This is a genomic window from uncultured Marixanthomonas sp. (genome assembly GCF_963974425.1).
Classification (GTDB): domain Bacteria; phylum Bacteroidota; class Bacteroidia; order Flavobacteriales; family Flavobacteriaceae; genus Marixanthomonas.
This window is the reverse complement of record NZ_CAXBCK010000028.1, coordinates 1-47,026: the sequence shown is the minus strand read 5'-3', so window position 1 is coordinate 47,026 and position 47,026 is coordinate 1. Positions and strand designations below refer to the sequence as shown.

52 protein-coding genes are annotated in these 47,026 nt (G+C 36.3%); 35 read left to right on the top strand and 17 right to left on the bottom strand.

Annotated elements, in window-relative coordinates:
- Positions 1-95: 95 nt before the first annotated feature.
- The gene (locus AACZ92_RS09760; protein ID WP_339700443.1) at positions 96-515 is read right to left on the bottom strand and encodes a lysozyme inhibitor LprI family protein; all 420 of its coding nucleotides are present in this window, start codon (positions 513-515) and stop codon (positions 96-98) included.
- A 182-nt stretch (positions 516-697) separates the two neighbouring features.
- Entirely contained in the window at positions 698-1,117 is a 420-nt protein-coding gene (locus AACZ92_RS09755; protein WP_339700439.1) for a helix-turn-helix transcriptional regulator, read from the bottom strand.
- A gap of 149 nt (positions 1,118-1,266) precedes the next feature.
- Between AACZ92_RS09755 and AACZ92_RS09750 the strand changes: the two genes are divergently transcribed.
- Together AACZ92_RS09750 and AACZ92_RS09745 are read left to right on the top strand one after the other, a co-directional pair.
- Positions 1,267-2,976 carry a HEPN domain-containing protein gene (locus tag AACZ92_RS09750; RefSeq protein ID WP_339700436.1) on the top strand — a complete coding sequence of 570 codons (1,710 nt, stop codon included), beginning with the start codon at positions 1,267-1,269 and terminating at the stop codon, positions 2,974-2,976.
- Positions 2,977-3,032: 56 nt separating this feature from the next.
- The gene (locus tag AACZ92_RS09745) at positions 3,033-3,350 is read left to right on the top strand and encodes a hypothetical protein (RefSeq protein ID WP_339700433.1); all 318 of its coding nucleotides are present in this window, start codon (positions 3,033-3,035) and stop codon (positions 3,348-3,350) included.
- Between the two features lie 27 nt (positions 3,351-3,377).
- Here AACZ92_RS09745 and AACZ92_RS09740 read toward each other — a convergent pair whose 3' ends face one another.
- Entirely contained in the window at positions 3,378-4,082 is a 705-nt protein-coding gene (locus AACZ92_RS09740) for a hypothetical protein (RefSeq protein WP_339700430.1), read from the bottom strand.
- A gap of 351 nt (positions 4,083-4,433) precedes the next feature.
- On the opposite strand from AACZ92_RS09740, the gene AACZ92_RS09735 reads away from it, so the two are divergent.
- From AACZ92_RS09735 to AACZ92_RS09700, 8 genes are all read left to right on the top strand, one after another.
- Complete coding sequence (locus AACZ92_RS09735; protein WP_339700427.1) at positions 4,434-4,598, top strand: hypothetical protein; 165 nt, start codon at positions 4,434-4,436, stop codon at positions 4,596-4,598.
- 39 nt (positions 4,599-4,637) lie between these two features.
- Positions 4,638-6,275: a hypothetical protein gene (locus AACZ92_RS09730; RefSeq protein ID WP_339700424.1), complete on the top strand. Its 1,638-nt coding sequence runs from the start codon at positions 4,638-4,640 to the stop codon at positions 6,273-6,275.
- A complete protein-coding gene (locus AACZ92_RS09725; RefSeq protein WP_339700421.1) occupies positions 6,276-6,941 on the top strand; it encodes a response regulator in 666 nt (221 codons plus the stop codon).
- Between the two features lie 338 nt (positions 6,942-7,279).
- Positions 7,280-7,486 carry a hypothetical protein gene (locus AACZ92_RS09720; protein WP_339700418.1) on the top strand — a complete coding sequence of 69 codons (207 nt, stop codon included), beginning with the start codon at positions 7,280-7,282 and terminating at the stop codon, positions 7,484-7,486.
- Positions 7,487-8,048: 562 nt separating this feature from the next.
- Positions 8,049-8,396, top strand: coding sequence for a hypothetical protein (locus AACZ92_RS09715; protein ID WP_339700415.1), 348 nt, complete (start codon positions 8,049-8,051; stop codon positions 8,394-8,396).
- 5 nt (positions 8,397-8,401) lie between these two features.
- Entirely contained in the window at positions 8,402-9,670 is a 1,269-nt protein-coding gene (locus AACZ92_RS09710; RefSeq protein WP_339700412.1) for an ABC transporter permease, read from the top strand.
- Positions 9,671-9,675: 5 nt separating this feature from the next.
- A complete protein-coding gene (locus tag AACZ92_RS09705; protein ID WP_339700409.1) occupies positions 9,676-10,584 on the top strand; it encodes a hypothetical protein in 909 nt (302 codons plus the stop codon).
- Between the two features lie 332 nt (positions 10,585-10,916).
- Positions 10,917-11,210, top strand: a complete 294-nt coding sequence (locus AACZ92_RS09700) for a hypothetical protein (protein ID WP_339700406.1) — start codon at positions 10,917-10,919, stop codon at positions 11,208-11,210.
- Between the two features lie 16 nt (positions 11,211-11,226).
- Here the strand turns inward: AACZ92_RS09700 and AACZ92_RS09695 are convergent, their stop codons facing one another.
- The 6 genes from AACZ92_RS09695 to AACZ92_RS09670 all read right to left on the bottom strand — a co-directional run bounded on the left by AACZ92_RS09695 (position 11,227) and on the right by AACZ92_RS09670 (position 16,815).
- Entirely contained in the window at positions 11,227-11,502 is a 276-nt protein-coding gene (locus tag AACZ92_RS09695) for an ATP-dependent Clp protease adaptor ClpS (RefSeq protein WP_339700403.1), read from the bottom strand.
- An 8-nt stretch (positions 11,503-11,510) separates the two neighbouring features.
- Positions 11,511-12,347, bottom strand: a complete 837-nt coding sequence (gene prmA / locus AACZ92_RS09690) for a 50S ribosomal protein L11 methyltransferase (RefSeq protein ID WP_339700400.1) — start codon at positions 12,345-12,347, stop codon at positions 11,511-11,513.
- 174 nt (positions 12,348-12,521) lie between these two features.
- Complete coding sequence (gene tpiA, locus AACZ92_RS09685; RefSeq protein ID WP_339700397.1) at positions 12,522-13,271, bottom strand: triose-phosphate isomerase; 750 nt, start codon at positions 13,269-13,271, stop codon at positions 12,522-12,524.
- A gap of 190 nt (positions 13,272-13,461) precedes the next feature.
- Positions 13,462-14,535 carry an ABC transporter permease gene (locus AACZ92_RS09680; protein ID WP_339700394.1) on the bottom strand — a complete coding sequence of 358 codons (1,074 nt, stop codon included), beginning with the start codon at positions 14,533-14,535 and terminating at the stop codon, positions 13,462-13,464.
- Between the two features lie 4 nt (positions 14,536-14,539).
- Positions 14,540-16,252: a BT_3928 family protein gene (locus AACZ92_RS09675; RefSeq protein WP_339700391.1), complete on the bottom strand. Its 1,713-nt coding sequence runs from the start codon at positions 16,250-16,252 to the stop codon at positions 14,540-14,542.
- A gap of 14 nt (positions 16,253-16,266) precedes the next feature.
- Positions 16,267-16,815, bottom strand: coding sequence for a DUF1599 domain-containing protein (locus AACZ92_RS09670; protein WP_339700389.1), 549 nt, complete (start codon positions 16,813-16,815; stop codon positions 16,267-16,269).
- Between the two features lie 106 nt (positions 16,816-16,921).
- Between AACZ92_RS09670 and folP the strand changes: the two genes are divergently transcribed.
- From folP to AACZ92_RS09655, 3 genes are read left to right on the top strand one after another with little or no spacing between them, the layout of a single operon-like run.
- Positions 16,922-17,701, top strand: a complete 780-nt coding sequence (folP, locus tag AACZ92_RS09665) for a dihydropteroate synthase (protein ID WP_339700386.1) — start codon at positions 16,922-16,924, stop codon at positions 17,699-17,701.
- A gap of 40 nt (positions 17,702-17,741) precedes the next feature.
- Positions 17,742-18,515 (top strand): diadenylate cyclase CdaA, encoded by a 774-nt coding sequence (cdaA, locus tag AACZ92_RS09660; protein ID WP_339700383.1) that lies wholly within the window; start codon positions 17,742-17,744, stop codon positions 18,513-18,515.
- Between the two features lie 6 nt (positions 18,516-18,521).
- Positions 18,522-19,373 carry a DUF3667 domain-containing protein gene (locus AACZ92_RS09655; protein ID WP_339700380.1) on the top strand — a complete coding sequence of 284 codons (852 nt, stop codon included), beginning with the start codon at positions 18,522-18,524 and terminating at the stop codon, positions 19,371-19,373.
- Here the strand turns inward: AACZ92_RS09655 and AACZ92_RS09650 are convergent.
- On the bottom strand, positions 19,325-21,088 hold the full coding sequence (locus AACZ92_RS09650; RefSeq protein WP_339700377.1) for an ABC transporter ATP-binding protein: 1,764 nt from the start codon (positions 21,086-21,088) through the stop codon (positions 19,325-19,327). The two genes, AACZ92_RS09655 and AACZ92_RS09650, sit on opposite strands and share 49 nt — an antisense overlap.
- A gap of 49 nt (positions 21,089-21,137) precedes the next feature.
- Positions 21,138-21,881, bottom strand: a complete 744-nt coding sequence (gene truA, locus AACZ92_RS09645) for a tRNA pseudouridine(38-40) synthase TruA (RefSeq protein ID WP_339700374.1) — start codon at positions 21,879-21,881, stop codon at positions 21,138-21,140.
- A 132-nt stretch (positions 21,882-22,013) separates the two neighbouring features.
- On the opposite strand from truA, the gene AACZ92_RS09640 reads away from it, so the two are divergent.
- On the top strand, positions 22,014-22,505 hold the full coding sequence (locus AACZ92_RS09640) for a metallophosphoesterase family protein (RefSeq protein WP_339700371.1): 492 nt from the start codon (positions 22,014-22,016) through the stop codon (positions 22,503-22,505).
- A 293-nt stretch (positions 22,506-22,798) separates the two neighbouring features.
- On the opposite strand, the gene AACZ92_RS09635 is transcribed toward AACZ92_RS09640, so the two are convergent.
- Positions 22,799-23,209, bottom strand: coding sequence for a DUF4293 domain-containing protein (locus tag AACZ92_RS09635; protein WP_339700368.1), 411 nt, complete (start codon positions 23,207-23,209; stop codon positions 22,799-22,801).
- 199 nt (positions 23,210-23,408) lie between these two features.
- Here AACZ92_RS09635 and rho point away from each other — a divergent pair, with 199 nt between their 5' ends.
- A complete protein-coding gene (gene rho / locus AACZ92_RS09630; RefSeq protein WP_339700365.1) occupies positions 23,409-25,094 on the top strand; it encodes a transcription termination factor Rho in 1,686 nt (561 codons plus the stop codon).
- 428 nt (positions 25,095-25,522) lie between these two features.
- Here rho and AACZ92_RS09625 read toward each other — a convergent pair whose 3' ends face one another.
- Positions 25,523-26,383: a T9SS type A sorting domain-containing protein gene (locus AACZ92_RS09625; protein ID WP_339700362.1), complete on the bottom strand. Its 861-nt coding sequence runs from the start codon at positions 26,381-26,383 to the stop codon at positions 25,523-25,525.
- Between the two features lie 144 nt (positions 26,384-26,527).
- On the opposite strand from AACZ92_RS09625, the gene AACZ92_RS09620 reads away from it, so the two are divergent.
- Positions 26,528-28,276, top strand: coding sequence for a M14 family metallopeptidase (locus tag AACZ92_RS09620; RefSeq protein ID WP_339700360.1), 1,749 nt, complete (start codon positions 26,528-26,530; stop codon positions 28,274-28,276).
- Here AACZ92_RS09620 and AACZ92_RS09615 read toward each other — a convergent pair.
- Complete coding sequence (locus AACZ92_RS09615; RefSeq protein WP_339700358.1) at positions 28,238-28,867, bottom strand: NUDIX hydrolase; 630 nt, start codon at positions 28,865-28,867, stop codon at positions 28,238-28,240. The genes AACZ92_RS09620 and AACZ92_RS09615 overlap by 39 nt on opposite strands.
- Before the next feature lie 7 nt (positions 28,868-28,874).
- Between AACZ92_RS09615 and pyrE the strand changes: the two genes are divergently transcribed.
- Positions 28,875-29,525 (top strand): orotate phosphoribosyltransferase, encoded by a 651-nt coding sequence (gene pyrE, locus AACZ92_RS09610; protein WP_339700356.1) that lies wholly within the window; start codon positions 28,875-28,877, stop codon positions 29,523-29,525.
- A gap of 19 nt (positions 29,526-29,544) precedes the next feature.
- Complete coding sequence (locus AACZ92_RS09605; RefSeq protein WP_339700354.1) at positions 29,545-29,937, top strand: SRPBCC family protein; 393 nt, start codon at positions 29,545-29,547, stop codon at positions 29,935-29,937.
- Here the strand turns inward: AACZ92_RS09605 and AACZ92_RS09600 are convergent.
- Complete coding sequence (locus AACZ92_RS09600; RefSeq protein ID WP_339700351.1) at positions 29,934-30,665, bottom strand: biotin--[acetyl-CoA-carboxylase] ligase; 732 nt, start codon at positions 30,663-30,665, stop codon at positions 29,934-29,936. The two genes, AACZ92_RS09605 and AACZ92_RS09600, sit on opposite strands and share 4 nt — an antisense overlap.
- Positions 30,666-30,749: 84 nt before the next feature.
- On the opposite strand from AACZ92_RS09600, the gene rsfS reads away from it, so the two are divergent.
- From rsfS to AACZ92_RS09570, 6 genes are all read left to right on the top strand, one after another.
- A complete protein-coding gene (gene rsfS, locus AACZ92_RS09595; RefSeq protein ID WP_339700348.1) occupies positions 30,750-31,121 on the top strand; it encodes a ribosome silencing factor in 372 nt (123 codons plus the stop codon).
- Between the two features lie 14 nt (positions 31,122-31,135).
- Positions 31,136-33,172 (top strand): ATP-dependent zinc metalloprotease FtsH, encoded by a 2,037-nt coding sequence (ftsH, locus tag AACZ92_RS09590; protein ID WP_339700345.1) that lies wholly within the window; start codon positions 31,136-31,138, stop codon positions 33,170-33,172.
- Positions 33,173-33,280: 108 nt separating this feature from the next.
- Positions 33,281-33,886 carry an LUD domain-containing protein gene (locus tag AACZ92_RS09585; RefSeq protein ID WP_339700342.1) on the top strand — a complete coding sequence of 202 codons (606 nt, stop codon included), beginning with the start codon at positions 33,281-33,283 and terminating at the stop codon, positions 33,884-33,886.
- Position 33,887: 1 nt separating this feature from the next.
- Positions 33,888-34,715, top strand: coding sequence for a phosphatidate cytidylyltransferase (locus AACZ92_RS09580; protein ID WP_339700339.1), 828 nt, complete (start codon positions 33,888-33,890; stop codon positions 34,713-34,715).
- The gene (locus tag AACZ92_RS09575; RefSeq protein ID WP_339700336.1) at positions 34,705-35,355 is read left to right on the top strand and encodes a phosphatidylserine decarboxylase family protein; all 651 of its coding nucleotides are present in this window, start codon (positions 34,705-34,707) and stop codon (positions 35,353-35,355) included. Before AACZ92_RS09580 ends, AACZ92_RS09575 begins: the two co-directional genes overlap by 11 nt.
- Positions 35,352-35,618, top strand: coding sequence for an acyl-CoA-binding protein (locus tag AACZ92_RS09570; protein WP_339700333.1), 267 nt, complete (start codon positions 35,352-35,354; stop codon positions 35,616-35,618). The genes AACZ92_RS09575 and AACZ92_RS09570 overlap by 4 nt, the downstream gene beginning before the upstream one ends.
- Before the next feature lie 54 nt (positions 35,619-35,672).
- On the opposite strand, the gene AACZ92_RS09565 is transcribed toward AACZ92_RS09570, so the two are convergent.
- Complete coding sequence (locus AACZ92_RS09565; RefSeq protein WP_339700330.1) at positions 35,673-35,915, bottom strand: hypothetical protein; 243 nt, start codon at positions 35,913-35,915, stop codon at positions 35,673-35,675.
- 97 nt (positions 35,916-36,012) lie between these two features.
- Entirely contained in the window at positions 36,013-38,643 is a 2,631-nt protein-coding gene (locus AACZ92_RS09560) for a valine--tRNA ligase (protein WP_339700327.1), read from the bottom strand.
- A gap of 129 nt (positions 38,644-38,772) precedes the next feature.
- Between AACZ92_RS09560 and AACZ92_RS09555 the strand changes: the two genes are divergently transcribed.
- The 11 genes from AACZ92_RS09555 (at position 38,773) to AACZ92_RS09505 (ending at position 46,901) form a co-directional block, all read left to right on the top strand.
- Positions 38,773-39,168: a DUF1573 domain-containing protein gene (locus AACZ92_RS09555; protein ID WP_339700324.1), complete on the top strand. Its 396-nt coding sequence runs from the start codon at positions 38,773-38,775 to the stop codon at positions 39,166-39,168.
- 188 nt (positions 39,169-39,356) lie between these two features.
- The gene (gene folE, locus AACZ92_RS09550; RefSeq protein ID WP_339700321.1) at positions 39,357-40,043 is read left to right on the top strand and encodes a GTP cyclohydrolase I FolE; all 687 of its coding nucleotides are present in this window, start codon (positions 39,357-39,359) and stop codon (positions 40,041-40,043) included.
- A gap of 71 nt (positions 40,044-40,114) precedes the next feature.
- Entirely contained in the window at positions 40,115-40,474 is a 360-nt protein-coding gene (locus AACZ92_RS09545) for a four helix bundle protein (protein WP_339700318.1), read from the top strand.
- A gap of 51 nt (positions 40,475-40,525) precedes the next feature.
- Complete coding sequence (gene cysS / locus AACZ92_RS09540; RefSeq protein ID WP_339700315.1) at positions 40,526-42,010, top strand: cysteine--tRNA ligase; 1,485 nt, start codon at positions 40,526-40,528, stop codon at positions 42,008-42,010.
- A 201-nt stretch (positions 42,011-42,211) separates the two neighbouring features.
- Positions 42,212-43,204 carry an anthranilate phosphoribosyltransferase gene (trpD, locus tag AACZ92_RS09535; RefSeq protein WP_339700312.1) on the top strand — a complete coding sequence of 331 codons (993 nt, stop codon included), beginning with the start codon at positions 42,212-42,214 and terminating at the stop codon, positions 43,202-43,204.
- Positions 43,205-43,987, top strand: a complete 783-nt coding sequence (gene trpC / locus AACZ92_RS09530) for an indole-3-glycerol phosphate synthase TrpC (RefSeq protein WP_339700309.1) — start codon at positions 43,205-43,207, stop codon at positions 43,985-43,987.
- A complete protein-coding gene (locus AACZ92_RS09525; RefSeq protein WP_339700306.1) occupies positions 43,984-44,625 on the top strand; it encodes a phosphoribosylanthranilate isomerase in 642 nt (213 codons plus the stop codon). Before trpC ends, AACZ92_RS09525 begins: the two co-directional genes overlap by 4 nt.
- Entirely contained in the window at positions 44,622-45,803 is a 1,182-nt protein-coding gene (gene trpB, locus AACZ92_RS09520; protein WP_339700304.1) for a tryptophan synthase subunit beta, read from the top strand. The genes AACZ92_RS09525 and trpB overlap by 4 nt, the downstream gene beginning before the upstream one ends.
- Complete coding sequence (trpA, locus tag AACZ92_RS09515; RefSeq protein ID WP_339700301.1) at positions 45,803-46,564, top strand: tryptophan synthase subunit alpha; 762 nt, start codon at positions 45,803-45,805, stop codon at positions 46,562-46,564. Before trpB ends, trpA begins: the two co-directional genes overlap by 1 nt.
- An 83-nt stretch (positions 46,565-46,647) precedes the next feature.
- Positions 46,648-46,776: a hypothetical protein gene (locus AACZ92_RS09510; RefSeq protein WP_339700298.1), complete on the top strand. Its 129-nt coding sequence runs from the start codon at positions 46,648-46,650 to the stop codon at positions 46,774-46,776.
- On the top strand, positions 46,776-46,901 hold the full coding sequence (locus tag AACZ92_RS09505) for a 30S ribosomal protein THX (RefSeq protein ID WP_339700296.1): 126 nt from the start codon (positions 46,776-46,778) through the stop codon (positions 46,899-46,901). The genes AACZ92_RS09510 and AACZ92_RS09505 overlap by 1 nt, the downstream gene beginning before the upstream one ends.
- The last annotated feature ends 125 nt before the right edge of the window (positions 46,902-47,026 follow it).

Here is a 47,026-nt window from a genome sequence, read left to right as displayed (position 1 = left end):
ACGGCCTATCTTAGCTCAGTTTTATAAAAATCATGGGGTTGTGCAACGGTTACCGTTGTTGCCAGTAGTACTTTTTATTACAGTTTTTCAATCGATTAGTTGTTAAATTCTATTTTCCATCCTTTTAATAGGTTTTTTAATTCCGTTGTTCTTTTATTATTTAATTCAGTCATACAAATTTTATAAAAAGCAAAACCTCCTTGAGCCGCATCTCTACTTTGATATTCTGCTATTTTACATTTTCCCTCGCAATATTTTTTCCATCCGCTCTGACTTTTAAACAGAAACAATTTGTAATTTTCAGTGTCAGAAGTTCCAACGCTATCGAGAAATTCAACACTTTCATTATAAACTTCTTCAAGGTTTGTTTTGGATTCAGTTAATTTTTGAGCAATATCAGCTCGAACTTCTATTGTGCTTTTTGTTTGGTCATCCACTTTATCGGATTGAGCCTTACATTGATAAAAAGTAATTATCAGTGGAAATATTAAGATCAGTTTTAAATATTTAATCATTCGAGTGATTTTTTGTATTACTGGCAACGTAGGTATAAACGCATTGCGTTTATATCAATTATAGCTATACTATTAAAAGGGGAGTTGTTTGTAAAAGTAAGAAAAAAGTTGAGAAACCCTGCTCAATAGAATATCCAAGCGGTTGTCTATGTAGTAAACGCAGAAAATATAAACGAACTGAATTACTTTTTATCCACTAGCCTTTCTAAGTAAGCCGTCTTCTCTTGCTCTACTTTTATAAGGCGTTCATAGAGTTTTTTGTTTTCTTCGTAGGCTTCGACCAGTCTGTCTATTGGGTTAAATGTGGGATACATCCCCTGATTAAAACTATTTCCCTGTGGTGAACTATTATCATAAAAGTTATTGAAGTAATTAATAGCTCTCTCTTCAGAAAAATTCTTAATAGTCATTGAACTAACCCCTAACGCCTTAGCTACTTTTTCCAGCTTTTCCTCTTCCAAGGTCTCACTTTGTTCAATAGTGGAAACACTCTGCTGGCTGATGCCCAGTTCTTCGGCCAAGGTTTCTTGTTTCATCCCGCGTAGTTCTCGAATGCGGCTAATCTTTCTCCCGATGTGGTTGGTCTTTGCTGTTGTATTCATCCTATAAAAATAGCTATTATTTTTAAAAGTGACACACCCTACCACTTTTTAGTACCATACAAGTGGGTTTTGGTATTTAACAATCCCGGTTGGTTGGGTACGGTCGTTTTTTATGGTTCCTTTCACTGGAATTATAAAAACAATCTATTATGAACACGTCTATCAAAACGCCTACGGATTTTTCTTATCACAACGAACTCACAGGATTTATCGAACAACTAGAGACCTTTCTACCGATAGAAGCGGTGTATCTCTCCCACAAGCCTCCTTATGACTGGGTGGTGGTGCTTACCTCTCAAAATATCCAGCATATTCCACCGCAACTCTTTTCCTACACCCATACGTTTTCAAGCATGCATACCCATTTAAAGATTCGGGTGTATGGGGTCTCCTATGCTGCTATTTCCTTTGAAAAAGGATGTTCCTTTTTTGTACAACATTTGTTTTTTGGACACTGTATCTATGGGGATCCGCCGCAGTTGCTAGCTGATTGTAAGTTGAATATGCTACCAACAACTTTACAGAAGTCTAAAGACCATATTGATTATGAGCTCAACAAGGTTCGCGCTTTTCTTTCGGCAGCCCTTATGCATCAAGCGCAGGACTCTTTTGCGGTTGCGGCCTTTAATTACCATCAATCCATTGAGTTATTATTTCGAGTGGCTGAGTGGTTATTGATAGGAAAGTCTAAAATCACCCACCGTATTTTATCACACATTACCTACTTGGAAGCGTTTGACGATTGTTTTACCGACCTCCTTACGCTAGAAAACCCGGAAACTAAGCAGCTCTTTGAAATACTGGATAGTGCCTATTCAAATGCGCGGTATAATGATGATTTTACAATAAGTAAAGATGAATTAGAGGCATTTCAAGTAATGACCACCCAATTAATCTCGCTTGCCCAACAGCGATTTAACCGACAATTAGTACAACTACAAAAGTTATTCGACCAACGGAACTTATATATTAAAAAAAAGAAAGAGAAATTTATACCAGGAACATTATGTATTGACGAACCTTCGTTTGTAAAAGCCCTGGGATTTTTAAAGAAACAGTATGACTTACAGCAAGCCTATCTTCTACATCAACACTATACCTCTGTTTTGCAGACGCGCTATTTAGCTTCCTTGAGCGATACTTCTCGTGTTTTTAATAGCTACACGGTAGTACTGTTTACCCCTACCGCCATACCGCTCTCTCCCGAACAACTTACCGAGACTTTATACGAACAATGTCATCGAGGTTGTAAGCTCTACTGTATTTGTTATACCATACAAGAAGCTAAAGAAAGTATGCAGGAAGGTGACAATTTTCTGTGCCACATACGTGACCGGGCCAAGGAGGTGTATTGTCATACATTTTCGCTTGCTACTTTACAGCATAAAGCCGTTTATTACAAACCCCTTTGGCAAACGATGCTTGCAATTTGGGAGATTCGTTATCGGAGGGCGAAGCACCTTTGTTCTATCTTTGATTACGAACAATATTTGGCCGATCCTTCCGCTCAGTTATCCATTTTGCACACGGCTTTTTGTCAAATTTATTTAGGAGTATTATATGTATTTTGGGCGTTTGCTCCCAAGCGTTATTCCCTTGCTTACCTTATAGCGCTCTGTAATAGCACCACGTCCCTGCCCTACCAAGGATTTGACTTTTCGGTGACCCTACCGCCTCATTGGTATGCCTATTTACTTAACACGCCCGAATACTTAGAAAAAGGCGAGCCCGCCCCAATACACAAAGAAGATATTGATCAAATGGCACAGCACTGTGCGCAATGTATTGACCACTGTCAGAAGCTTGCCGAAGCAGAACTGGAACGGGTGAAACCCCTCTATTTTGGAATATCTAATTAACAGTATTTATACAAACGCACCCCCACCTAAAACACTAGATGATGAAAACAAAAAAGTTGCATAAGAAACTCCAGAAGCTGCGAAACGCTCATTTGTATCGACTTAAACCCAAAAATAACCATAGAAGAGGAGCCCATTATGAGGTATCTATTCCTATAGCCAATCATGTAGAATTAATGTTCTTGATAGGCAACTTACTTAAGGTAAGTATTCTTGCGTTGGAAGAGCCGAAGTATGTAACGGATCCTGATATTCCCCAGCATTATCACAATGTGCAAGAAGTATTACGCCATGCCTTACACCTCATTCCCTTTGAAGAGCAAGAGTTTATTGACGCTGTTACCGATTTATTAGATCGTTTACCGGAACAATAGGAGCTTTTATAGATTGCGAGTAAAACGCTATTGTTTTATTTTTCTGTATGGTGTTTTATTTCCATTTTTTGGGCAGATATATTTGTTGATCATATATGGGGTGATGGGTTTTAAGGATTTTCCTGTTTCGGGGTGTTTTGCCAAGTCTGTAAACCATTGATAGTTCCCTCTTTTATTTTTACCATAGAAAATTTTTGGGGTGCCATCGGGATTAAAAAAGGTCGTATTGCAATCTGCTTCTATCCTTTTAAAATTATCGATCCGCTCCTGTTTGTATATTTTTAATATTCCATTACTCAATTTTTCGGCATCGAAGTCGGCTTCCACATACACTGGATCTTTCCATTCCATCCATCGCTCTCTTGTGAGGTATTGCCACGCCAGGATTCCTAGCAAACCTACAATCAAGACTATTGAAACGGTCACTTTCCAAGCTCTTTTTTTTGTGTCCATAGGTTCTGCCCTTTCTTTAGTTAATGTGCTTGCTTTCCAAGATTTCATATCATCATACCCTAGGTATTTACATAATCCTTCTATTACGAAATCCGGCATTTCAACGGGTTCCCCTTTTTTTGCTGTTTGATACTTTGTTACGAGGCTTCTATCTCCATAGGGCTCTTTTGTTTCCTCTTGAATATAGTCTGATAATACCCTAGCCCTGGGATAGTCACGCCGTTTACCGGTCTTATTTCTCACCTCCTCAAACGCGCTGATAATCAAATTTTTATACATAACACCGTTGTTTTATTTCTATACAAATTTTATCGAATTGGTATCGAAATTTTGTTTCGAAATCCTTTCGATGTCTTTTCCATCGCATTTCGATTGTTTCGAAACCTTCCTCCACATATTTGTCCTGTTCTATTCTACTGCCTGTATCAGACAGGTTTCTGATGAACGGATAGGACCCCTTTGCACAGCACATTCGTCAGGTGCTTTTGAGAAGTAATCATTTCTCGATTGTGTTGTGCACGACTTCTCAACTCGAGGAGGGACGCCTCTTCATTTTACTGCGGATTAACCGCACCCTTCTTGGGAACATCCCGAGCAGGTATTTATTATCAATTTTAAAAATACTTTAAAATGAAGAAAATTTTTATAGTTATGTTTACGGTTTCCCTTATTTTGGGGGCAACTTCTTGTACGCCTGAGCAATTACATACTCAGGGCGTTCAAAAACAAGCCTGTTGTGGGGAGGACGATCCCATTATACCACCCCCTCCACCACCGCCACCACCTGGAGGATAATAAAACTGAATTTTAAATTTTTAATCCTATTTTAGAGGAATGAATACACCTTTACATTCATTCCTCTATTTTATTTTCTTAGGAACGCTCTTCGCGTTAGTAAGTTCTTCTCATCTGTATGCACAAACCAAAAGGGATTCGCTAAACCAAGTCCTAAATACCATCCGCACGTCTCAAGAGAAGCTAGAATTAGTAGAAGGCATCCGTTATTTAGAGCAGAAAGAAGATTTTATAGAGAAAGAATATCCCAGTAGCTATAAAGTGTATGTCTATGAAGCCATGGCCAATACGTATTATAAGTTGGGAGATTTGGATAGCAGTGAAGAATATACTATTAAAGGTCTTTCCTTGATTAAATCGGATACCGAAAGCGACCATACCAGTATTAGGATACGATTACTATGTTTGTTGGGGATTTTACAAAAAGAACGACAGTTTTATGATTTGGCATCGCAATACTATCAACAAGCGTTACAGCTATCCAACACTGCCAGTGACAGTCTTTCCATCTTAAATAATCAAGCTACATTATTTAAAGAACAAGATCGTTATAACAAGGCGATTGCCACCTATACATTAGGACTTACCCTCGTCCCTAGGTTACAAAAAAATAGTCTGTATCAAAAAACGAAGCTATTAGACAATCTTGGGAACACCCGCTCGTTGGCTGCGGGAGAAGGACTTTCTGAACTGACACAAGCCTTACAACTTAGCAGCCAGCTTTCAAACCACATACGCTCTTACTCTATTCACCGTCATTTAACACAGTATTATTTAAGGAAAAGAGACACCGCATCTGCGCTCCCATATGCTACTACTATGTATGAACTTTCCAATATGATTAGTGATAAGGATTATGAAAAGGAGGCTTTATCCCTCCTGTTAAAACTCAATCAACCACAGTATGGATTACGCTATGTTCATCTATCAGATAGTTTAAACACTGCCCAGCAAGCCGCTGAGAACGCTTACGCCTTGCTAAAGTATGATAAATCGGAAGCTGAAAAAGAAGCTTTGGCAGCGAAAGTGGGTAAACAGCGCATACTCCTCTTTGGAGTCCTTATTCTATTTGTGGTTCTATCCGTTTCTTTATTTCTAATCACCAAAATACGACGCAAAAGAAAACGCGCCATACAAGAAACCGAACAGCGCATCGCGAAGCATATTCACGATGATATTGCCAATAATATATTTTTGGTGATGAACAAGATTCAAAATACAGAAAATAATAGTGTTTTGGATGATCTTTCGGCTATTTATGAGCAAGCGCGACGCATCTCACGAACCCATAACCCAATAGATACCCAACAGCCTTTTCAACAGGTTTTGTTAGATTTATTGCAACAGTACACTACCCCACAGCTAAAAATAACGCCTCAAAATATCAGTACCGTGTCGTGGAATAAGGTCTCTGCCAAAAAGAAAGCGGCGGTGTATAAAGTGTTACAAGAATTATTAACCAATACCCTCAAGCATAGCCAAGCCAGCTTTGTGATCGTGAAGTTTCAACATCAAAAAGCAACTTTATTGATAGACTATAGCGATAACGGAAAGGGAACAGACCGCAAGCCAAGCGGGGGACTGCTGCATGCGGAAAACCGTATTCGTACCATTTCTGGAACTATTACCTTTACCTCTCAACCCAATCATGGATTTAAGGCCAAAATAAAAGTATAAATGTTTAAAAAAGTATTAGTAGCAGAGGACTTTGGGAGCGTAAATAAAGGTATTGTGACTACTCTAGCCCCTTTAGGAATATCTACAATTGAATATGTAAGCTATTGTGATGACGCCTATTTGAAAGTAAAAAAGGCAGAACAGGATGGGGAACCGTTTGATCTCTTAATAACCGATTTGTCATTTAAACCTGACCATAGGAAACAAAAGTTGCACTCTGGAAGCGAGTTAGCTACCGTTTTAAGTAAAGAACACCCTACTTTACAAATTATTGTTTTTACTCATGAAGATCGTTTGGAAAAAGTACGGATGCTTTCTAACCTTACCACAGTACAGGCGTATGTTTGCAAAGGGCGTCATGGCAACACAGACCTATACACCGCGGTACAAGAAGTAGCTAAAGGCAAATCCTTTTATTCTGAAGCAGTAGCCCCGGGGCTTCTAAAAGAACCCATGCTAGAGCTTACTGATTTTGATATCACGCTTTTAAAACAGCTCTCCCATGGCTTGTTACAGGATGAGATTAGTGCGTATCTCAAGCAACAGAATATGAGGCCGAGTAGTCTCAGTTCCGTTGAAAAACGTCTGAGTAAATTAAAGGATCATTTTAATGCAAAAAACAGCACCCAATTGGTGGCCATTGTGAAGGATTTGGGGATTATTTAAAGTTGTACTGCCTACGGTTTCCCGTAAGACATAACCAATTGTAGTCTGTAGCTTTGATTATCTAATCTTAATATATAGAAATCATGGCAAGAAAACCACTTGGAACTACAGGAAAAACTGGAGAAACGTGTCCAGAATCAGGAGTATGGGAATCGCAGAGCTCTCCATCTACTACTATCCCACTAAGTAAAAAGTGAGAAATTCCCACCTTATAACAATAAAGCTGTTACTTGGAAATTAATACGTTACGCGTAATTTCAATCATTTTAAATCCCTTACGGAACCCCGTAAGGGATTTAAATTTCAAGAATATAATTTTGATTAAAATAAAAAAAATCATGGCAAGGTATTATGTAAACAAAAAAGCTCAAGCAAATGGAGATCACGAAGTTCATACCTCCACTTGTTCCTTTCTTCCCAAAGTTGACAATAGAATATATTTAGGAGACTTTTCTAGCTGTAAAAGTGCCGTGAGGGAAGCTAAAAAACATTATTCAACAGCAAATGGATGTTATTATTGTTCAAATGAATGTCACACCTCTTAAGTTATAATTAAAATGGGGTTTAAAAAACTAACGCTATTATTATTTGTATGTTTTGCAAGCTTAATATCTTGTGAATCAGAGGACGACAATATTCACTCCAATTCTTCATGTGGTACTCATAATGGGAATCAACTACACAAAGGACCTGAAGGAGGTTGTTATTACTACAATAGTAATGGCAATAAAACATATGTTGATCGATCAGAATGTAACTGTTAACACCTAAGAGATGAGTTTCAGATTTCAAAAAAGGATTAAACTAGGAAAACATTTTGGAATTAATGTCAGTAAATCTGGCATATCACCCAGTTACCGGAACAAGCGGGGCAGTATTAGTTCTAAAGGATATTCGGTTCGAACCGGTATTAAGGGCGTGACCTACCGAAAGAGTTTTAGCAAAGCAAAAAATAGTGGTTGCTTGGTAATATTGATTGTCATATTTGTGGCTTCTATTTCTGTTATTTCCATTATCACTTAAATAAAAACATAGTCTACATTAATTTAACCCATAACTACCATGATCACAACCGAACTAAAAAGTCATTTTTTAAGACTGTATCAAATGGCATTTTCAGATGATAATTTCGATAGACTGGAAATGCAGATGCTCTATAATTTTGCCGAGCAACGGGGTTTGACCAAAGAACAACTAAATGAAATTTTATTAAACCCTTCTCATGATACCGCTATTCCTGAAAGTGTTGAAGCACGAGTGGAGTACCTCTATGATTTAGCTGTCATGATATGGGCGGACGAGGTAGTCACCGAGGATGAATATGTCACTTTAAAAAAATATTGCCAAAAATTTGAATTTTTGGAGGAAAACATCACTGAATTGACAGACTATCTACTGGAAGCAGCTAAGAAGAAATTACCAAAAGAAAAAATTATTCAAGCTATTAATTCATAAGCATTATGGGAGCAATCAACAATTTATTCAAATTAAAAAAGAACCCTGAACCCACAACAAATGGCTGGGATGATACTACCGAAGATGCACGCGAGCAATTACGGGTTACCTATTATCAAAGTGGGTATGGTGCTTCAAAAAAAGCAAGCGGAAATTCTACGACATTTGGTGCCGGTTTGCGTGAACTCTACAATAGTTTTGAGAACTTATGTAGAAAACAACTAAATGAACAAAAGCGCCTTAAACAGCCTTACATTGAGGAACAAGAAAAGCAGCGCACCGAGCTCAAAAAAAGAGAAACCGTCTTTCATATTTATGAAGATCAAGTGGAAGCATTGGATAAAAAAATAGAATCACTAAAATTTGAAATATCAGACGTTAAACTAAACCCTGATAACTATGGCGTAGATGCTGACAAACGCCCCAAAGCTCAATTTTACATTGGCTTGTGTTTATTATTACCCATTACAATCTATCTTTTTGTTTTTTATATTTCAGCCTCCTACTCTGCCTTTTTTAAAGATTTTGAGACCGATAGTTTGACTGCAGCTATTTTTGATGCGAATGCCTTGAGCAAGTCTATTTCAGATGGCTGGTTAGAAGCTGTTTTTGTAGGCACTATACCATTTGTCTTTATGGGATTGGGTTATTTAGTTCATATGTTTCAGAAAAATAAAGGGTGGCATTCCTATTTAAAACTTGCTTCTTTGTTTCTTTTGACCTTTGCTTTTGATGTTATTCTGGCGTATTTGATTGAGAAAAAAATATTCTTATTTAATGCCTTGCTTGGACAGGAATTTACAGCAACAGATGCTATTCAAAGTGTAAACTTCTGGGGAATTATTTTTGCCGGTTTTGTAGTTTATATCATTTGGGGGCTTGTATTTGATTTTGTAATGAAGGAACATGAAAATGTGGATAAGATTAAAGCCTTTATCCGAAACAGAAAAGAGGACATCAAGAATGCTATTGCCAAAAAAGCAGATTTGACTTCGCAAAAAGAGAAGGTGAAACATGATATAACCTCTATTAAGGGTGTTATTTCAGAACTCCAATCCAAAATTGATGGCTTTGTGTTTCCGGTAAAAGAATATCTGAACTATCACTACCAATATAAAATGGGTTGGTATCAAGCTATCAATTCGGAACTTAAATTCCCAATGAATCAATTAGATGACATTCGAAATCAATGTGAAGAAGTAGAACAAAAACATTTGGAAAATCTCAATCTCGTGGATATGGACTTCCAACAATTGGTATTCGCTAAAAACTAAATTTTATGAAAAGTATACACTATATAATTTTCGGTATAGTCCTATTTTTTTGCTTGGGATGCGTAGAAGATAATTCAAGAGATGCCGCAGTAAAACAACAGGCTATTGATGTAACGTCCAAAAACAACTCTAATGAAAATTTAAATATCAGCTTTCTTTTAGACCTATCTGATCGGATTAATCCCGAAAAATATCCGAACGAGACTATGGAATATTACGAAAGGGATGCAGCCTATATTACCTCTGTCTCAGAAGCCTTCGATACACACCTTCGTTCTAAAAGAGTCCGAGCGATGGATGAAAAAATTCAGGTATTTTTCGACCCTGAGCCTAAAAATTCAACTATCAATTCAATCTCAAATCAACTGAAGTTTCATATTACAAGAGAAAATGCTTCCTTAGAATTATTGGATAAAGTGAAGAGTATCTACGCAACAAAACCGAAAGAAATATATGAATTGGCTATTGCTGATAATAAATATGTGGGATCGGATACTTGGCGTTTTTTTAAAACAAAAGTGGAGGATTTTTGTATTGAAGAAAACCACCGAAATATTTTAGTGATTCTAACCGATGGCTATATTTACCATAAGGATACTCAAATTAAGGAAGAAAACAGGACTACTTACTTAACCCCACAAACGATTAGAGGCTTTACCTTGAATACCGCTGATTGGAAAAACAAATTGGATGAAAAGGGATACGGATTTGTTACTGCCAATTCAGATTTAAGTAACTTGGAAATCCTTGTTCTTGGTATCAACCCAGATAAGAAAAACCCGTATGAGGAAGATGTTATCATGCGGTATTGGAAGGAATGGTTTGAGGCGATGGATGTAAAACGCTTTGAGCTTAAGACTGCTGGTTTGCCTTCAAATATGGATAAAATTATCAAAGATTTTATCCTACACTAATTTTACAAAGATGTAATTTGATACAAAGGGATTTGATCCTGTTATCAATTTATGTGAAATCTATAATTTGGATAAAAATAGTATCTTGTCCATTAATCAACTGATCATGAAGCATCTCAAGCTTGTTTTTTTACTTCTTTTCCTGCTTTCCATCAGTTGTTATGGACAAGATTCAGTATATGTGACGAAAACGGGGGAAAAGTATCATGTTGAAACTTGTACGCACTTACGATACTCCAGTATCAAAAAAACACTTGAAGAAGCCATTGGTTTAGGCTATTCGGCCTGCAGCGTATGTAAACCATCCCCTCGCACCAACACTACAAACACAAGTGCGCTTACACCGACAAAAGAAAAGAAAGTCACCACTCCTACCACAAATTCCCGTAGCACCTACGCCGTGCAATGTTCCGGAAGGACTCAATCCGGACGACGCTGTAAGCGAAAAACCAAAAATGCTTCAGGAAGGTGTTACCAGCATTAATATCGAAATAATTTTCAGAAAGTTTTGTACTAAACGGGTCGAAGTATTGAAAAAACAAGGCTTATACTATGAATACGCTACACTTTGTTTGATACGATTCCGAAACGAGTTCGGTATGACAGTTTGCGGGTTCTATCATTGATATAAAGGAGAAATACCTACTGGATCTCAGCACTCAATCCGGCTTCCAATAGCTTGGTACAACGAGGTTCTAAATCTGGGTAGGCTCCAGATTTTACAGTACATTTTCCTTTATAATGTACAATAATAGCACATTGCTCCGCCTGTTCTGGAGTGTGGTCACACGCGTAAATAAGCATATTGATAACGTGATCGAAGGTGTTCACCTCATCATTGAACAAAACAATCTGGTTTTCTTTGTCTTCTTGTTCGGCAACTAACAGGTCTTCCTGTAATTTCTCTTTGGTACTCATAGCAACTACTAATTTACAAATTTTGCGGCAATCCAGTTAGTCCGTTCCTTATTTTCAACGAAAGTGAGTCCTAACTTATTGCAACATTCCTGTATAAGTGGTAGGTCTTCTTTATAAAATCCGCTTAGGTAGAGTTCCCCATTTGGTTTTAGACAACGGTGGTAAACATCCATATCAGCCAGTAGAATATTTCTATTAATATTAGCGATAATGGTATCGTACGTAGGTTCAGTACGTAGCACAGTGGCATCACCCAAAGCAACTGAAATATGTGAACAGTCATTTCGTTCTACATTCTCTTGGGAGTTTTCTACACACCACGTATCAATATCAATAGCATCCAATTGGGTAGCACCTCGCTTTTCAGCTAAAATGGCCAGTACGGCTGTACCACAACCCATATCAAGTACGGTTTTATTTTTCCAATCATTTTCTAAAATGTGCTGTAGCATCATAAAGGTGGTTTCATGGTGTCCAGTACCAAAGGACATTTTTGGCTCTATAATAATCTCATATGGTAGGCCACGTTTCTCATGAAAAGGTGCTCGTACCACACAAGTATCATTTACTTCGATGGGTTTAAAATTTTGTTCCCACTCTGCATTCCAGTTGGTTTGCGCTATATCTTTTTTATTATATTCAATCGTGAACGCTTCCGATGAAAGAATTTGCACCTCATCTAATATGTTCTCGTGCCACTCCTCTTTTTGTATATAAGCAAGTACTCCGGTTTCAGTTTCCACAAAACTCTCAAATCCGGTATATCCAAGTTCAGCAATTAAAATATCTGTCCCCGGTTGTACTGGTGTAACAGTAAAGGTGTATTCTATATATATTTCTGACATAGTTTCGATTCAAATTTTAGGTTTTATAGCTTACCGGTGGCTTCGATACATTCCGCTTTCAGCGAAACACTCAGCCACCTTCTCTATCTTCTATATGATTTGCAATTTTATAAGTTTACCTAGCGTGTACTATCCTCTAACAACTACCCACGATCCCTAGGCGGCATCGAAGGGCTAAAAGGAGTTTGCAATCTTCATAAAGCTTTCCACATTCAACGAAGCGCCACCTATCAATCCACCATCCACATCATTTTGACTGAATATTTCCGAAGCATTGTTAGGTTTTACACTTCCGCCATATAAAATAGAAACGTTCTTAGCGATTGTATTAGAATAAGCATCAGCAATCGTCTTTCTTATGAAAGCATGCATTTCTTGAGCTTGTTCTGGGCTTGCGGTTTCTCCTGTTCCAATAGCCCAAACTGGTTCGTAAGCAATAATTATATTCTTCCAATTTGCTTCGGAAAGGTGAAACAGTCCTTCTTCCAATTGTTCGTTAATAACTTTAAAGTGATCGTCTGTTTCTCGGTGGCTCAATTCTTCTCCTACACAGAAAATCACGGTCATGTCGTTTTCCAAAGCTGTATTCACTTTTTCGGCTAACAGGTCATTATCTTCATTAAAAATAGAACGGCGTTCGCTATGCCCCAAAATAACAGTTTTCACACCTACACTCTTAAGCATACCTGCGGAAACCTCGCCAGTAAAAGCACCTTTTTCACTCTGATGTAAATTTTGAGCAACCACCGTCACCGGATGGTCTTTTACAGATTGGTAGGTATGATTTAAGTTGGTAAATGCAGGCGCAATCATTAGTGAAACTCCTTCGGGAATTACCTGTTTTTTTAATTGAACCAAAAACATTTCAGTTTCGGCCATATCGTTATTCATCTTCCAGTTTCCTGCTACTATTTTTTGTCTCATGAGGTTGATTTTTTTCGTTTTTTGTTAGTTGTTCCCTTCGACTTCACTTAGGAACCTTTGTTAGTTAGTTATTTTTTTTTTGCTCAGGAATCGAGGCGTTAGTTTTAAAAATACTATTCCTTTTTAGACTCCCAAACACCATCTGCCCACTACTTATATCTTACTTTCTACTGTAACATATCACTGCTCACTACGTACTTATTTTCGGGTCTAACCAGCCATAAATAATATCTACTAAAATATTGATTACAATAAATACAATTGCAATGATTAATACAGCTCCCATAATTATAGGAAGGTCTAAGGTGTTTAAAGCATCTACAATTTCTTTTCCTAAACCATTCCAGCCAAAAATATATTCTACAAACACCGCTCCAGCTAACATAGATGCAAACCATCCAGAGATAGCAGTAACCACTGGGTTTAAAGAATTTTTTAAGGCGTGTTTTCTAATAATCGTTGCAAAGGATAATCCTTTTGCCTTAGCAGTGCGAATGTAATCTTGGTTGAGCACCTCTAGTAGTGAATTTCGCATTAGTTGCGACACCACAGCCAATGGCCGAATGCCCAAAACTAAAGCAGGTAAAATCAGGTTTTTCCATTGTATGTGTGTTCCTTCACCAAAGTCGTCAACATAATAAAGACTCCCAGTCATATTTAAATTGGTATATTCATGCAATACAAACCCAAACAACCAAGCAAACAAAATAGCACTAAAAAACGACGGCACGCTCATACCTAACGTACTTACTAATTGGATTAACTTATCAACCCATCGATCTTTAAATAGTACTGACACAATGCCCAACAACACCCCCAAAACCATAGCAATAATAATGGCTGAAACGGCTAGCACCACAGTATTAGGTAAGGTTTCTGCTATTACTTTGCTTACTTTTTTACCATTCTTCTGAAACGACTCTCGAAGATAGGGAGTTTTTAACACGACAGTTGTGTTTCCTATTGTAAATAAAGAAGCTGCATTATACTTTCCTTCTGAAAGAAATGTATAGTCATCATCCTTTGTACTATGGAAGGAGACTGGAGATAAATCGTTTAAATAATACACGTACTGAAGCCCCACCGGTTTATCGAATCCGTACTTTTTTTTCACTACGGCAATTTGCTCGGCGCTTTCGTTTTGGCCTAACATCATACGTGCGGGATCGCCGGGTAAAATAGTAAACAAAAAAAAGATAACCGTTACCACGCCAAAGAGCGTTAATAAAGCATATCCTAATTTTTGTAGTATGTACCCTGCCACCAGCTTATTGATTTATAGTTTCCATTGTTACTACTTTGTACTCAAAATCGTCACCAAACAATAGCTTTGCATATTCTTCGATGGTTTGATCAAAACCCGCTTCTGCACGACGTTGGTTTACAGTTTCTGGATTTTCAATAGGCCAGATAAAGCTGCCGCGTTCATCATCATAGTTTCTTCCTTGTGTACCGTACACCTGTGGTTTCTCTTGGTTCATTAAATAACGATCTTCCATCATCGCCACCAAACGGAAAGGTATTTCCCCCTTTTTCCCTGCTTCTTTTATTAGCGGTAAATATTCGGGTATTTTATCAGGGTTATGTTGCAACACATACCAGGCGGCTGTATTGGTAGGTTCGCCTACGTGTGTTTTACCTGGGTAACCCATACTTTTGAAAACTTTTTCAACAAAAAGCATATTGCTACTGTCAATAACAGTTTGCATAGACCAAAGATCGCCGTTATATTCTTCAGGAGTTAAGCCCATTTCTTCGCCCATTGCTGCTCGTTCTTCGGGGGTTTTGGCTTGCATTAGTTTCCGGTAGCGTTGGTCTAATACAGCAATACTATCTAAACGATGTTTTAGGTTGAAGTCTAAGTCCGGTTTTGCCGTTTCCAATTTTTGTAGCTGTAATTGATCCAAATCGTTCCAATGTACCTTTTGTTTAATAGTCCCTTTTTGAAGGTGTAACACTCCTGGATTGCTTCGGACAATCGTTTTTAACGTAGTCTCATCACAAAAGTAAAAGTCGAAGTTCAATTTATAGCGCTCTGCCAATGTATTTGTACGCTCAGTAGAAGATGCCGACATACCAATTACTTTATACCCTTTTTTTAGTGCTTCGTTAGTTATATCACGAACTGGGAAGAATCCATCTTTTTCAGATTTATTTAAGTTATAAGCTACTACAATTATCAGGTTTTCTTCTTGTAAAAATTCATCTAAATAATTTTTGCCATCCCGTTCAATAGTGAAATCGTGAATAGGCGCCTCATAACCTGCTTGAATCTCTGTTGTCTCTACTCCTAAAAACTCTCCTTCTTGTTCTGGATAGTCGCCTTTTGTGGTTACTATTTTTTCTTCTCCATCCACATTAAACTTCCAATCATAATCGTAAATAGGCTTCGGCGCTCCTTCTGGAATAGTCATCCCCTCTTCTAGGTTAGCCCCTATTTTATAAGGACGGAAATCTATTACAGGCAAATGCATTAATACGTGATACGTAACGCCTAAACAACCAATAAAGCACACAAATATCACCAGGCTACGAATGTTTCGGGTAAAAAGAGGTTTAATATATTTACTTCCGAAGAATAAAATTAAAATAAGAACCAATAAGATAATATCTTTGATAAAGGATTGCCAAGGGGTCAATGGAATGGCATCCCCAAAGCAACCGCAGTCGGTTACTTTATTGAAGTATGCCGAGTAAAATGTTAAGAAAGTAAAGAAAATAATCATTAACAAGAGGCTCCATACTGTGAACTTTCGCAAGTAGCCTATAAGCAGCGTCACTCCTAACAATACTTCAAAAATAACTACAAAAATTGCGATGAGTAAGGCATATGGGACAAGAAACTCCAAGTTTAATACACCCGGAGCGAAATAATCTTGTAGTTTAAATGAAAAACCTATGGGATCATTTAATTTAATAAGGCCGCTGAAAATAAAAAGGAGTCCTACCAATACCCTTGAAATGCCTACTAGTACTTTCATAATGTTTTTTTCTTTTAGTTTTTATTGTATTCTTCCAAATGAATCATGGCAAAGATTGAATAGTTAATCATATCCTGATAGTTGGCGTCGATCCCCTCGGAAACCAATGTTTTCCCTTTATTATTTTCAATCTGTTTTACCCGTAACAACTTCTGAAGTATTAAATCTGTCAATGATGAAACTCTCATATCGCGCCACGCTTCACCGTAATCGTGGTTTTTGTTAATCATTAGTTGTCGCGTGATAGCCACTTGCTCATCATAAAGCTGTATGGCTTCTTCCAAGGAAAGATCTGGCTGTTCTACAATCCCTTTTTGTAATTGTATTAATGCCATAATGGAATAATTGATGATTCCGATAAACTCACTAACCTCATCTTCATCAACTTTTTGTTCGGTGTTTTGCTGTAAGCCTCTAATGCGCTGTGCTTTTATAAATATCTGGTCGGTTAAGGATGGTAACCGTAAAATACGCCAAGCACTACCATAATCTTTCATTTTGTTGGTAAACAACTCTTTACAAGTAGTAATTACCGCATCGTATTGTTTTAGGGTTTCAGCCATTGGGTTTTTAAGATTTTCCGTAAATTTCGCTTAAATAATTCAAAATAGAAAATTGAACACAATCAATTGTAACGGCACCCTTATAGACTTGTCCAAACCAAAGGTAATGGGCATTATAAACGTAACGCCAGACTCGTTTTACGACGGAGGAGAAACAACACATAAAGATTCCATTTTACAGCAAGCAGAAAAAATGCTTAGCGAAGGTGCTACCTTTTTAGATGTGGGCGGATATAGTTCTAGACCGAATGCCATAGCTATTCCAGAAGAAGAAGAAATAAGCCGTGTTGTACCTGCCATTAAAAGCATTTTAGATGAATTTCCTGAGACGCTAATTTCAATCGACACCTTTAGAAGCCAAGTTGCCAAAAAAGCAGTAGAGGCTGGTGCTTGTCTAGTAAATGACATTAGCGGAGGGAGTTTAGATGAAGCCATGTTTACCACCGTTGCGAAAATGCAAGTACCCTATGTATTAATGCATATGCGCGGTACTCCACAAACTATGACACAGCAAACGGATTATAATGATATTACCATTGAAGTTATCCGTTTTTTTTCTGGACAAATAGCTAAAGCGAGGCTAGCAGGCATTAACGACATTATAATCGATCCGGGGTTCGGATTTGCAAAAACAAAAGAACAAAGCTTTGAATTATTACAAAAAGTGGAGTTGCTGAAACAATTGGACGCTCCTATTCTAGCCGGAATATCTAGAAAGTCAATGATTTATAAAACCTTAAACATTTCCGCAAAAGAAGCGCTAAACGGAACTACGGTTTTAAATACGCTTGCTTTACAAAAAGGAACATCAATTTTGCGCGTACACGACGTAAAAGAAGCTGTAGAATGTATTAAGTTAACCGAAATGCTTACTCCCTACTTATAAATTTTATATTTTTAACCAATAGACATAAAAAGCACACCCTTTGGAATTTTTAGACCTGCGCATTATAGACATTATTGATATTTTACTGGTAGCATTTTTGCTGTACTACCTGTATAGGCTAATAAAAGGGACGGTTGCTATCAATATTTTTATAGGAATTGTAATTATTATCGCCATTTCTGAAATCACCAAACTCCTTCAAATGGAGCTTTTAAGTAAAATATTAGGTGGTTTTTTAGGAGTAGGAATGTTTGCACTTATAGTTGTTTTTCAGCAGGAAATCAGAAAGTTCCTATTAATGCTGGGTTCCACCAATCTCAATGCTCGTAAACGATTTTTTAGACAATTTCGGCTACTTTCTAAAGAAGCTGGAATTACTACCGATATTCCAGCCATCATGAATGCTTGCCAATCGATGAGTCGTAAAAATATGGGAGCACTAATTGTAATACAACGAAACAACAGTCTTGATTTTGTGAAAAACACTGGTGATCAAATGAATATTGAAATAAACAAACCCATTATAGAAAGCATCTTTTTTAAAAATAGTCCGCTTCACGATGGAGCTATGATTATTGAAAATAACACAATTACTGCCACCAGGGTTATTTTACCGGTATCGAATGACCGAAGTATCCCGCTACGTTTTGGATTACGACATCGTGCCGCAGTAGGAGTTTCTGAAAAAACAGATGCCGTTTGTATTGTTGTTTCAGAAGAAAACGGGCAGATTTCCTATTTAAAAGACGGCGAGTTTGTACTGTTCAACGAAATAGATGATCTTGCCAAACAATTGGAAAACGACTTAACATAATACGGTATGAAGTGTAAAAATTGCAGCGAATTACTGACCTCAAAAACTAACTATTGTCCTGAATGTGGCGCTAAAGCAATCACGCACCGATTGACCCTTCGTTATCTTTTATCTGAAATTTACCACGCTTTTTTTAGTATTGACAGCAACAAACCTGTACGGACTTTTATTGATCTCTTTAAAAAACCAGAAGAAGTAATTGGTGGTTATATTGATGGTGTTCGTAAAAAATATATTCACGCCTTCGGGTATTTTACGATTGCGGTGACTTTTTCGAGTATATTTTATTTCATTTTCCTTAAATTTTTCCCTGAAACATTAGATGGAATGCTAATGTTTCAAAACAACGATGCGGCCCAAATGGAACTGGGACGCACTATGTACCGTAGTGTTTTTGAATATCAGACTTTAATGTTTTTTGCATTTGTTCCACTATTAGCCTTGCTATCTTGGATCGTGTTTTTGAATAAAAAGAAATACAATTACGCGGAACACTTAATAATAAACCTCTACTGCTATTCGCAAGCTTCGATTATAAGCATAAGTCTGTTTTTTCTGACGTTCTGGAGCCAGACTCTCTTCGGAATTATCTCTATGGCATCCTTTATAATTCAGATTGTCTATTTTGCCTATGTTTTGAAGCGACTTTTCAAGCTTTCAGGTTTGCAGCTTTTAATAAAGTTCATCTATTTCTTTGCACTTTTAATTCCTCTTTATATCATCTTTACAATAATTATAATGGGTATTATGCTAGCTAATGGTAGTTTAGATGAATTGATAGAAGCTGAAAGGGCAAAGAAAGAAATAAGCTATACTGCTTCTTCTGCCATAAATTGGACTTCGTATAAGTTACGATAGTACCCATCCTCTTTTTTGAGCAATTCCTTGTGGGTTCCGGTCTCAACAATTTTACCCGCGTCCATTACCAGAATTTTATCGGCTTTTTTAATGGTTGCCAAACGATGAGCAATTACTATAGAAGTACGTCCTTTTGTAATTTTTTCAGTGGCATTTTGTATTAATTCTTCAGAATACGTATCTACCGAAGAAGTTGCTTCATCTAGAATTAAAACCCCTGGTTTACTAACATACGCACGTAGAAAAGCAATTAATTGCCGTTGCCCAGATGAAAGCATCGAACCACGTTCTTTTACATTGTAATGATAGTCATTAGGTAGCGTTTTTATGAATTTATCTACCCCAATCTCTTTGGCAGCAGCAACCACCTCTTCTTCAGTAATAGAAGGGTCGTTTAAAGTAATGTTGTTCAATATCGTGTCGGCGAACAAAAATACGTCTTGCAGTACTACGGCTATTTGTTTCCGAAGCGATTCTAATGTATATTCTTTGGTGTTTACGCCATCGATTATTATTTCGCCTTTCTGAATTTCATAAAACCGATTCAATAAATTAATAATTGTCGATTTTCCAGCGCCCGTAGCCCCAACAATTGCAACCGTTTCACCAGAATTCACTTTAAAAGAAATATCTTTAATTACCTCTTCCTCTTCCGTATAACCAAAATGAACGTTTTTAAATTCTATCTGGCCTTTACTTTGAGGCATTGTTATGGTTCCAGAATCGTCTATATGCGATTTGGTATCTAAAATAGCAAAAACACGGTTGGCCGCAACCATTCCCATTTGCAAGGTGTTAAACTTATCTGCAATCTGCCGAAGTGGACGAAATAACATTTGCGCCAATTGAATGAATGCCGTTATAATACCTAATGTAATTATGCCACCTCCAGCTGCGTTTAATCCACCATACCAAACTATCAAACCAATAGCAATGGAAGAAGCCATTTCGGCAATTGGGAAAAAGATAGAGTTATACCAAACGGTTTTTATCCACGCTTTTTTATGCTTTTCATTTATTTGTTTAAAGCGTCTGTACTCAGTATCCTCACGGGTGAAAATTTGGACTATTTTCATTCCCGTGATGCGTTCCTGCACAAAGGAGTTTAAATCGGCTACTTGATTTCTTACCTCTTCAAAAGCGACTTTCATCGCCCGCTGAAATACCCGTGTGGCATATAAAATTAACGGTAAAATAGCAAAGACAATCAAAGCAAGTTGCCAGCTTTTATAGAGCATAAACCCTGCTATAACAATCATTTTAAGCAAATCGCTTAAAATCATAAACAATCCTTGACTGAAAATACTCGAAATGGTTTCAATATCATTTACAGCTCGTGTAGTTAATCGTCCTACGGCACTTTTGTCAAAATACTTCATACGGAAGCTCATCATCAAGTTGAATAACTTAACCCGCATATCGCGCACCACACTTTGCCCCAGCCAATTGGCATAAAATATAAAAGCGAATTGAAACAGCACCTCTAACACCAAGGCAGCTAGCATCAATAAGATATAAAACTGCAAACCACTGCCATCTTTAGGTACAATGGAGTTATCGATCGCCTGTTGTATCAATTCTGGCCGCACAATTGCCAATACTGACATTATTACTGCTGTTAAGGCAACAGAATAAAATATTAAACGGTAGGCATTGGTAAATTTCAATAACCGTTTAAAGAGTTTAAAGTCAAATGCTTTTCCTGAGTTTGCCATACTATTCCCTGCGTTTCGACTCGACTTCGCCGACACTTCGGTTTAATTTTTATTTTATTATTGTTTCAGGGTAGATCACTTTTGTTAAATACAGTCCGTGTGCTGGAGCTGAAGCACCAGCTTTCCCCCTGTCCTTATCTTCTACTATTTTCTGAAATGACTCTAAAGACGTTTTATGATACCCAACATCTAAAAGTGTGCCCACTATTGCACGAACCATATTTCGTAAAAAACGATCTGCCGAAATAGTGAAGATCAAATGTTCATTTTCTTCTTCCCAACATGCTTTTTTAATGCTACAATGATACGTTTTTACATCGGTTTTACTTCGCGAAAAGCATTGAAAATCGTTATGGTTCAATAGTGTTTGCGCAGCTCTATTCATCAACTCTACATCTGGTTTATTATGTATTTGATACGCAAAACCATTCATAAAAGGATTTTTTTTCAAGCAAACCATATATTCATATTCCCGTTCTACGGCATCAAAACGTGCGTGAGCATCTTTCTTAACTTCAAAAATTTCTGAAATTGCTATATCCTTCGGAAGAAAAGAATTCAGTCTAAATAATAATTCTGAAACATTTTCAATTTTACCACAATCAAAATGTGCGAACAACTGTTTTGCATGTACCCCTGCATCGGTACGCCCAGCGCCAGTGATTTTTATTTCGGTCTTCAACAAGATAGAAAGTTTATTTTCCAACACTTCTTGAACCGTAATGGCATTAGGCTGTATTTGCCATCCAAAATAGTTAGCACCGTTATAGGCTATTTCGATAAAATATCGCAAAGAATCATTTATTTTTGAAAAACACAAAAATACGAAAACCAAGTTCGAAATACGAGGTACGATTGACGAAAATAAAAAGTACTAGTTACGAAATATAATTTTCGAAGTACGAACTGAATAACACCATACAGATTGAAAAAAATACTGCTTCTTAGCGATACGCACAGCCATATTGACAACGACATATTAAAATACGCAAAGCAAGCTGACGAAGTTTGGCATGCAGGAGATATAGGCAACTTGACAGTTACTGATACGTTAAAGCAACTAAAGCCATTACGAGCCGTTTTCGGAAACATTGACGATGACAAAGCTAGAAAAGAATTTCCGCTAAACAACCGGTTTACCTGTGAGGGTGTCGATGTTTGGATTACACACATTGGCGGCTATCCTGGCCGTTACGACAAACGTATTAGGGAGGCACTATACCGAAATCCACCAAAATTATTTATTTGCGGGCATTCGCATATACTAAAAGTGATGCCTGATAAAAAAAACGGATTGTTGCACATGAATCCTGGTGCAATTGGCAAGCATGGGTTTCACACTGTCCGCACAATGCTTCGGTTTGAAGTTGACAAAGGAACTATACATAATTTGGAAGTGATTGAGTTTAAAAGGTGATTTTAGAACTTCTAATTACTTTGGGCTCACTTCGGCTCCGCTCAGTGACCGTTGTGATGTCATTTAAAAGTCGGTGGTTTCGATACGATTTTGAAAACAACTGTGTTGTTTCAAAATCACTCAACCGCCTTCATTGTTTCTGAAAAATAAATTATTACAAATCAAGGTGGTCAAGTGATTTTACTGAAACCCCAGTTTCAATAAAGTTTTATTGAAGCCACCAATTCATAAAAAAACCCCCAAAGGTGGCATCCTATGGGGGTTCGCACTAAAATATACTAAGATGTAACGGTTTACCGTAAACGATCCACTGATTTTACAAGGTCTTCATCCCTTTTAATGGCCTTATTGGCCAACACTAAAAAAACGATAGAAATGATGGGAAGTAAGACCCCAATACCCTTCTCTGAAACTAATGTTTCTCCGGATATGGTTAGCGACCTGTAAACGAAAACTCCCAGTAATACAAAGGTTACTATTATATTTAAACGGTTAAGAACAAACTGTCGTTGCCGTTTTTTAAAACTCAAAATTGAAATAATAGTTAAAGCGATAGAACCGAAAATTAAACCAAAAACTAAAGGTTCGCTTTGCTCAATCACTATAACACCAGCTTCATCCTGTACCACAGGAAACCACATATACAAAGCTCCCATTATAAGGGCCGAAATAATCAAATATACGGTCTGTATGCGTTGTAACATATAATTAATTTGCTGTTATTGGCAAAAATAGGGTTTCTTTTTAAAAAAATTACAAGCAAAATTTAAAATATTGTTGTATCATTGCAGTATCTATTCGTAACCACCTCAATAACGGTTACTTAATCTTCAAAAAAAATATTCAATAATAGTACCTTCTCAAAGGACTCAATTATTATAATTAAACACACACAATTTTTAAATGTTTGAAATTTCAGAATTAAAAGCAAAAAAGCTACCTGAGCTTCAGGAATTAGCAAAAAAACTGAACGTCCCAAAATACCGTAGCTTCAAAAAGCTTGACTTGGTATACCAAATACTTGATTACCAAGCTGCGAATCCTAGTGCGGTTAAGGAAATTGCAAAAAGCGATACGACGAATACAACTTCTAAAAAAGAAGAACCTAAAGACAAAAGTCGATCTTCATCGCAAAACAAACCGCAACAGCAGCGAAGCAAAAGCAATGACAACCGCAACGCTAAAAAAAGTCAGGAGACAAAAAATGATCCTAAAAAATCGAACGATACTGATAAACGCAGTAAAAGCTCGAATGACACTGATAAGCGGAATAAGAGTTCTAACGACAATGAAAAACGGAACAAGAACTCAAATGACAACGAGAACAAGAAGAGCAGTAACAACTCTTCAGACAATAAGAAAAAGCATCCAAAGGCTAAAAGAGACAATACCAACAATAAAAGTCACCAAAAAGACAACCGTAATAACGGTAATAAAGACAGCCGAAATCGCTATAAAGAACCAGATTATGAGTTTGACGGTATTATAGAGAGCGAAGGTGTTCTTGATATTATGCAGGATGGCTATGGCTTTTTACGCTCCAGTGATTACAACTACCTATCATCTCCAGATGATATTTATGTATCGCAATCGCAAATTCGTTTGTTTGGGTTAAAAACAGGAGATACTGTTTTTGGTGAAGTACGCCCTCCAAAAGAAGGTGAAAAATATTTCCCATTGATTAAAATTTCAAAAATTAACGGCTTGAACCCTCATGTAGTAAGAGACCGTGTAGCTTTTGAACATCTAACACCCTTATTTCCGCAGGAAAAATTTAATATTGCCGATAGACAAAGCACTATTTCAACAAGAATAATAGATATGTTTTCTCCTATTGGTAAAGGCCAACGTGGAATGATTGTATCGCAGCCTAAAACCGGTAAAACAATGTTACTAAAAGACATTGCGAACGGTATTGCGGCAAATCACCCAGAAGTATATCAAATTATCTTGCTAATTGACGAACGTCCCGAGGAGGTTACCGATATGCAGCGTAACGTACAGGGAGAAGTTGTTGCATCTACCTTTGATAAAGAAGCTACCGAACACGTTCGGGTTGCTAATATTGTTATTGATAAAGCCAAGCGATTGGTAGAATGTGGTCATGATGTAGTTATCCTACTTGATTCTATTACACGTTTAGCTCGTGCTTATAACACCGTACAACCTGCAAGTGGTAAAATATTAAGTGGTGGTGTAGATGCCAATGCGCTTCACAAACCAAAACGTTTCTTTGGTGCTGCCCGTAATATTGAAAATGGCGGTTCGTTGAGTATTATTGCTACAGCGCTTACCGAAACTGGATCTAAAATGGACGAGGTTATTTTTGAAGAATTTAAAGGAACTGGTAATATGGAACTTCAATTGGATAGAAAGATATCTAACCGAAGAATCTTCCCTGCTATCGACCTTACATCGTCAAGTACTCGTAGAGATGATTTATTGCTTGATGAGAACGTAATACAACGTATGTGGGTATTGCGTAAATACCTAGCAGATATGAACCCAGTTGAAGCTATGGAATTTATTAATGATAAAGTAAAACACACTAAAAACAATGAAGAGTTTTTGGTCTCTATGAATGGCTAAACATTAGTCAATATAGATTTAAATAAGAAACCGGATATACAAATAACTGTATATCCGGTTTTTTTATTGATCACTCTAACTAAGTAGTTATTAGAACTATCTTATAAAAGTTTTAAAAGACAACAGTATTGGTTTAAACAGATATTTAAAGACTTATCCACCTCATTCAATTCAGATACTTTAGTGATAAGGTAAGCTTCGTGATTCCGTTGTTATATAAAGTTTTATCTGACTTAACACCTAAAAACACGATAAGACCTTGCGTCACTTATAATGGTAGCATTAAACGCTTCGTACATATTGCTTTGCTATAGCTGATTTTTATAACAAGAAAAAAACGTGTGGGAATTTAAATAACTACATATATTTAAAACAAAAAAAGCCTCGCTTTCGCGAGGCTCTATAATAATATAGTAAAGAACGTTTACTTAGTTCTTAACGATTTTTTGAGTCAATGTACCTACATTAGTTTCTAAAGAAAGGATGTAAACACCATTTGCAAGATCAGAAACTCTCACTTGACCATTTACCAAAGATACGTTAGATCTTTTTCCTAATACATCGTAGATTGCTACACTGTTAACTTCAACTGTCGCTGGAGTTTCAATGTTTAAAACATCAGATGCAGGGTTAGGGTAAACAGATACTTGAGAAAGTGCACTATCATTTACTGATAAAGTAGGACTACAGTCTCCGTTAAGCTCATATACATAATCAGTAGTACCAACAGTCCACTCAAAACCTGAAGCCTCATTATTAAATGCACCCAGTAAACCTGTACTACTTACAGATGAAGACTCCCAACCATCAGCATCGGTTACAATCTCCATCCAATATTTTCTTCCTGTTTCTCCACCTTCTAATTCAAAAGCTTCATCCAAGGTATACGTAATTTGATGAAAGTCAAATCCAAAGTTACTTCCAGTAATTACATCATCAGTAATTGTATACGCATCTACAGTAAATATTTCGATTCCAGGTAAACCTCCTTCATCTAATCTAAATACAAACTCAGCATTCGTTGGTAATCCAACAAAAGTAGGAATAATTTCTTCAATTGAAAATGTAAAATCAGCTTCCACATCAATGTCAATAGCTAAACGTTGATCACCAAACAATCCTCCATTTTCCAAACCGTTTGTAGCCACATTTTGATTACAAGGATCCATTTGCGGACTTGATTGAATGATGTTTTGCGGATTTGAATCTGCTTCATTTCCAATCATGTTTTGTGAAAAACCACTAAAACTAACTAGTAAAGCTCCTAAAGCTAATGTAATTTTTTTCATAATAAAAAGTTTAAAGTTTAATATTCTGGTAACAAATATAGCAAAGTGAGCTAGTATAAAAAGCTTTTATTCAGAAATAATTTGTTAAAAAACAAAAATAAAAAACGCTGTGATGTACTATATTTGCTAAAACGAAGATTTATAATGAAAAAAATAATATCAATTTCTATTATCCTTATCACCTTATCTTCCTGTGCCTCAAAGGACTATAAAAAAGACACATTAAAACCCACCGTGTTTGAAACATCAAAAGGGACAGAAACAGGAACGTATTACCAAGTAATGGATTTTTATGAAAATCTGGCAGAAAATTATACATCGATCGCCTTATATACCATGGAAAAAACTGATATTGGCGAACCGTTATCGTTAGTGACCTTTAATCCTAATCGCAGCTTTGAGTCTGAATTTAATAACCGAGAAGATAAAATCGTACTCCTTATTAATAATGGCATTCACCCAGGGGAACCCGATGGTATAGATGCCTCTATGTTGATGTTCCGTGATTTGGCTGAAGGAAAAATAGAGGCGCCAAAAAATGTAATTATTGCCGCCATACCTGTATATAATATAGGAGGCGCTTTAAACCGAAACAGCCACAGCCGTACTAATCAAAATGGCCCTAAGGAATATGGTTTTCGTGGAAATGCCCGTAATTACGACCTGAATCGGGATTTTATAAAGGCGGACACCAAAAACGCAAGCGCTTTTGCCAATCTATTTCGAACTGTAAAACCAGATGTCTTTATAGACAATCACGTTAGTAATGGCGCAGACTACCAATATACACTTACTCATTTATTCACTCAACACAATAAATTAGGCGGTGAACTAGGCGCCTATACCCAAAATGCTTTAATGCCTCAACTAGAGGATTCTCTTCAACAGAAAAAATGGGATATCACACCTTATGTGAATGTTTTCAATCGTAAACCAGAAGGTGGCTTTTCTCAGTTTAAAGACTCGCCTCGTTATTCAACTGGGTACACAACTCTTTTTAATACAATAGGTATGATGGTAGAAACCCATATGTTGAAACCTTATAAAGATCGGGTTGAAGGAACTTATGAGCTTATGAAAAGCATGATTAACATCGTAGACAAAGATGCCGAATTAATACACCAACTCCGTAACTCTAACCAATTGACCTATAAAGCTGGAGTTAGTTACCCAGTGCAATGGCAAATTGACAGCAGCAAAACCTCAACACGAGATTTTAAAGGGTATGAAGGCGAAATGATTGATAGCAAAATTACAAGTTCTAAACGGTTGAAATATGACCGAAACAAACCCTATACCAAGAAAATAACTTATTATGATTATTTTAAACCAAAAAAATCGGTTACTATCCCTGAATCCTATATTATCCCAAAAGGATATTGGAATGTTATTGACTTATTGAAACAAAACAAAATTAAACTTGAAAAAGTAAAGAAAGACACTGTTATTACTGCGGAAGTATATAAAATTGAAACATATGAAACTGTGAAAACCCCATACGAAGGTCATTATTTACATTATAACACTGAAGTAAGTAGTAAAACTGAAGATATTAAGGTTAAGAAAGGTGATTACATTGCTAAAACTGACCAAGAAGGCGTGCGTTACTTAGTTGAAACCTTAGAACCTACCGCAACTGATTCGTTTTTTAATTGGAACTTTTTCGATGCCATTCTACAACAAAAAGAAGGTTTTTCACCGTATGTATGGGAAGATAAAGCCGAATTATTTTTAAACGAGAACCCATCTCTTAAAAAAGAGTTTGAAACTAAAAAAGAGAACGATTCTAATTTTGCGAATAACTGGTATGCTCAATTAGATTGGATTCATAAACAATCCCCTAATTATGAAACATCACACCTTCGTTACCCGATCGTTCGGGTGGGTGGTTAAATATTCTTTCGGAAACAAAAGTTTAATATTTTCATAACTTTTAGTGAGTGCTTTTTGGGACTTTTCGAAGTTTTTCCACTTTACTTTTTTAATCCCTTCTTTCTCTTCTGGATGCAACTCGCCCTCGTAATTGCTGTGCATTTTATACCAATAGGTCACTTTTAACTTAAACTTCCCATTGCGTTTAAAAACGTGGTAGGTTTTCATTAAAAATTCACGAATTTCAAGGTCCTGCACCCCTGTTTCTTCCATCACTTCGCGTATGGCAGCTTCTTCATGGCTTTCTTTTTTTTCAATTTTACCTTTTGGCAGGTCCCATTTTTTATTTCGGTAAATAAAAAGAATTTCTTTTTTATCATTGAAGACCATTCCGCCAGCCGCTTCAACCACCGGTAATTTTTTCCGAAGAAATTTTTCTAGTTTCTCTTCATTTTTATGATAAAGGTTTACGTACAATAGCTCGCCTTTGGTTATTTTTTTTATCAGTTTTTTAAACTTGGCTAGCTTTAAGGGGATGGAGGTATATTGTTTGCCTATTTTTTCTTCAGTAGAAAGAATTATAGGAATATCTTTAACAAAAACTTTATACATTTGCAGTATGATTTTAAACAAAGAAACGGCGCAAAAAACAGCCGAGTTGCTATTGCAAATTAATGCAATAAAATTACAACCACAAAACCCTTTTACATGGGCATCAGGATGGAAATCCCCAATCTATTGTGATAATCGTATTACGTTATCCTACCCTGTTATAAGAAACTACCTTAAAGAAAACCTAGCTAAACAAGTAGAAATACTCTACGGAAAACCTGATGTAATTGCTGGAGTAGCAACAGGAGCCATAGGTATAGGAGCTTTGGTGGCCGATGTATTGGGACTTCCTTTTTGTTACGTTAGGCCCGAAGCAAAAAAGCACGGTAGACAAAATAAAATTGAAGGTTTTATTCAGCCAAATCAAAATGTGGTAATCATTGAAGACCTCATCAGTACTGGAAATAGCAGTTTATTGGCCGCAAAAGCTTTAGAAGAAGCTAACTTAAACGTTAAGGGAATGTTAGCCATTTTTACTTACGGATTTGATGTTTCAGAAGAAAATTTCAAAAAAAACAATGTGGAATTGCATACGCTGAGTGATTATGACCACTTATTGCAACAGGCTGAAAAGTCTAATTATATATCTTCAAAAGAAAAAACATTACTTTCTACTTGGAGAATGGATCCTGCCAACTGGACACCACAATTAAAATAAATCAAGTATACACTACCAAATGAACTTAACTAGTAAAAAAGTAACCGTAAATAAATCAGGCGAAGAACTTTGTCTTTTTTTAAGTGATGTTAAAAACTTTGAGCAATTAATGCCAGAAAACATCAGTAAATTTGAAGTGATTAGGGAAAATGCTTTTGTTTTTGCACTTAAAGGAATGCCCGAAATTGCTTTAGAGGTAAAAGAAACCAATCCACCAAACGAAGTGATATTAGGTGCCATTAGCGATAAACTTCCATTTACACTAACTGCCAATGTTGAACCCATTGACGAGAACACCTCAAAAGTAGAGCTTCTATTTGAAGGCGACTTTAACAGTATGATGGCGATGATGATAAAAAGTCCTATTTCTAAATTTTTGGAAACGCTTGCCACAAATATGGAGAAGCTTTAATATAGCAATTTTATTTCTTTCATTTGAAATTGTTCCGTCGTTCCATTTTCATGCTCTATTAATAAAGCTCCAGTGTCCATAATACCAGTTATAACACCATTAAAGCGTAAACCTGAAGGACGTTCAAAAGTTGAGACTTTATTTTTTCTGAAAAGGGAGGCTTCGTATTCTTGTTTTATTTTTTGAAAATCAAACACTGAAATGCCTCTTAACCTTTTGAGGACACTTTCAACAACTGCAAGAAACACCTCCTCCATATCAACCTTTTTTTCAATCGCCAACCTTATAGATGTGGCTGCTGGCAGGTTTTCGAAAGTTGTTTCATTTACATTTAAACCAATTCCTGAAATACAGGAAGTTATAACTGTCTTTTGCAGTGTGTTTTCAGTTAAAACACCACAAAGCTTTTTAGAACGTGACAAGATGTCGTTTGGCCATTTTATAGTAACATTTGGAACTTTAATGTCATTTAAAACATCTTTTACCGCCAAAGCTGTTAGCATAACCAATAAAAATTGATTTTCAGCAGGCAGTTTATCAACACGCTTAAACACACTAAACGTAAGACTTTCACCGGGATTAGATCGCCAAGTAGATGCCCGTTGTCCCCTCCCAGCAAGCTGATTTTTTGCGTGTACTACTACTTCATCTTCTAGTGTAACTTCCTTGCTTAATTTTTTAAGGTAGGTATTAGTTGAGTCAATGGCATTAAGTTTGATTATCTTCACTTGTAATAAATTATTGCTATATCCTTTTTTTTAGGGTATCAAGAAACAAAAAAGTAATAACTTTGCGAAAATTAAATTAGGTTAATGTCGAAGAAAGAACAAGAAACAGATCAACTTATTACTCAGATATTAAAAGGAATTGAAGATGTAAAAGGGAAAGATATTGAAATTCTGGACCTTAGGGATTTAGAAAACACTGTTTGCGATTATTTTATTATCTGCAATGGTGCCTCAAATACACAAGTTAACGCCATTGTTAACTCCATTCAAAAAACTGTTAGTAAAGCATTAAAGGAAAAACCTTGGCATGTTGAAGGAAGCAACAATGCTGAATGGATACTCATGGATTTTGTGCACGTTGTCGTGCATGTATTTCAGAAACATATTCGGGAATTCTATGATATAGAGGGATTATGGGGAGACGCCAAATCTGTTAAAATTGAATCAACTTACTAAAGAAACAAAGCCTTATGGCATTAGAAAATAAAAATAAGGGCGATAAGTCCCAAGGTAATAAGCCTGAAAAGAAAAAGCCTAAGTTCAGTAATTATTGGATTTATGGAGCCATTTTCCTATTGTTTATGGGAATTCAATTTTTTGGCGGTGGTAGCTGGGCACAACCAGAACAAACCACCAAGTCACAATTTGAACAGTTTTTAAGAGATGGTGATGTTGCTAAGGTTAAAATAGTAAACCACAAAGTTGCTAAGGTTTTTTTAACACAAGAAGCTAAGAGCAAAGATGTACATACAAAATCTACCGGTTCAGGAATGTTAGATCCCGGGCCGAATGAACCAAATTATCAATTTGAATTTGGTGATGAGCAAAATTTTGAAAACGACATCAACGAAATAAAAAAAGAAAACAATCTTGAGACTCAATTGGTTTGGGACACTGAAGAAAATATGTGGGGTGATCTTTTAATTACCTTACTGCCATTTGTTGTAATCATAGCAATTTGGATTTTTATCATGAGAAGAATGTCTTCTGGTGCTGGCGGCGGTGCTGGTGGGCAAATTTTTAATATTGGTAAATCAAAAGCAAAACTTTTTGATGAAAAAACCGACGTTAAAACTAGTTTTAAAGATGTTGCAGGACTTGAAGGTGCTAAAGAAGAAGTACAAGAAGTTGTAGATTTTTTAAGAAACCCTGAAAAATACACCGCTTTAGGAGGTAAAATACCAAAAGGAGCCCTATTAGTAGGGCCTCCAGGTACGGGTAAAACATTATTAGCAAAAGCTGTAGCTGGTGAAGCTAAAGTTCCTTTTTTCTCTCTTTCTGGTTCAGATTTTGTTGAAATGTTTGTAGGAGTTGGTGCATCGAGAGTTCGTGACCTTTTTAAACAAGCTAAAGAAAAATCTCCTTCTATCATATTTATTGATGAAATTGATGCAATAGGTCGTGCCCGAGGGAAAAGTAATTTTGGAGGATCGAACGACGAACGTGAAAACACTTTAAACCAACTACTGACCGAAATGGATGGTTTTGGAACTAATACAAACGTGATTGTTGTTGCGGCGACAAACCGTGCAGATGTGTTAGATAAGGCATTAATGCGTGCTGGACGTTTTGATAGACAAATTTATGTAGACCTACCTGATGTTCGCGAACGTAAAGAGATATTTGAAGTACATCTGCGTCCTTTAAAAATTGACGATACACTAAATACAGACTTTTTAGCTAAACAGACACCTGGATTTTCTGGAGCTGATATTGCTAACGTTTGTAATGAAGCAGCTTTAATTGCTGCTCGTAAAGAAAGTAAGGCAGTGGGTAAACAGGATTTCTTAGATGCAGTAGATCGTATTGTAGGTGGTTTAGAAAAGAAAAATAAAATTATTACTCCAGATGAGAAAAAAGCAATCGCTTTTCACGAAGCTGGTCACGCAACAATAAGTTGGATGCTAGAACACGCTGCACCGCTTGTTAAAGTTACCATCGTTCCTCGTGGACAATCGTTAGGAGCAGCCTGGTATTTACCCGAAGAACGACTAATAGTTCGACCTGAACAAATGCTAGACGAAATGTGTGCTGCCCTAGGAGGTAGAGCCGCAGAAAAAGTTATTTTCGATAAAATTAGTACTGGTGCACTGAGTGATTTGGAAAAAATCACAAAACAAGCGCGAGCTATGGTTACTATTTATGGTCTTAATGAGAAGGTAGGAAACCTCACTTATTATGATTCTAGTGGACAAAATGAATATAACTTTAGTAAGCCATATAGTGAGAAAACGGCTGAATTGATAGATAAAGAAATTTCTAATCTTATTGAAGTCCAATATCAAAGAGCATTAGATTTATTGGAAGAAAATAAAGATAAATTAACTGAACTTGCTGAAGAGTTACTTGAAAAAGAAGTAATCTTTAAAGAAAGTTTAGAGCGTATTTTCGGTGAACGCCCTTTTAAAAAGGACATAGAAAACAAAAGAATCGAAAATCAAGAAAACAAGAACGATAATGATAAAGGAAATCAAGAAAGTGAAGAAGAAAAGGTGGCTAGCAATTAAGTCACCTAACTTTTTTTATCACAAACTTTGGTTTTAAGTATCTATTCTTCCCGTTAGATTTTATATATTTGAAGTTAAACGTATTACGAACTCCTCAACAAACAATGAATGGGTCTGTTTAAAAGACTTTTAAATCCTAATAAAAACAAGTCAGATGAGAAAGCTAAAAAATCTGATACAAGCAAATATTACCCAGAAGAAACGCTTCCTATAGATGAAAAATTTACCTACAATTTCAACAAAAATGGAGGTAAGTTTTTATACTGCGAATCTATAAATGAAGTTCTAGAAGCTTTTGACAATATTTTAATTGAAAATGACTGGTATGAGCGCGATGTTTTTTGCGTCGATAGAAACCTATCATCACGTTTTGATGGATTTAATTTAAATTTTACTACAAAAGGAAACACCACTTTCTTTTTAACCACTTGCGAATCTTTGGTAGGTAAAAACGGATCTATATTACTGTCTTCTAATCAAATTAAAGAAAAAAAATTAAACGAACTACCGTTTAATTTTATTGTTTTTGCCACTACTAGTCAATTGGTTGACACCATTAGTGAAGGGTTACGCATTATCAAAAACAGAAACACCAAACAAATTCCTACCAATATCACTACTATTCAGGACTTTGAAACTGACAAAGAAAAGGACTTTATGAGTTACGGAAGTAGCACAAAAAACCTATATTTGCTGCTATTGGAAGACCTATAATATGAAGGAACTCATTGTGCGAACCCTATCGGGTGTGCTATACATTGCGATAGTTATTATTTCTATGTTTACCTCGCACGAATGGTTTATGGGCCTGTTTTTCATTCTTTCCGTAATTACCCTAAGCGAATTTTTAAAACTAGTACATCTTAAAAGTTACCTCTCCTATGCTTTACTGGCAGGACTTTTATACTTTTTTAGTTATTCAATTTTTGATATAAATGCAGTTAATTTATTACTTATACTTTGCTGCTTTGTAAATCTTTTTCTCTTAAAGGATGTCCTTTGGGTAAGTAAAATACCTATGTTTGAAAAGAAAAAATACGTTGCCATTATATTATATTTAATAAGCGGATTTGTTTTTTTGACCCTTATCCCTGTGTATGAGGAAAATTTTATTCCCGAAATAATAGGAGGCGTATTTATTTTGATTTGGTTTAATGACTCATTTGCTTATATAGTTGGTAAAAACTTCGGAAAAAGAAAACTTTTAGAACGAATTTCACCAAATAAAACTGTTGAAGGTTTTATTGGTGGTTTAGCTGGGGCTATCTTAGCAAGTTTTCTTATATTTAAGTGTTTAGAGGCATACAAGCCAGAACTAACTCTTGAATTTACATTACTAGTTTGGGTAATTATGGCAATAATAGCATCCGTTTTTGGTACTATTGGTGATTTAATACAATCTAAATTTAAAAGACAGGCAGGTGTAAAAGATAGTGGTATTTTAATGCCTGGTCATGGAGGTTTGTATGACAGGCTCGATAGTATCATCTTTGCCAGTCCATTTATTTACGCTTTTTTACAAATAGCTTATTATGTTTCATAAAGAAGGCCATAAAATTATTTTAATAGCTCTTACAATCTGTATTGGGCTAAGTCTAATAGCCGACTATTTTGTCGAAAACTCCTTTATAAAAGGAGGAATTGTAATTTCATTAATCGTACTATTGGTTTTGATTCTTCAGTTTTTCAGGAATCCAAAACGTAGTTTCACTACAAATGACAGCCACGTGCTATCCCCTGTTGACGGGAAAGTAGTTGTTATAGAAGAAGTTTTTGAAAAAGAATATTATAAGGAAAAACGAATACAAGTTTCGGTATTTATGTCGCCTGTAAACGTGCATGTCACCCGTTACCCAGTTGGTGGTAAAGTGGTTTACAGTAAATATCATCCTGGCAAATTTTTAGTAGCTTGGCACCCAAAATCTTCAGAAGAAAATGAACGCACCACCGTTGTGGTGAAGTCTAACGAATTTGGAGACGTATTACACCGCCAAATAGCTGGAGCGATGGCAAAGCGTATTGTAAATTATGCCGAAGAAGGACAAACAGTAAATCAAGCAGACGACAGTGGGTTTATAAAATTTGGTTCTAGAGTAGATGTCTTTTTACCTTTAAATGCAAAAATTGACGTCTCTTTAAATCAAAAAGTAAAAGGAGGAATTACACTATTGGCATCAAAATGAACGACAAAGAATTAGATATTGCCTTTCAAAAAGCTGTTGATAGCATAAACGAACACACCGAGTCGTTTCCTGCAGATGTACTATTACGCCTTTATGCCTATTACAAAAGAGCTACTAGCGATGCAGATTCTGCACGAAGCAGTAAACCACTTATTTCAGCTTTTAAAACTAATGCGCTTTTCCAAACTAAGGGAATGACAACTCGAGAGGCTAAATTAAAATATATAGAAGCGGTTAACACTTACTTTCTTTACAGAAAATAAAAAAACTCCAATTATTTAAAATTGAAGCTTTTAAACTATAGTTCTATCTTTAATTTATTGTTGCTGTGCTTTGTTGAATTTTATTTCATATTCATCAATAGCTTCTGTAATCTTATCGACATTCGCTGATGCCTTCTCGTGCGCAGCTTCCATCGCTTTTTCTAAATCTTTGTCAGGATTCTGAAAAAGATCAGTTATTACGTGGTTAATTTTATCAATTATGCTTTCTTGGCTGTTTTTAATGTCTTCCAACTTATTCAACATCCCTTGCATTTGATCGTACTTAGCTTGATCCATAATTTTTATTTTTACTCAAATTACAGCCAAACAATTGGTTTTAAAAGGAAATTAACGCCTTATTTAAAGGAAATTAAGAAAGTTTAACGCCTTTCAACTATTTTAAAGAAGCTAAACTAGCTTTTAAAGTTTCTATTTTAGCCAAGGCATCTGCCTCTTTATTTTTTTCCATAGCGACTACTTTTTCAGGAGCATTGTTTACAAAACGCTCATTTTTAAGTTTACCTTGAACACTTTTCAAAAAGCCTTCTGTATATTTAAGTTCTTCACTCAACTTGGCTATTTCTCCTTCTACATCAATCGCTCCCTCAATAGGCACAAAGTATTCGTTACTTTTTACCCTAAAAGTTAAGGCTCCTTCTATTTTTTCGGAAACGTAATTCAACTCAGAAAGGTTCCCAAGTTTAATAATTACGGAATCAAATGTCGTCTCTACTTTTTCATTATTAATAACAGAAACCGAAATGGTATCTTTAAATGAAATGTTCTTTTGTTTTCTAATGGTACGAATTCCTGAAATTACTTCCGAAGCAAATTCGAAATCTTTTATCAGTTTTTCATCGAAATCCATATTGCTTGGCCATTCAGCAACAATCAATGCTTCATCTTTAGATCGTTTTGTAATATTCTGCCAGATTTCTTCAGAAATAAAAGGAACAAACGGATGCAATATTTTAAGGTTATCTTCTAAAACAGCAATCACCTTTTTATATGTTGTAGCCGAAATAGGCTCTCCAAATCCAGGTTTTACTATCTCTAAGAACCACGAACAGAAATCATCCCAAACTAGCTTATAAGTAGCCATTAACGCATCGCTAATTCGGTATTTGCTGTAATGATCTTCAATTTCAGCGATGGTTTTTGCAAACTTGTTTTTATACCAATTAATGGCAATAGCATCGGTTTCGGTTTCTGCTTTTTCTTCGGAAATTTCCCAACCATCAATTAATCGATAGGCGTTCCATATTTTATTTACAAACCCACTTCCTTGCTTACACAGATCTTCTTCGAACATTAAATCATTCCCAGCAGGCGAACTTAACAACATCCCAACACGTACGCCATCGGCTCCGTATTTATTCATTAATTCGATAGGGTCTGGTGAGTTACCTAACGATTTACTCATCTTGCGACGTTGTTTGTCACGTACAATTCCTGTTAAATAAACACTGCTAAAAGGTTTTTCATCGCGGTATTCGTACCCAGCAATAATCATACGTGCCACCCAGAAGAATAAAATTTCGGGAGCGGTTACTAAATCTTTTGTAGGGTAATAATAGTTTATCTCATCATTATCCGGCTCTAGAATTCCGTTGAAAACGCTAATTGGCCATAACCAAGAAGAGAACCAAGTATCTAACGCATCGGCATCTTGAATTAAATCGGTTGCTTTTAAATCTGCATTTCCTGATTTTTCTTTCGCTATCTGCAAGGCTTCTTCGGCTGTTTCGGCGACAACAAAGTCTTCTTTCCCGCTTCCGTAGTAATACGCAGGAATTTGATGACCCCACCAAAGCTGACGCGAAATATTCCAATCGCGTACGTTTTCCATCCAATGACGGTACGTATTGATGAATTTTTCAGGAACTAATTTAATGTCTTTTTCAAGCACAGAGTCTAAAGCTGGTTGAGCGAGCTCTTTCATCTTTAAAAACCACTGATCACTCAATTTTGGTTCAATAACCGCACCGGTACGTTCGCTTGTTCCTATTTTATTGGTGTGTTGTTCTACTTTGTCTAGAACCCCTAATTCTTTTAATTCGGCAACTATTTCTTTTCTAACAACAAAACGATCCTTCCCCTGAAAGTGCAAACCATGCTTGTTTAGCGTAGCATCGTCATTTAAAATATCGATTACTTCTAAGTTGTGCTTATCACCCAACATTTTATCATTTTCATCGTGTGCAGGAGTTACTTTTAGGCAACCCGTACCAAATTCAAGGTCTACATATTCGTCTTCAATAATAGGTATCACCCGATTACAAATAGGCACAATAGCTTTCTTCCCCTTTAAGTGTGTAAAACGTTCATCGTTGGGGTTAATACATATAGCGGTATCGCCTAAAATAGTTTCAGGACGTGTGGTAGCAATGGTTAGCGACTCATCACTTCCTTCAATTTTATAATTTAGGTAATATAAATTCCCTTGTTTTTCAATGTGAATTACTTCTTCATCAGATAAAGTAGTTTTAGCCTGTGGATCCCAGTTTACCATTCGATAACCGCGATAAACGTGTCCTTTTTTATATAAATCGACAAAAACTTTGATTACAGACGCTGACATATCGTCATCCATCGTAAACTTAGTACGCTCCCAATCGCAAGAAGCTCCCAATTTTTTTAGTTGGTCCAAAATGATTCCTCCGTGCTTGTGTGTCCATTCCCAAGCATGTTCTAAGAAATCCTCTCTGGTTAAGCTATTTTTATCAATTCCTTCGCTCTTTAATTTAGCAACCACCTTGGCTTCAGTAGCAATAGATGCGTGGTCCGTCCCCGGAACCCAACAAGCATTATAGCCTTTTAAGCGAGCACGCCGTATCAACACATCTTGTATGGTATTGTTAAGCATATGCCCCATATGTAGCACTCCTGTTACGTTTGGAGGTGGTATTACAATGGCATATGGTTCTTTTTCGTTTACTTCAGAATGAAAATATCCATTCTCCATCCAATGGCTATACCATTTGTTTTCAATCTCTTGAGCATTATATTTTGCTGCTACTGCCATAATTTGGTCTAATTTTTGAACTATAGCCTACAAAAGTAGCTATATCTGCAAGATTATAAAAGTGAATAAGTTATTTTGCAGATTGTAGGAAAGATATGTACCTTAGCATACTCTAAAATTTTAGAAATCATGAAAAAATTAGCATTAATTGCATTCGTAGCGCTGTTTGGATTTGCCGCCAATGCTCAAGCAAAATTTGAATTTAAATCTGAAACCATAGACTACGGCGAAATCGCGAAAGGAAGCGATGGCGTACGCGTTTTTGAATTTACCAACACTGGTGATGAGCCATTAGTAGTAAGCGATGTAAAGTCGAGCTGCGGCTGTACTGTACCAAAAAAACCAAATGGTGCTGTTGCTCCAGGAGCTTCTAGCACAATTGAGGTTAAGTACGATACTAATCGTGTAGGTCCTATTAGAAAAACGGTAACAGTTTACTCTAATGCCGATGAGCCTGTAAAAGCCCTTAAAATTAAGGGAACTGTTTTATCGGATAATAAGAGTGTTTTAGAAAAAACGAAGTAAACAACACTACATAACTAATGGAAAGCCCTGCTTAATTGTAGGGCTTTTTTTATATAATCTTTTTCTGATAAAAAGAATATAGGAACAAAGGATTGTAGCATTAAAAATAACAATGACCAATTTTTTATAGCATGTACCGAATGCCTATCTTTGCAATCAGTATTTAGTTTTTACACCTTGAAATAAAAATGGATTTAGAAAAACAGCTAAAAGACATCGAAGACATGGGCGATGACCACATAGGAAGTTCTACAGACACTCCTCTGCGTCTCGATGCTTTCGAACTTAGTGATATCGAAAAAATTGAACGAATTAAGAAAGATGTCTATAATATAATGGACACACTCGGACTTGACTTAACAGACGATAGTCTGAAAGGAACACCTAATAGGGTTGCCAAGATGTTTGTTCAGGAAATTTTTGGAGGGTTACATCCCGATAGAAAACCTAAGGCCTCAACTTTTGACAATAAGTATAAGTATGGAGAAATGTTGGTTGAAAAAAATATTACCCTCTACTCTACTTGCGAACACCATTTGCTCCCAATAGTTGGAAAAGCCCATATTGCATATATTTCAAACGGAACCGTTGTAGGTCTTTCCAAAATGAACCGCATTGTAGATTATTACGCAAAACGCCCTCAAGTACAGGAGCGTCTTACTATGCAGGTTGTAAAAGAATTACAAAAGGTATTAAATACAGATGATGTTGCATGTGTAATCGATGCGAAGCATTTATGTGTTAACTCTAGAGGAATTCGGGATATAGATAGCAGCACCGTTACTAGCGAATTTGGTGGTAAATTTAAAAACGCCGAAACACGACGCGATTTTTTAGATTATATTAATTTAGACACCGATTTTAAGGGATATTAAATATTTGGTGAATGATGACGGGTGAAAGTTGACGGGTGAAAGTTGACGGGTGACAGAAGTAATTAAGAAATATGGAACCTAAGTTTAAATTTGAAAAATTACATATTTGGCAAAAAGCCATGGATTTTGGAGAAGAGATAGAAGTGATTTCTTGTTCTTTTCCAAAGAAAGAAATGTACAACTTAACATCCCAAATTTGTAGAGCTACGGATTCTGTTGCATTGAATATATCTGAAGGTTCTATTTTACAGTCAAATCCCGAGCAAAGAAAATTTCTAGGATATGCCATTAGGTCTCTTGCTGAAGTAGTTACCTGCTTACACAAGATAAAACGAAGAAATTATATTTCTAATGAAGAATTTGAAAAACAATACAACGAAGCATTTTACTTAATGAACATGATGATTGCTTTCAGGAAAAACATAAAATAAATATGAACTTCCTGTCATCCGTCATCCAGCATCTAACTTCTATTTAAAAATATGAAACGTTACGAAGAACAAGAACTTACAATCTACAATTCCATCTCTAAGCAGAAAGAGAAGTTTACACCTATAAATGAAGGCGCTATCGGCATGTATGTATGTGGCCCTACCGTTTATAGCAATGTGCATTTAGGGAATTGTCGTACGTTTTTATCATTCGATCTTGTTTTTCGTTATTTAAAACACCTTGGGTATAAAGTGCGCTATGTTCGAAATATAACCGATGCTGGACACCTTGAAAATGATGGTGAAAGTGGCGATGATCCTATCTTAAAAAAAGCTCGTATCGAGCAAATAGAACCGATGGAAGTGGTTCAAAAATATACAGTCGATTTTCATACTATTATGGAAACTTTCAATGCCCATCCGCCTAGTATTGAACCGACTGCAACGGGGCACATTATTGAGCAAATTCAAATAGTAGAAAACATCATAGAACAAGGCTACGCCTATGAAAAAAACGGCTCTGTTTATTTTGATGTGATGAAATACAACGAAAATCATAATTACGGAATTTTAAGTGGCCGAAACTTAGAAGATATGATTGCCAATACGCGCGAATTGGCAGCTCAGAGCGATAAAAAGAATCCACAAGATTTTGCACTTTGGAAAAAAGCCGAACCACAGCACATTATGCGTTGGCCTTCTCCTTGGAGCGATGGTTTTCCAGGTTGGCACTTAGAATGTACCGTAATGAGTACAAAATATCTAGGTAATCAATTTGATATTCACGGTGGCGGAATGGATTTAAAATTCCCGCATCACGAATGTGAAATTGCACAAGCCGAAGCCTCCAACGGTCAAAATCCCGTTAACTACTGGATGCACGCCAATATGCTTACGCTAAATGGCAAAAAAATGTCTAAATCGACAGGGAACTTTATTCTCCCAAGAGATATGTTCACAGGCGACAACGATATTTTTAACAAGCCCTTTACGCCAACCGTGGTTAAGTTTTTCATGTATCAAGCACAGTATCGAAGCATTTTAGACTTTTCAAAAGAAGCCTTAGAAGCTTCCGAAAAAGGCTTTAACCGCTTGATGGATGCATACCGAGCTATTGGCGGTGTAAAAACATCAGAAAGCAGTAGTATAGACGTAACTCGATGGCGTCAATCATGTTATGATGCCATGAATGACGACTTTAACAGTCCTATTCTTATTGCACAGTTGTTTGAAGCAGCTAAGTTTATCAATGCGCTATTAGACAATAATGAAACTATTACTGAAAAAGACTTGCAACTATTACAAAATACGATGCAGGATTTTATTTTCGACGTATTAGGATTGGTTGATGTAGCAGAAAGCAATGCTCAAGATGGTAACAAATTAAATGAAGCCATTCAGCTGCTTATTGAGCTTAGAAACCAAGCACGTGCTAATAAAGATTTTGCAACAAGTGATCGTATTAGAGACGACTTGCAAAAAGCGGGAATACAGCTTAAAGACGGAAAAGAAGGCACTACCTTTTCACTTAATTAAATACATTTTTATACCGATTTTGTGTAAACCATGTTTCTCAATATAGAAACCCAGTTTACTATTTTAAAAAAATTCTTTTTAAAAATCACCCTCTCAGTTTTTTATACTAGCAGGAACACTATTTTTAAAAGAGCATTCCATATTTTTGATGCTCTAATTATTTTTTTAAACCACTATCAGTTACTTCATACCTAAATTAGAATGAAACAAGTACTTAACAGACTTATAAATCACGAACAATTAACCAAACAAGAAGCCCGAAATGTGTTGGTTTCTATTAGTGAAGGAAACTTTAACCAAAGTCAAATAGCCGCTTTTTTAACGGTATTTATGATGCGAAGCGTAACGCTCGAAGAATTGGAAGGCTTTCGTGATGCCCTGCTAGATTTATGCCTTGCCGTTAATCTAGATGAGTATAACACTATCGACCTCTGTGGAACTGGAGGCGATAGCAAAGACACCTTTAATATTTCCACACTTTCTTCCTTTGTTACTGCAGGAGCTGGGGTTCTAGTTACTAAACACGGAAATTATGGCGTTTCGTCTATTAGCGGAAGTAGCAACGTAATGGATCAACTGGGTATAAAATTTAGTAACGATACTGACTTTTTAAAACGAAGCCTAGAAGAAGCAGGCATCTGCATTTTACACGCGCCACTTTTTCATCCAGCTATGAAAAATGTAGCACCCATAAGAAGGGATTTAGCAGTAAAAACCTTCTTCAACATGTTGGGACCGATGGTAAACCCTGCATTTCCGAAAAATCAATTAGTAGGTGTTTTTAATCTGGAATTAGCACGTTTATATGGTTACTTATACCAAAATAGCACTAAAAACTATGCGATATTACACGCTATGGATGGCTACGATGAAATTTCATTGACTGGTCCCGTAAAGGTAATTTCGAATGCTTCAGAAAAAATTATGCAGCCTGAAGATTTTGGGTTTAAAAGCATTAAACAATCAGATATACACGGCGGTAATACGGTGGAATCATCTGCTGAAATATTCAAAAATATTATTTCAGGCAACGGAACTGAACAGCAAAATAATGTAGTTTGCGCCAATGCTGGAATGGCTATTTCGGTAGCCAATCAATGTAGTATTGAAACGGGAATTGAGAAAGCAAAAGATTCACTACAATCTGGAAAGGCCTTACAAGTATTACAAAAACTTCAAAAACTGAGCGCTTAAATGACTATTTTAGATAAAATAATTCAGAATAAAATAAAGGAGGTCGATGCAAAAAAAGCGCTTTTTCCTCTATCCGTTTTAGAAAAATCTAAAGCGTTTACGCGTACACCTAATTCTTTAGCTGCTGTTTTGCGAAATTCAACAACTGGAATTATTGCTGAACACAAAAGACGCTCGCCCAGTAAATCGGTTATTAACGATCAAGTAAATTTGCCGGATGTTGTTACTGGCTATAGCAAAGCGGGTGTTTGCGGTATTTCAATTTTAACGGACACCAAATATTTTGGTGGATCCTTAGAAGATTTGGTATTAGCCAGAAACTGTGTAGATACTCCGCTGTTACGTAAGGAATTCATCATTGATACCTATCAAATTTTTGAAGCGAAAGCGTATGGTGCCGATGCCATTCTCTTAATCGCCGCTTCTTTGAGCGATAATCAATTAAAAGAATTTTCAAAAACCGCTAAGCAATTGGGTCTCGATGTTTTATTAGAAGTACATAACGAGGAAGAGCTTCAATGTTCCTTGTTACCTACGGTCGATATGCTAGGTGTAAATAATAGAAACCTTAAAACATTTGACGTTTCTATTGACATTAGTAAAGAACTTTCAGAAAAAATACCGAATGACTTTGTGAAAATTTCAGAAAGCGGCATTAGCAATCCTGAAACTATTAAAACACTGCGCAACTACGATTATAAAGGGTTTTTAATAGGAGAAACCTTTATGAAAACTGGCAATCCTGGAGAAAGTGCCAAACAATTTATAGACCAGCTACGATGAAAAATATTCAGTTAAAAGTTTGTGGCATGAAACACAACCCAATAGAGGTAGCTGCACTGCAACCTGATTATGTGGGTTTTATTTTTTACGAGGGTTCTCCACGCAATTTTGAGGGCTCTTTGTCTACCCTTCCTCCTGAAGTAAAAAAAGTAGGCGTTTTTGTCAATGCAAGTATTTCTGAAATAGTAAACAAGGTAAAGCAATTTCAGTTAGATGTTATTCAATTACATGGAGACGAAACTGCTTCATTTTGTAAAGAATTAGCTGTTTCAGAAGAGATAAATACTGAAATCTGGAAAGTTTTCGGTATAAAAGACACTTTCGATTTCTCCGTATTAAAAGAATTTGAACCATATGTTTCTGCCTTTCTTTTTGACACAAAAGGAAAAGAAAAAGGCGGAAATGGTTACGCTTTTAACTGGAATATTCTAAAAGAGTATACTTCAGAAATACCTTTTGTGCTCAGTGGCGGAATTGGCTTAAACGAAATAGAGCCACTTTCAGAAATATTAAAAACCGATCTTCCCGTATTTGCTATTGATGTGAATAGTAAATTTGAAGACAAGCCCGGCTTAAAAAACACCAATCAACTACAACAGTTTATGGATAAACTGAACACAATACAATCAAACTTATGAGTTATCACGTAAATGAAAAAGGCTACTACGGTGAGTTTGGCGGAGCTTACATCCCCGAAATGCTGTATCCAAACGTAGAAGAGTTACGTCAACAATACCTTGACGTAATGCAAGAAGAAAGTTTTCAAAAGGAGTTTAAGCAACTTCTTAAGGAGTATGTTGGCCGCCCTACTCCACTATATTATGCCAAACGTTTTTCTGAGAAATATAACACCAATATTTATCTAAAACGGGAAGACCTTTGCCATACAGGAGCGCATAAAGTAAATAATACCATTGGGCAAATACTGATGGCAAAACATTTAGGCAAAAACCGCATCATTGCTGAGACTGGAGCTGGACAACACGGTGTAGCAACTGCAACTGTTTGTGCGCTTATGGGCATAGAGTGTATCGTGTATATGGGATCAATTGATATGGAACGGCAAGCTCCTAATGTGGCTCGTATGAAAATGCTTGGCGCAACGGTAATTCCTGCTACGAGTGGTAGTAAAACATTAAAAGACGCTACTAACGAAGCGATTCGGGATTGGATTAATAATCCTACCGACACCCATTATATTATTGGTAGTGTGGTAGGTCCGCATCCATACCCTGATATGGTGGCACGTTTTCAAAGTGTGATTTCCGAAGAAATTAAAACCCAATTGCAAGAAAAAGAAGGAAAAGAAAATCCGGACTATGTTATCGCATGCGTAGGTGGCGGAAGCAATGCTGCTGGAGCATATTATCATTATCTAGACACCCCTGATGTGGGCATTATTGCCGTTGAAGCTGCAGGTAAAGGCATTCAAAGTGGAGAAAGCGCAGCTACTTCAGCTTTAGGAAAAGCAGGCATTATCCACGGCAGTAAAACATTACTAATGCAAACCGATGATGGCCAGATTACGGAGCCTTATTCTATTTCGGCAGGGTTGGATTACCCAGGTGTAGGCCCAATGCATGCTCATTTATTTGCTAGTGGACGCGGAGAGTTTATTTCGATTACCGATGCCGAAGCTATGGAAGCTGGTTTGGAGTTAAGTAAACTGGAAGGTATTATCCCAGCTATTGAAACCAGTCACGCACTTGCTATTTTTAAAAATAGGGCATTTAAAAAAGATGATATTATCGTTATTAACCTAAGCGGTCGTGGCGACAAAGATTTAAATACTTACATCGATTATTTCAACTTATAATGAAACGAATACAAGAAGCATTACAGCAAGATAAAAAGCTATTATCCATCTATTTTACAGCTGGATACCCCGATCTAGATGACACCATTTCTATTTTAAAATCGTTGGAAGAAAATGGAGTGGATATGGTTGAAATAGGATTGCCCTTTAGTGACCCTTTAGCCGACGGACCAACGATACAAGCAAGTTCTACGGAAGCTCTGAAAAATGGAATGACTACTGAAATTTTATTTAAACAATTAGAGGGTATTCGTGATCACATTTCTATTCCATTAATTATCATGGGGTATTTTAATCCTGTTTTGCAATACGGTGTTGAAGCATTTTGTAAAAAATGTGCTGAAATAGGTATTGACGGTCTTATTTTACCCGATTTACCTTTAGCTGAATACAACCTACACTATCGCGAACTTTTTGAAAAGTATAATCTTGCTAATATCTTTTTAATAACGCCACAAACTTCAGAAGAACGAATTAGAGAACTAGATGAAGCCTCAAAAGGATTCATATATATGGTTAGTAGTGCTAGTACTACGGGTAAAACTTCTGGATTTGCCGAAGAACAAATCTCTTATTTCAATAAAGTTGATGCCTTACAATTAAAGAATCCACAAATAGTTGGTTTTGGCATTAGCAATGCTAAAACCTTTTCACAAGCCACACGAAAGGCCAAAGGAGCTATTATAGGCAGTGCTTTTATTAAAACACTAACAAACGAAGGCTTATCAGGTATTCCGTTTTTTATTAAGCAATTACGTTAATTTTAACCATACTTTAGTAGGTCATTAATAGAAATTGTGATTGATTATTTTTAGTTTTCTATTGAATTTAAAAATTTAATATTATGGCTAAGAAGTTTGAACGTAAAGAAGAACAAAAGAACCCTACCAATCCTACCGGAAACACAAATCAAGAAACAAACAAGGTAGATATTGATGAGAAAACCATTAAAGATCAACAAAACAAGAAATAATGGGTAAAGGAGACAAGAAAACAAAAAGAGGCAAAATTAATATTGGAAGTTATGGTAAACTTCGCCCAAAACGCGGGAAGTTTAAAATAAAACCAAAAACCGTTAAAGGAAATAAAAATAAATAGTTTAAAAAATATCCTCTTTTAAAATATTGTATAAATGAAAACCCCTTCACAAATTTGTGAAGGGGTTTTACTTTGGTTGGTTATTATAATAGGATTACTTTATAATCAATCGTTTTGAAACGCTT

Coding starts and splice junctions, on each gene's coding strand:
- AACZ92_RS09675 (WP_339700391.1), bottom strand. CDS start 16,252: ATGAAAGTACTAGTAGGCATTTCAAGGGTATTGGTAGGACTCCTTTTT.
- AACZ92_RS09525 (WP_339700306.1), top strand. CDS start 43,984: ATGAAAAATATTCAGTTAAAAGTTTGTGGCATGAAACACAACCCAATA.
- AACZ92_RS09620 (WP_339700360.1), top strand. CDS start 26,528: ATGAAAAAAATAATATCAATTTCTATTATCCTTATCACCTTATCTTCC.
- AACZ92_RS09715 (WP_339700415.1), top strand. CDS start 8,049: ATGGCATTTTCAGATGATAATTTCGATAGACTGGAAATGCAGATGCTC.
- AACZ92_RS09555 (WP_339700324.1), top strand. CDS start 38,773: ATGAAAAAATTAGCATTAATTGCATTCGTAGCGCTGTTTGGATTTGCC.
- AACZ92_RS09585 (WP_339700342.1), top strand. CDS start 33,281: ATGGGTCTGTTTAAAAGACTTTTAAATCCTAATAAAAACAAGTCAGAT.
- folP (WP_339700386.1), top strand. CDS start 16,922: ATGGGCATTATAAACGTAACGCCAGACTCGTTTTACGACGGAGGAGAA.
- AACZ92_RS09750 (WP_339700436.1), top strand. CDS start 1,267: ATGAACACGTCTATCAAAACGCCTACGGATTTTTCTTATCACAACGAA.
- trpD (WP_339700312.1), top strand. CDS start 42,212: ATGAAACAAGTACTTAACAGACTTATAAATCACGAACAATTAACCAAA.
- AACZ92_RS09740 (WP_339700430.1), bottom strand. CDS start 4,082: ATGTATAAAAATTTGATTATCAGCGCGTTTGAGGAGGTGAGAAATAAG.
- rho (WP_339700365.1), top strand. CDS start 23,409: ATGTTTGAAATTTCAGAATTAAAAGCAAAAAAGCTACCTGAGCTTCAG.
- AACZ92_RS09760 (WP_339700443.1), bottom strand. CDS start 515: ATGATTAAATATTTAAAACTGATCTTAATATTTCCACTGATAATTACT.
- AACZ92_RS09505 (WP_339700296.1), top strand. CDS start 46,776: ATGGGTAAAGGAGACAAGAAAACAAAAAGAGGCAAAATTAATATTGGA.
- AACZ92_RS09545 (WP_339700318.1), top strand. CDS start 40,115: ATGGAACCTAAGTTTAAATTTGAAAAATTACATATTTGGCAAAAAGCC.
- AACZ92_RS09560 (WP_339700327.1), bottom strand. CDS start 38,643: ATGGCAGTAGCAGCAAAATATAATGCTCAAGAGATTGAAAACAAATGG.
- trpB (WP_339700304.1), top strand. CDS start 44,622: ATGAGTTATCACGTAAATGAAAAAGGCTACTACGGTGAGTTTGGCGGA.
- AACZ92_RS09730 (WP_339700424.1), top strand. CDS start 4,638: ATGAATACACCTTTACATTCATTCCTCTATTTTATTTTCTTAGGAACG.
- AACZ92_RS09510 (WP_339700298.1), top strand. CDS start 46,648: ATGGCTAAGAAGTTTGAACGTAAAGAAGAACAAAAGAACCCTACCAAT.
- ftsH (WP_339700345.1), top strand. CDS start 31,136: ATGGCATTAGAAAATAAAAATAAGGGCGATAAGTCCCAAGGTAATAAG.
- AACZ92_RS09575 (WP_339700336.1), top strand. CDS start 34,705: ATGTTTCATAAAGAAGGCCATAAAATTATTTTAATAGCTCTTACAATC.
- AACZ92_RS09635 (WP_339700368.1), bottom strand. CDS start 23,209: ATGTTACAACGCATACAGACCGTATATTTGATTATTTCGGCCCTTATA.
- AACZ92_RS09625 (WP_339700362.1), bottom strand. CDS start 26,383: ATGAAAAAAATTACATTAGCTTTAGGAGCTTTACTAGTTAGTTTTAGT.
- AACZ92_RS09650 (WP_339700377.1), bottom strand. CDS start 21,088: ATGGCAAACTCAGGAAAAGCATTTGACTTTAAACTCTTTAAACGGTTA.
- folE (WP_339700321.1), top strand. CDS start 39,357: ATGGATTTAGAAAAACAGCTAAAAGACATCGAAGACATGGGCGATGAC.
- pyrE (WP_339700356.1), top strand. CDS start 28,875: ATGATTTTAAACAAAGAAACGGCGCAAAAAACAGCCGAGTTGCTATTG.
- cysS (WP_339700315.1), top strand. CDS start 40,526: ATGAAACGTTACGAAGAACAAGAACTTACAATCTACAATTCCATCTCT.
- AACZ92_RS09710 (WP_339700412.1), top strand. CDS start 8,402: ATGGGAGCAATCAACAATTTATTCAAATTAAAAAAGAACCCTGAACCC.
- trpC (WP_339700309.1), top strand. CDS start 43,205: ATGACTATTTTAGATAAAATAATTCAGAATAAAATAAAGGAGGTCGAT.
- AACZ92_RS09725 (WP_339700421.1), top strand. CDS start 6,276: ATGTTTAAAAAAGTATTAGTAGCAGAGGACTTTGGGAGCGTAAATAAA.
- AACZ92_RS09735 (WP_339700427.1), top strand. CDS start 4,434: ATGAAGAAAATTTTTATAGTTATGTTTACGGTTTCCCTTATTTTGGGG.
- tpiA (WP_339700397.1), bottom strand. CDS start 13,271: ATGAGACAAAAAATAGTAGCAGGAAACTGGAAGATGAATAACGATATG.
- trpA (WP_339700301.1), top strand. CDS start 45,803: ATGAAACGAATACAAGAAGCATTACAGCAAGATAAAAAGCTATTATCC.
- AACZ92_RS09695 (WP_339700403.1), bottom strand. CDS start 11,502: ATGAGTACCAAAGAGAAATTACAGGAAGACCTGTTAGTTGCCGAACAA.
- AACZ92_RS09755 (WP_339700439.1), bottom strand. CDS start 1,117: ATGAATACAACAGCAAAGACCAACCACATCGGGAGAAAGATTAGCCGC.
- AACZ92_RS09670 (WP_339700389.1), bottom strand. CDS start 16,815: ATGGCTGAAACCCTAAAACAATACGATGCGGTAATTACTACTTGTAAA.
- AACZ92_RS09655 (WP_339700380.1), top strand. CDS start 18,522: ATGAAGTGTAAAAATTGCAGCGAATTACTGACCTCAAAAACTAACTAT.
- AACZ92_RS09605 (WP_339700354.1), top strand. CDS start 29,545: ATGAACTTAACTAGTAAAAAAGTAACCGTAAATAAATCAGGCGAAGAA.
- AACZ92_RS09705 (WP_339700409.1), top strand. CDS start 9,676: ATGAAAAGTATACACTATATAATTTTCGGTATAGTCCTATTTTTTTGC.
- AACZ92_RS09615 (WP_339700358.1), bottom strand. CDS start 28,867: ATGTATAAAGTTTTTGTTAAAGATATTCCTATAATTCTTTCTACTGAA.
- AACZ92_RS09570 (WP_339700333.1), top strand. CDS start 35,352: ATGAACGACAAAGAATTAGATATTGCCTTTCAAAAAGCTGTTGATAGC.
- AACZ92_RS09720 (WP_339700418.1), top strand. CDS start 7,280: ATGGCAAGGTATTATGTAAACAAAAAAGCTCAAGCAAATGGAGATCAC.
- prmA (WP_339700400.1), bottom strand. CDS start 12,347: ATGTCAGAAATATATATAGAATACACCTTTACTGTTACACCAGTACAA.
- rsfS (WP_339700348.1), top strand. CDS start 30,750: ATGTCGAAGAAAGAACAAGAAACAGATCAACTTATTACTCAGATATTA.
- AACZ92_RS09565 (WP_339700330.1), bottom strand. CDS start 35,915: ATGGATCAAGCTAAGTACGATCAAATGCAAGGGATGTTGAATAAGTTG.
- AACZ92_RS09580 (WP_339700339.1), top strand. CDS start 33,888: ATGAAGGAACTCATTGTGCGAACCCTATCGGGTGTGCTATACATTGCG.